Source organism: Paenibacillus phyllosphaerae (assembly GCF_014192105.1).
GTDB lineage: Bacteria > Bacillota > Bacilli > Paenibacillales > Paenibacillaceae > Paenibacillus_Z > Paenibacillus_Z phyllosphaerae.
In genome coordinates this window covers 230687-288357 of the sequence record NZ_JACHXK010000006.1, presented here as the reverse complement: position 1 = coordinate 288357, position 57671 = coordinate 230687, and the positions used below count along the sequence as shown (strand labels likewise).

Genomic DNA, 57671 nt, shown 5'->3' with positions numbered 1-57671 from the left:
CGTAGCAGGCGGCAAGGCGGCCAACAAAAAACCGCTCCCCGCCCTGCTCGTCATGTTCGCCCTGCAAGCGATCGTATTGTTTATTCTTAGCTTCACGGCTCCGTACAAGATTGCCGGTCTAATGACCGTTTTTGCCATGGGCTTGCTCGCGTTCATGAATGTACCCGGGCTGCAAATCTACGTGCTGTCGCTCGCGGAGCGCTATGCGCCCAAAGCCGTCGACGTTGCTTCAGCAGTCAATATCGCCGCCTTTAACGCCGGCATCGCGCTTGGCGCTTACTTGGGCGGTCTCGTAACCGACTCGCTCGGACTGATTCATACCGCATGGGTTGGCGGCATCATGGTCGTCGGCGCCGTGCTGTTGACAGGCTGGAGCCTACTGCTCGAGAAGCGTTCTGACTCCGAGCCTGCTCTTAAGACCAGCAAGACGGCGTCAACTCACTAATGACGAAAATACGATTACACTATATTAGGAGGAATTATCCCCATGAACTTTCAACTTCACAGCACGACTCCATTAGCAAACGGCGTACGGATGCCATGGCTCGGCCTAGGCGTATTCAAGGTTGAAGAAGGCGCAGAGCTGGTCGAAGCCATCAAATCCGCCGTTAAATACGGTTACCGCAGCATCGATACGGCCGCGATCTATGGCAATGAAGCAAGCGTTGGCCAAGGCATTCGCGAAGCGATCGCCGACAATGGCCTCACTCGCGAAGATCTGTTCGTGACATCCAAGGTATGGACGGCCGATATGGGCTACGAAGCAACCTTGGCCGCATACGAGACCAGCTTGTCCAAGCTTGGGCTCGACTACCTGGATCTGTATCTCATCCATTGGCCGGTCGCCGGCAAATACAAAGATACGTGGCGTGCGCTCGAGACGATATACAAGGCAGGTAGCGTCAAAGCGATCGGCGTGAGCAACTTCCAAATCCATCATCTCGAGGACTTGATGCAAGAAGCGGAAATTAAACCGATGATCAATCAGGTAGAGTTCCACCCGATGCTGACGCAGAAGGAGCTGCTATCGTTCACGAAGGCGAGCGGCATACAGCTCGAAGCATGGTCCCCGCTCATGCAAGGCAGACTCCTCGACCATCCTATTCTGGGTGACATTGCCGCAACGCACGGGAAGTCGGTCGCGCAAGTCATTCTGCGATGGGATCTGCAGCACGGCGTCATTACGATTCCGAAATCGACGAAGGCGCATCGCATCATCGAGAATGCGTCGGTTTTCGATTTCGAGCTGAGTACGCAAGAGATGGAGGCGATCGACCGCTTGAACGAGAATCGCCGCGTCGGTCCCGATCCGGACAATTTTGATTTCTAATGCACGCCAAGACGCTGCCCTTTCCTTTGAGGAGAAGGCAGCGTCTTTATCGTTTTTATCGTTATTACGTTTATTATCATTTATTTGCGCTTCAGGCCGCGCAGCATCTGCTTCGTATCGGCGTCGACGCGCAGCGATTCGATCATTTTTTGAATCGCTTTATTATACGTAAAATGATCCAGCGAACATGAGGCCATATATCGGAGCGTCGGCTCCGGATAATGGATGTAGCAGATCGATAATGCCCATGCGACCGCCATCTGCACGTAATAATCGTCGCGCTTGGTCTGATCGAGCAGCTCCAACACGCGCAGAATATAGTCGTCTTCCACATAATAATCGAGCAGCATCACAACGCCGAACCGAATCTCATACGTCTTGTCGGACTGCAGATACGGCAATAGAAAGTCCCAGACCTGCTCCTTGTGCGCCTTCGTCTGCTTCAGTCCGATACAGAAGCTGTCGCATACCGACCAATTGTCGATCTTCGGCACGAAGCTTGCGACCAGACCGAGCCATTCGTCCACATCGGTCTTCACGCAGCCGATGACCATCCCTTGCAGCATCACTTCCTCGAAGTAGTCCGACTCCGCCTCAGCCAGATAAGTCCGCCAATCCCCTTGCGCGATCTGTTTGGCGATCCGTCTCAACGCGGGCAGCCGGACACCGAGCAAATTCGATATATTCGGGATCAGGGCGGCCGAGAACTGACGATATTCCTCCTCTGCCAGCTCGATCAACGTCTGCTTGTATGTAAGTCCCATGCTTGAAATCACCATCTACCTCCAACGTTCCTCTTCTACAGTTGCTAGCTCCCACAAATAAATGGAAGCCACCGAGCCATGCGGCGAGTACCTGCTCCGATAAATAGTGAACTCCGATTGCGTCAACGTCTGCAGCCCGTACAATTTCATCATTCCGCGACGGATCGCGATGTCTCCCCAGCTGACGATATCCTTCCGTTGCAGCGCATGGAGCAATACCATCTCGGCGGTCCATGGACCGATGCCCTTAATTAGGGTAAGCTCGCGAATGACCTCCGAATCCGATAATTGCGCCAGCCCTTCCAGCTTCACTTCGCCGCTGGCCACCAGCTGTGCGAGCTGATGTATCGTACTTGACTTGCGCATCGTCATGCCGCAACGTTGGAGCTTCTCGGCATCTTGCGCTGCCAGCGTTGCAGCCGACAATTCGCCGAATGCGGTCTGCATTCTCCCCCATATCGTGTCTGCCGCCTTCGCCGAGATCAATTGCCCGACCACCGCATGGATGAGCGCTTTGAATACATCGTCCTGGATCGGCCGGTCAACCCGTCCAAGCCTTACGATCGCCCGGGCAAGAACGGGATCGGCCGCAGACAAATATTCGATCTCCTCCTGACCGTATTCGAATCTCAATCCCATACGTCTCCTCACCTTCGTTACTACTCTATTCGCCTACGGCGCGAACCCTTCTTGGCTGACCAACACTTGCTCCGGCTTGAATACGTCAAGCAGCCTGTCCCTGACAAGCTTATACGCATCGGAGCCGTACCACTCGGTCAAGCCGAGCTGTTCGTAAAGCGGTAGCAGATTGAGCCGTTTGGTTCTCTTGCCGCCGCTGCCGTCCCCCATATAGAAATCATCGATGCAGACGCGGGTAACCAATCCTCGCAGCATCTGGGCAAAATGCGCGCTGCTCGGCAGAATCGGCGCGATTGCGGCTTGGGTCGGCACACCGGCTTCGGCCAGCGTCGCAAGCGCCTTCAGCCTGCCTCCGATCGGCGGCGCGAACGGGCTGAAGTGCCGCCGAATCTCCTCCAGATCCGTCTCGACGGTCATACTTACGCGGACGCGATCCTTCATGCGAAGCAGCAGATCAATATCTCGTGACACTAGCGGACTTCTTGTCTGAAGGAACAGAAAATCAGGCGGGTTGTCCACCATTACCTCGAGTAAGGAGCGCGTCACCCTCTCCTTGGCCTCAACCGGTTGATAAGGGTCGGTGCTCGACGACATGAAGATCGTCACCGGCCCTTTGGACTTCGCCAGCCGAAGTTCCTTGGCAAGCACCTGTGCGGCGCCTGTCTTCACGTCGACCCAAGTCCCCCAATCCGCATCGCGGAACAAGTTGACCGGACTTTGCCTGACATAGCAATACGAGCAAGCAAAGGAACAACCCGCGTATGGATTCAATGAATGGCTATAGTTGGCGAGGAAGCCGCTCCCTTTGTTGAGCATGGACTTTGGCGTTTTATATAGAAGCTCCGCCTTCATCGCCGATCACCTCCATGCGTTCTCGGCCGTTCGCTCAAGGGCCAGCAGCTCCGTCTTCATCGCCAGCCCCCCGCGATAACCGGTCAAAGCCCCGCGCTTGCCGACAACGCGATGGCAAGGGATTGTAATCAGTATCGGATTGGCCCCGATGGCGGTACCCACCGCGCGAACTGCGGCGGGGCGTCCGATCTTGCTCGCAATATCCGAGTATGACACGGTATGGCCGTAAGGAATTTGCATAAGCGCATCCCATACCGACTTCTGAAAGTCGGTTCCCCGGGAATCCAATGGGACGGAGAAGTTCCGTGCGCTGCCTTCCAAATAAGCTCGGAATTGAGCAACATAAGGCTCTAGCGCCGCGGTATCTTCAATAAGCGCACAGCCAGGCATTGCCTTGTTTATCCAACTTAACATCTCTTCCTTAGGCAGCCCTTGCGAACCGACGTAACAGAGGCCTTGATCCGTCGCCGCCAGATGAAACTTCCAATCGCCATATTCCGCCAAGGCCCATCGAACGATGCAAGAATCAGCATGACCCATTCGGCGTCACCTCTTCCTGTCTGAACTGATTCCGGTACTCTCGCGGCGTGAATCCTCTCAGCTTCTTGAATAATGTAATGAAATAAGCCGTATTCGGCAGGCCTACGGAAGCCGCGATCTCCGCCACCGGCCGATCGGTGTGGAGCAGTTCGCGCGACGCGGCCTCGATACGTTTGTTCTGCAGATAAGCGACAGGCGTGATTCCCGTTCGCTGTTTGAACGTACGCTGCAGATGATAGGGACTTCCATGGCAGATATCGGCCAAGTCCGCAAGCGTTAGCGGCTGGTCGTAATTCGCATCGAGCGCAGCGGTAATCTGCAACAGCCATTCCTCGTCCGGCAGCCGCTGATCAGTCGGCTTGCACCGTTTGCACGGGCGGTATCCGGCTGCCTGCGCTGTCTTGGCATCAGGGAAGATCCGGACATTTTCCCGTTTGGGCGGCTTAGACTTGCAGGATGGCCGGCAAAAAATCCCCGTCGTTACGACCGCATATAGAAAACGGGAATTATAGGCAGCGTCATTGCCGATGATCGCTTTCCACGCCTCTTCCGGCTGCATGTTGTAGCGTTGTTCCATTCTCTCACCTCTCCTACCAGTATAACCGCTGAGGAGCGCATCTGTACGCGATAGGGAATAGAAGCGCAAGATTGCGAAAGAAAACGGGCCCTGCATCCATCGGAGAAAAGGAATAAAACCCCTCTTCTGCGGCAACGATAGACGATATTCGACTTTATAAAAGTGGTGATCCTATCTCTCCGCGCAACGCAACCAAAGATCTCGAAGCCCGAGAAGAACGCATGCACCAAATCGTAACTGCAAGCATCCCCGTGTTCGCACGCAAAGGTTTCGAAGGTACGAAGATCAGCCATATCGCTGAAGCCGCGGGGCTCAGCCAAGGCCATATCTATAACTATTACGCGTCCAAACGAGAACTGTTCGTTAACGCCGTCTACTGGGCTATGAATATGTACGGCGATATCGTAGACCAAGCCGTACAACAACCGGGAACGGCAATCGACAAATTAACTTGGCATTTGGACGCGACGCTGTCCCATTCGATGATGGCTGACAGCATCTTGATCATCTCCCAAGCCCAGCTGATCGATGCGGTTCCGCGCGTTCATATGGACAATGTCCCGCATACCGGACTCGATAACTTGAAGCCGATCATCGAGATCTTGCGTCGAGGCCAGTCGGAGGGCTCTATCCGGAGCGGCAGCCCTGCGGATCTGGCTGTCTTGTATTTCTCCTTGATACTCGGTTTCGTGCTGATCGGCATTCGCGGCTACGACAACGTTATGGAGGCCCACTACTCGGCTAGTCTGGTTAATCTGCTGAAGCCTTGATCCGAGAGGCTGACGTCTATATCCCCTCAAGTAACGGCTTCAGCTCGCGTTCCCAGATCGAGCGGGGATGATACGATTGCCTAACCTGCGTCTTGGCATGAAGTACGGGATTCGAAGTCAGCCGTTCCGCAATAGCCGCACCATGCTCCATCAAATATGCGCGTTCCGACGGATGATAATGCTCCGTCGTGTCGTATCCAAGATTACGCGCGTTCCACCGCATGAAATACGCGTTAAGCCGGGTCCCGAGCTCTCGCAGAGCCGGGACCGCTTCATTCAATACGAGCATATTGCCTCTGCTAGCCGCCTCCAGCACGATCAGCCCGAACGACTCCGAGAACGACGTGCATACGAACAGATTGCTTAGCCTGAATAAATCCATAACGCCTTGGTGCGGGAAACCGTCCGGCCAATCATAATCAGACGTAAATACGATATCCGCCTCCTCAAGGCCGTAAGCAGTCCCTTGATCGCGTATCAGCGCTTTGTAGGTTGCAGGAGCAATATCCATCGACGGGAAGTCGCAAAAAATAATCTTAACGCTTTGACCTGAAGCGGTACCGACCGCGCCGGCCAAGGCTGCAGCCTTCTCGAACTGTTTGCCGGTCGTCAGACGCCCTGGATAGACGATCAGTATGTCCGGCGTCCGCAAATCCGTGTACTTCGCTAGCCGTTTCACCTCTTCGCTAGTTTCAGCAAGCGGATCAAGCGAATTGGACATTACGCGGCAGTCCGACAATGGAACCCCGTATTGTGCGGCCAATGCCGGCAGGCCAGCTGCTGTCGGATAGACGAAAGTACTGTTCGGCAGCGGAGAGAATCTGGCAGAGAATGGCCATTCGATCCTCATGGGCTTCGTAACCGGCAGCGAATGGGTCATCGCAATAAATCGGATATGCGGGGCGATATCATCGTCAATCGGGCTTCCGCCTTCTTCGAGTTTCGTTACCGCGGCACCTGCTTCCGCGCCGGGTTGCAGTCCAATACAAGCCGCGTACGCGTCATTCCGGAAGAGGAAGAATAAGCCGAATCGGCAGCCGCTTAGATACCATGCGTATCTAGGCGGCTTGTACTGCCTGCCGCCGAACGGTTGCGGCCTTCTTGCTTGGCTCGATACAGCGCCTTGTCGGCGATGTCGATGAGGCGCTCTGCCGTATCGGCATGTTCCGGAAAAACCGCAATGCCGATCGAGACGGTCACGCGTATGCCGATCGGTGTCTTGGACTTGACAATCTTCCTTCGCAGATGTTCTGCGAAGACGATCGCCTCCTTGATTTGAACCGCGGGCAGCAACAATAAGAATTCTTCGCCCCCGTAGCGGCAGCAGACCGTATCCATGTCCGCCGTTCCTCGCAATAACCGGGCTATATGTTTCAGCACCTCATCCCCTGCGGGATGGCCATAGGTATCGTTGACCGATTTGAAATGATCGATATCCATGATCAGCACGGCAAAAGACCGTTCTACCCCCATCCATTCTTCCAAGATTCGCGTCAGAGACCTGCGGTTCAATAACCCTGTAAGCGAATCCGTCGAAGCCTCATGCTTAAGCTCGGAATTGTTCCGTTCTAACGTCTCTAGCGCGAACAGCACAGTCTTCGTCAGTAAGTCCGCCTCCCGGTTCCAATGCGGCTGCGCCTTCGGAAGCGCCACATGCTCGCCTTGCGAGAATTGCTTCACCAGGTCCGCCAGTCCTACGAATGGGCGGGCCAGCCTTCTGGCAACAGCGATGACCAAGAGCAGCAGCACCGCGAAAGGAATGAGCATATTGAGGAGTTGATGGCGAATGTTACGGTACAGCTGTTCATAAACCGCACTTACGGGCGTTTGCTGAATGACGCCCCATCCGCTTTCCGGTACTTTGACGTAAGCCGCCAGCATTCGGATGCCTTTCGTATTCGTCACCATCTGCTGCCCGCTGATAATCCCGCTCCGAATCTTGGCTACGACCGGATTGGCCGATACATCCTCGCCGATGCGGCTTTTGTCCGGATGGTAGATCAGCTTGCCGTTCGGATCGACGACGAAAAAATAAGAACCGGTCGAATCGACCTTGTTCTCTCCCAGAATCTCGTACAGAATATTGTTCTCCCGCATATAGATCGTTCCGGCGATCAGCCCCCTATATATTCCCCCGGGTAGATACACTGGCTCGCTGAACAGCACGGTTAACCTGCCGCTAGGCGCAATATAGGGAACCGACAGATAGGGAGCCCGCGAATCGAGGGCAATTTTGGTCAGGCCTTCCGTAATGACTTTACCTTTGATGCCAATGCTGATCGGAGCAATATTGCGGACGACCCCCGACTCGTCTACCCAAGAGAGGGAGTTGAAATAACGGCTCGTATTGCGGATGAGCTCCAACTGGGCTTGCAGCTTGTCATCGGGAAGAGTTAGATTATGGGCTGCAAAATAAGCCGTCGTCTTCAGGCTCGCTCGCATCGCGACGAACTGCGATCCGATTGTTCCGTTCACTTTCTCCGCGTTGGACGCGTTGAGCGCAAGCGTCGTCGTCATGAGGGCGTGCTTCTCGGATTGGTAGGAAGCAATGAGCTGAATGATAACCGTACATAGAATGGAGACTGCCACCAGTCCCGTCAGAAGTGCTGCCAAATTTATGCTTCGCCTGGAAGAACCGGTCCGCGTCACGTGCACCACCTCCTTGCGCATAGTCAAGAGTCCGACAGAACCAGGGCGGCTCTCGTTTAGGCTTCCCCGCTTCCAGTCATTTCATGTTGACCAGACTGGCCGATAATCCGGAAAACGCGTTCATTTCTGCGAAGGATCAGCCGATATAAGTAGTAACGAGCTGAACGAAACAAGCGGACGCGAGGGTTGCTGCGCAAGTCAGCTGCGAGAGCATTTAGGGGGATATAGAATGGGTTGGTATGTCAACGTGATTCGCAATTATGCCGGTTTCGCCGGCCGGGCAAGACGCAAGGAATTCTGGATGTTTTATCTCGTTAACATCATCATCTCGATCTTGATTGGCGTGGCTGAAGCTATTCTAGGCATCGAATCTTCGCTGCTTAGCGGACTATATGGGCTATTCATTTTGCTCCCGAGTCTAGCGCTTGGCGCAAGGCGTCTTCATGATATCGGCAAGAGCGGCTGGTGGCTGCTGATCGGCCTGATTCCGCTCATCGGGGGCATTGTTCTCTTCGTATTCTCGATCATGGAAGGCGATGACGATACGAATAAGTACGGACAGGATCCGAAGCTGTTCGCATAAGCAAGTCGCCGCAGCAAATGTAAAGGTTTACATAGCTGTGGCCAATTTACTCCGCGAGCATTGAGCCAAAGGGATCCATCGGCGAGGATGACGAATATCGGGAGATAACAGCTTGCACACTGCAGACGGATTCCGCAGCTTGCGTCGGCGCCGGCCGCAGAGAACACATATCGTAAAATAAAAAAAAGCCGCAAACTATGCGACTTTTAAGCATATAAGTTATATGTTCTTGTCACCCGACAGCTCGACGCGGCCGATGGGAAATGTCCCGCAACACGAACATAGCCCTTCCGCCTCCTTCTGGGAGACGAGAGGGCTGAAATACTTCCTCTGGTTTGCAGTCATCTAACTCTTCGTGATGCTGTAACAAGTTCATATCCCGGAATGCGATTAACCGCTGTGCGTACAACCACAAGCTGCGGTATTATATACAGCCTTATCTCCAAATCAACGTATAACGCAGCTGTCCCTTCAGATCCTCGGATACGAATGTCGTGCCATCCGGACCATCCAAGGTCAGCCTCGTCTGTTCATCGTCGAAAACCGGTATCGATAGGAATTGCGTCAAGTTCAAATAGCACTTCAGATGGGTGCCTTCCGGCAGCAGCTTGACTCGTATGAGCTCAAAGATGCGCGGAGGAGCGACCGGATCATGGCCGGCCAAGTCTTCGATTAAGGCTTCAACCGTTCTGCCGCATAGCGGCTTGAGCGCCTTTTCAACATCCATGTCTGATCCCCTTCCCCTTCAGCCGGCACGGCCCAACGTCTTCCTTCTTCATGACGTTCACCTGATAGCCTGCAAGCCAAATCCACCACGATTCCGGCAGCGCGGCATTCAGCCAATCCAGCAAATCGTCTTCCTGCTCCCACATCGCAAGGCCGTTCACCCGGGCGACAACAACCTCAAGCCCCTCTTCCTCGCTTGGTTCTAAATCCATTCTTGATCCTTTGAACAAGTCCTTCAGCAGTCCGCCGACCTCTTCCAGCAGCGGTGTCGCCCCCCAATCGAGAGGCCGGATAAAGCACAAATCTGCATTATATTCACAGGCCATCCGGCTTACTCCTCCCTGGTCAGTCTACGTTCCGTTCCTTGCGGTAAATCCAGAAGGCAAGCGGGAACATCAGAATATTAAGAACCGCGAATACGAGCACCTTTACATACTGCTCATAGAAAAAAGCATTCACAACCTGCTGCGTAAACACGATGCAAGCAAGCAACACCAGACTCAAAAAGATGACGCCGTAATAGCTACGCTTCATAGCGCTTCACCCCGGTTGCGTAGACCGTGCCTCTCTCGACAGCTAGCTCAATCTCAGGCAGCGGCCGCTTCGGCGGACCGGCAACCGGTTTGCCAGTATGCACGTCGAATAAGCCGTGATGGCACGGGCAGACGAGCTCGCCCTCCTCCTTGCTCCAGAACACCGGGCATTTCAGATGGGTGCACGCATTCTGGTACGCCTTGAACGTTCCTTCTTCCAGACGGACGAGCAGCGCCGAATCATGCTCGCCGGGATAAGCGAATTCAACTGCTTCCCCTACCGGGATGTCGCTGAGCGCCGTAATTTTATTTTTCGGATAGGTGCGTTTATCTCCGGCAGCCAGATGCTTGGCAGCAATTGCGCCCCATGGCAACGTGGATACCGCGAATACGCCGGCTGCGCCGACCATCATCTTCATAAAACTGCGCCGGTCCAGCTTCCGCTCGTTGTCCTTCCGGATATTGTGCGTGTAATTATCCTCATCGTAGGGAACCGCAGGTTTACGATTCTTTTGATCTTTGTTATCCTCGATCATCGCAAGTCCTCCTCTTTACCTTAGAACAGCTTCTGTTTTCCCTGTAGAATACCCGGGAGGCTAATCTTGACATTCGTTTCCCCTTCGAGAGGATCAAACGGCATGCGGCTGGCCGTCCAATGGCCAAGCTGATGCTGCTCCTGTTTCTGCTTCAATTCATCCTCGGTCAGCCACTGCAGCGTATTCGTCGGGCATACAGAAGCGCACATCGGTGGAATGCCGTCCTTTGTACGGTCGTAACAGAGATCGCACTTGTACATTAAATTTTGCTCATGATCGAATTTCGGTATGCCGTACGGGCATGCGATCGTGCAGTTCTGGCAGCCGATACACTTCTCCACCAGAGCGGACAGGACGGCGCCCTCAGGCGTCACCTGAATCGCCTGGGCCGGACAGCTCCGCGCGCACGCCGGATTGACGCAGTGCAGGCACATCAGCGGGATTGTCTGCCGGTTGACGAGCGGATTCACGTCATAAACGTAGTTCCGGTTGCGCTCATCATGGCCGCCGCATTGCGTGCATGCCGCAAGACAGCTCCGGCAGCCTATGCAATTATCCATCTCAATATATAAATGCTGTTTCATCGTATAACCGCCTCGCTTTGCGATTGCTGCTTCTTGTTAGCATGGACTGTCTTGTGGATCTGGACCGCGCAGACTTTGAATTCCGGCATGCGGGACATCGGATCAAGCGCTGCGATCGTCAACAGATTCACCGATTCGTCGTGGCCGAAATGATAGGGCACGAAGACGGTATCCGGGCGGATCGCTTCGGTCATTTTCACCTTAAAGTTCGCTGTCCCGCGACGGGTAGCCAGCTTAACGATTTCTTCGTGCTCGATACCGTATTTGCCGGCCGTCTCCGGATGCACCTCCACGAACGGTTCTGGGCACATCGCATGGAGGAACGGAATTCGGCGAGTCTGATTGCCCGACAGATAATGATAGACGACACGGCCTGTCGTCAATCGCAGCGGGTAGTCGTCGCACGGCTCTTCGGCCGGCGGCCGGTAAGGCAGCGCGCACAGCTTTGCTTTCGTATCGGGATGATAGAACTTCTTATCTAAGAACATATGCGGTGTTCCTTTGTCCGCATCATCCTTGCACGGCCAGAACACGCCCTGCTGCTCCTCGATCTTTTCCCACGTCGCGCCGTAGTAATCGGCATAGCCGCCTTTGGAAGCCAGACGGAACTCGTCGTTTATGGCCCGCGCGGAAGTCAGATGCCTAAAGTATTGCCCTCTGCCGAGCCGCTCGGCCAGTTCAACCTGCATGAGCCAATCCGGCTTCGATTCTCCGATCGGCTCTTGCGCCTTGTTGATCTTGATGATGCGCCCCTCCAAATTCGTGACGGTTCCTTCGTCTTCGCTCCATGTCGTGGACGGCAGGACGACATCCGCATATTCCGCCGATTCGGAGAGGAAAATATCGGAGCATACCATAAAATCCAGACTCATGAGCGCGCTGCGCACTTCATTGAGATTCGGTGCGGAAACCGCCGGATTAGAACAGAGCAGATATAGGCCGCGGATCGTCTTCTCCTTCATCAACCCGAACATTTCGTATGCGGAGACGCCCGGCTGCGGCATTTCCTCTGGCTTGATGCCCCATACCTTGGACACGTCCTCGACGTGCTTCGGATTCGTAATCTTCCGGTAGCCCGGAAGCGCATCGGCCTTTTGGCCGTGCTCCCGTCCGCCTTGCCCGTTGCCCTGACCGGTGAAAGTCGCGACGCCGGCTTTTGGACGGCCGATTTTGCCGGTCACGAGGCACATATTCGTATAGGCGGATACGTTATCCGACCCTTTATGCTGCTGCTCGATGCCTCTGGCGAACATGACGACCGCATTCGGCGCTTTTCCGTAGATTTCCGCGGCGCGGATGAGCTTCTCCGGCGCAACGCCGGTAATCTCGCTCGTATATTCGGGCGTAAATTCCTTCACCAGTTCTGCCAGTTCTTCATAGCCATTCGTGTGCTCCGCGACGAAGCGCTCGTCGGTATAACCACCTTTGATGAGCAGGTGCACCATACAGTTCGCGAGCGCCAGGTCCGTTCCCGGACGCAAATCCAGGTGAACGTCTGCGCGTCTTGCGATCGGGGTTTCCCTTGGATCCGCCACGATCAAGTACCCGCCGCGATTCTGTACCTCCCAGATCCGGAACATGGACGTCGGATGGCACTCCGCCGTATTGCTGCCCGCAATGAAAAGGCAGTCTGTCTCATGAAGATCGGTCCATGGAATCGTTGAACCTCTGTCAATGCCGAAGGTGCGCAAGAATCCGGCTGCCGCGCTGGACATGCAGAAGCGGCCGTTGTAGTCGATGTATCTCGTTTGCAGACCAACACGTGCGAATTTGCCGGTCAGGTAGCATTTTTCGTTCGTCATCGATACGCCGCTGAACACGGACAAGGAATCACGGCCATAACTCTGCTGCATCTCTTGGAACTTGCGGACGATCAGGTCGTACGCTTCCTCCCATGTCGCTTCCCGGAATCCTTCCTTCGTCCCACGCAGCGACCGGTCATTCCGGATGAGCGGCTTCATCAGACGGTCGTCATGATTCGTCTGTTGGTAAGCCGTCACGCCTTTCGGGCACATTTTGCCAAGCGTCACTGGCCAATCATAGCGCGGCTCAACGCCGATGATTTTGTTCGTGCCGGTATCTACCCGCAAATTCATGCCGCACTGCATCCCGCAGTAGGAGCAGTGGGTCGGCACAAGCTTCTCGCCCGGATGTTCCTTGTTCGCGATCACCTTGAAAAATTTATCCTTTGGCATTTTGATTAGCCTCCTTGACTTTGATCTGGTGGGTCGGGATGCCAGTGAAGCGGGACATCCGGTATTTGCGGCGGCAAGGCAGACATAGCTCGGCCAGATGGTAGCCTTCTTCGGTCTTGAATTCCATTTCGCTATGCTTCAGTACATTGACAACGTCCTGCGCTTGTTCAGTGGACACATAGTGCGTCCCACAAACCTTGCAAGCTTTCGGTGCAGTCGTCCCGTAGTGCTCACGATAATTCCGGGCCAGCACACTCATCGGACGGAACGGGATATGTGCCAGTTTTCCGAATGGCAAGTAGATCAGCGTGATAATAACGGACCATTGATGGATCATTGACATCACCGGATGGCCGAAACCCTCCAGGAAGATATTGTTGAAGGTGAGAATAAGCCCCGTAACTGAGATAAACAATAATAGGTAGAGTGGTAGAAAGTCATACGAGAACGATTGCTCGGCCCGTGCTTGCATGTTGCGCAGCCGGCGGTTCAATGCCATGCTTACGCCGCCGATGACCATGAACGCCGTAATGTTGAGCGCATTGTAGAACAGGAAAGCGATAATGCCGTCCGCCTTGACGCGCATCAGATCGATCCCAAACATAACGACGGTGTAGAAGCCGTTGTCCTCCATCGTGAAGTACATCCAACCGAAGACGAGCGGGAACGTGACGAATGCCGACAGAATGCAGCCCCACCCAAGCAAAATATGCTGCAACCAGCGGTACCAGCCGCGGTTCCAGATGAACCGGTAAACGACAAGGTGATCAGCCGCCGTGACAGGCGTCGTCTTGCGGAACAGCAGCTTGATTCCTTTTCGTAGGATCAGTTTGGTCGGCGGGCGATCCGCCCAAGCCATGAAGCGGTAGAAAAAACCGCCGATAAACACAACCGTGCCAACCATATAGCCGTACAGCGCCAAGTCGATGTGCGTAAAAAATCTTGACCCGATATACATCAAGACAATCAACCAGCCTACAGTCACAAACACATTCCGTGCCCATCTCGAAGCAAACGCTCGTTCCATTCCTATTGCCCCCTGCAATCGAAGTTTCCTATACACGTATTAGAACACAAAAGAAAAGAACCCGGCTGTGACCGATGTCACAAGGTTCATCTGCAAACAATCAAGACTCGTTGTGTCTATAGATCTGCCAGTTGATTGTTTTGCGAAGATATAAATTTAGAGGAATTCGAATATGTGGTACTATAGCTTTATATTCGAAAGGTTGAAGATTAAGGAGATCTGCTGTCATGCATCAAAATCAGAACATCCAGCTGTTCAAAGCCGATTTTTTCAAAGCGCTGGCGCATCCGATGCGCATTCGGATTCTTGAGGAATTAGGCAAAGGAAATAAAAGCGTTAATGAACTACAGAGCATTCTCGGTTCGGAAGGCTCTGCCGTCTCGCAGCAGTTGGCCGTTCTGCGTAATAAAAATGTGGTCTATGGCATCAAGGAAGGCACTACCGTCGTCTATTCACTACGCGATCCGCTAATCAAAGAGCTGCTCGCGGTGGCGAAGCAGATCTTCGATAACCATCTGGTCGACGCGATCTCGCTGCTTGAAGGGATGCGCAAGGAGCAATGAGGATAAACAAGGAGATCCGTTCTTTCAGTCTGGTCCCCTTGTTTTTTTGTTTCGCTGAAGTACTGAAATCCATTGACAATACCGTTATGCGGGAGTAGTGTTTTTTATATATTCAAATATTCAAATATATAAAAAAGAAGGTATTCAAATGAAATGGTCAGGGCGGTTTCATGGTTACACCCCGGCATCCTTCCGTAAGGATCTTACCTCCGGTCTTATCGTCGGCATCATAGCCATCCCGCTGGGCATGGCGTTCGCGATCGCTTCGGGCGTCAAACCGGAGTATGGACTTTATACGACCATCGTTGCGGGAATCCTGATCTCCCTCTTCGGCGGTTCCCGGTTTCAAATCGGCGGTCCTACCGGCGCATTCATTCCAATCCTTTTTGCCATTGTTATGGAGTATGGCTATGAAAACCTGCTGATCGCCGGTTTTTTGGCCGGGATCCTTTTGGTGATGCTGGGGATTTTCAAACTGGGGGAACTCATCAAATTCATCCCACGGCCGGTAACCATCGGCTTTACGGCCGGCATTGCCGTCATTATTTTCAGCGGTCAAATCGCGAATTTCCTAGGGTTAAACGGAATTGAGAAGCACGAGCAATTTCTGGCCAATATGAAAGAAATCATTGTACACCTAGACACCGTCCATCTTTACAGCTTGCTTACGGCTCTCGTTTGTTTCGTTTTTCTGCTGCTCACCCCGAAAGTGATGCCGAAGGTGCCTGGCTCTTTGGTCGGTCTCCTGGCGTCTACCGCTGCAGCGATGCTCTTCTTCAATGGGCATGTGGCAACCATCGGTTCTGCTTTCGGAGATATTCCCAGCACGTTACCGCAATTCCACATCCCCGAAATAACATGGGGAAAGCTAGTCCTCATGCTACAGCCCGCACTTGTGATCGCCATGCTCGGTAGCATCGAATCCCTCCTGTCGGCCGTGGTCGCAGATGGAATGACAGGTAAGCCGCATAGCAGCAACCGAGAATTGATCGGACAGGGGATCGCAAATATCGTTACCCCCTTCTTCGGCGGAATTCCAGCGACCGGTGCCATTGCCCGGACTGCGACGAACATCAGGAATGGCGCCGTCTCACCGGTATCCGGCGTCGTTCACGGGGCTGTCGTGCTACTGATACTGCTCTTGTTCGCGCCTTTCGCTTCCGAAATTCCGCTTGCCGGAATGGCTCCAATCCTCATGCTCGTAGCATGGAATATGAGCGAGCGCAAAGCATTTAAGCGTATCCTGGAAACGAAAACAGGCGATTCGTTCATCCTGCTAGTGACATTCTTCGCTACCATTTTAGCTAACCTTACAATAGCCGTCGGCATCGGTCTGCTCCTTGCCGTGCTGCTTTTTGTGAAGAAGATGAGCGATACGTGGAGAGTCTCCAGCTCGGTACCCGAACCCGCTTCTAACACCGATTCTTCTATAATAGCGGCAGTGCAGAATTATCCGCAGCTGCGGATTTGCACCTTTGAGGGACCTCTATTCTTCGGATCAGCGTACAAGCTGTCGGCTACGATCCCGGATCCCTGGTCCTCTCCATGCCAGGTTCTGCTGCTTCAACTCGCCAACGTCCCCTATATCGACACGACCGGCGCGTCCAGCCTGTCCCATATTGTGTCCCGCTTTCATACAAAAGGCGGATTGGTGGTGATTTCCGGTATCCAGCAGCAGCCGCTTGATGTATTGAAGAAGACCCGCCTCCATCAACGGATCGGTGCGGCAAACTTCTTCCATCACACCGGTGAGGCTATTCAATATGTATTATTCCATCTGGACATGGACTCAAGGGACGAAACTCCATATCGTAAATCCTCAAATCCTTGACGCACTATGCTTTACCTTCCGGAGCATTCGCAGAAATTGAAAAGCAGCTGCCGCGGCAGCTGCTTCATTCTTATTCCATTCAACGATCGCTCTTCCTTCATGTGATCGATAGCTGCCTCTTTCGATTATGACTCCGTCCACGTAAACGCGAACCCCTCCAATCAGAACCGTGTATGTCGCTATGATATGAATTAAGCCTTGGTCCAAGTTCATACAGCAGCACGATTAAGACTTAAGGATTGAAATTTCATCGATCAGCTGCTTCGTCCGTTTGGCATTGCCTTCCGCGAAGTTAATAAGCCGGAGCTTCAGTGCCGCGTTATTGTGAATACGTTCGGAGGCGATCACATAAGTTCGTAGAAGCTCATTCTCCCGTTCCAGTGTCATTTCCAGCAATGCGATTAACTCATCCTTATTCATTTCATCGTCTTGTAACGGTTGACTCACGTTTCTCACCTCCCGGCTTCAGCATTCCCATATTCAAGGAAGCTTAAACGCTAGGCGTTAGTATTCCTCCTGCCTCCTTCAGCAGCACCATAAAAAGCGTCTGCTTCACCTCCTGTACAAACGCTAATTTCAGGGTATTTACAAATCTAACCGCCTATTCTAGACATTTCGACTTTAACCCTTTGAGAAGTCTGATCCCGTCTAGTATCAGAATAACGATCCTGGCGCATTTTCCATACACCGGATATTATCGACATTATTTCGTTGTCAGTCGCACCAGATCTAATGGATCCCAATAAATCAACTTTTTCCGCTGCAAACAAACAAGTATAAAGATGACCTTCTGCCGATAACCTTGCTCTTGTGCATGAATGACAAAATGCTTGACTTACCGATGAAATGAATCCGATTTCCTCGTTTGAGCCTTGATAGCGATAACGTGTTGCAACCTCACCATAGTAATTTGATTCTACAGGCTCTAGAGGCATTTTCTCGTGAATCGTTTGCATAATACACTTATTAGATATAACATGTCCAACGTTCCAGCCATTGCTATTCCCTACATCCATATATTCAATAAATCTTAACGTATGACCACGTTCTTTGAAATATCTGGCCATTGGGATAATATCCTGGTCATTGATTCCTTTTTGGACAACCATATTAATCTTTACGGTTAAACCCTCATTTGCAGCTGCTTCTATACCCTCTAATACATGCTGGGCCGAGAAGCCCCTCCCGTTCAATTTACCAAAGCGTTCATCATTCAGACTATCCAGACTTACAGTAAGTCGCTTCAACCCCGCGTCCTTTAATGCTCTCGCATTTTGCTTCAGTAATGAACCATTAGTGGTAATGGCCAAGTCATTAACACCTTCTATGTGACTAATGCGTCGTATAATCTCTGCTATCTCTTTGTTTAATAGAGGTTCCCCGCCAGTAATCCTCACTTTCGACACACCTAGTGAAACAAAGATCATTGTGATCCGAGTTATTTCATCAATGGTTAGCAGTTTATCTTGTGGAAGAAAGCGAAAATTGCTGCCGAACATCTCCTCCGGCATGCAATATCGGCATCTAAAATTACAACGGTCCGTTACCGATATACGAAGGTCCCTTAGAGGTCTCTGAAGGGTATCTACTAGCGGTTGTACACGTTCTGCTTGATGTTCCATCGTTTACCTCCGAGATATATACTATCTATGATTTTACGCTGTCTTAATCGTCCATTAGTGACTCATTGTGCTGGGGGCACCAACATTATCTAGCCCGTCCCTCGTGACACGAATAATCCCAACAGCTCCTTTGGAGGCATCACTGAACTGGTGTGTGACAAAAGGGTAATCACCCTCCTCAAGTACTTGAAACTCTACAACAGCTCCCCCGCTTGCAGGAAGAAGCACCGTTTGCATACCATAGAGAGGATTGCGTGGATTGCCGTCGAGGTAAACCCTTTCGAATAAGGTGCCCACAACATGGAATGAAGAAATATGGTTCGGGCCAAGATTATTCACGTACAAACGGACGGTATCCCCAACCTTTGCCAGAAGAGGTTGTTCTTTCAGTGAGAAAGTGTTGCCATTAAATACTACGTAGCGGGGGGAACCATCTTCGAAATCTTGAAGATCGTTCTCTTTATACCATTCATTCTGAGTGATCACATACTCACGATCTATCTCATTGTCCGTTGGATACCCATCCCTCGGTTCAACGATGATTGTACCGTACATGCCATTAGCAATATGCATTAGGACAGGGGCTGTGCCACAGTGATACATAAATACGCCCGGCGACTTGGCTTCATAGATGAAGGTCCCTGTTTCATTTGGCATAACATCAATGAATTTCTTACTCGGCGCTGCGTGTACCGCGTGAAAATCCATCGAGTGCGGCATATTAGGATCCATGTTGCGCAGCGTAAAGTGAATCGTATCGCCTTCTTTTACCCGCAGCACAGGACCAGGAGCGGTTCCATTGAACGTCCATGCATTATAAAAGACGCCTTTTGCAATTTCAACATCCGTAACCTGAGCCGTCAATTCGATATGCACATCCCTTCCTACTCGCTGAATAACAGGTTCGACTGGCTGTTGATTAATCTTATGCACATTTACTTCTGCGTTCACGATCTCCGTGTTATTGGTGGTGAACATGTCATTATCATATTGAAAGACTGGCACACAGCCTGATAAACCAAGCGAAATTATTAGGACAGCTAACGAGTTTTTTCGAATCCTACTGCTCATTTACTATACCTCCATCCACGAGGAGATTTGTTATCACTGGTTATTCTCACTATACCTGGAGAATGAGATGGATAATGTGACGAAGAGCACAGATTTGATTTGGCCAAGAATCTGTCACATACCCAAATAAGCAAATTCGTCGTAATGCGATATATTCGTGACCTGGCGCACAGTAAACAAAGGCAAATTTCTCTATAGTAATGTCAAGGATCGACGACACATTAAGAAAGGGGATTTTCAATGTGGATGAAACAAAACGAAGCATTGTAATCATTGGCGGGGGAATTACAGGGTTATGTGCTGCTTATGAGCTTATCAAGTCCTCCCCTCCGAATAGCAAGCTTGATATCACACTGCTGGAAAGCAGCAGTCAACTAGGTGGTGCTATTCAAACCTTACGAAGAGATGGTTTTGTAATTGAGAAGGGGCCCGATTCCTTCCTGTTCCGTAAGCCAGCAGTTGTGCAACTATGCAAAGAGCTGGGGTTGGAGAAGGACTTGGTGGCGATGAGTCCAGATTCGACGAAAAGCTTCATTTATATGAATAAACAACTGCATCCGATGCCAGAAGGCTTATCTCTAGGAATACCTACTCGGATAGGCCCATTTATAAAGACAGATCTTCTTACACTCAAGGGCAAAGTTAGGGCTGCAATGGATTTCATCATACCGAGGAGGACTGCAACTGACGATGAATCACTGGGTTCGTTAATTAAACGGAGACTTGGAACAGAAGTCGCTGACCATTTAGTCAGCCCGGTACTGGCAGGGATCTATGCAGGGGACCTTAACAAACTAAGTACTGCTGCCACTTTTCCCCAGATGGCATATATGGAACAAAAACATCGCAGCCTTATTCTAGGGATGCTTGCAAATAGAAGAACTGTGCAAGATGCGAACTCGAGCGAAAAACATCGTCTCCCAGAGCATTTGAAGAAGAGCATGTTTTTATCGTTGCGAGAAGGACTAATGATGCTGGTTGAGAGGCTGAATGATGTCCTTAGATCCTCCGGTGTTCAAATCATCACTAAATGCGAGGTCCGGCGAGTCGTTGGTGTGACTGAAGGATATCAAATATCTACTACAGGAAAAAGCTACACAGCAGATCGTATTATTTTTGCTGTGCCTGCCGAGCAGACAAGAGAAATACTTGGGGAGCGGCTGCCAGGCCCGCTTGTAGAGGCCCTCACATCCGTACCCGGTGTTTCTGTTGTTAATTTGGCGATGGCTTTCAATGAGTCGGATATCCCTGTGCTGTTTAAAGGTGCTGGATTCGTAATTCCTCGTGATCAGGGGATGCGAATAACAGCCTGCACGCTGACTTCGCAGAAATGGCCACACACCACTAGTCCCGGTAAAGTTTTGTTACGAGCTTATATCGGTCACTCGGACGATCAGAAACATGTCGATGAGGATGATGCTACTCTGATCGATGTTGCCTACCGGGAATTGTCGAGCATTTTATCTATCCAGAGAAAACCTCTATTCTGCGAAATCTCCAGGCACTACGGTTCAATGCCTCAATACTTACCCGGGCACTTGGATCGCATCACAAAGTTGGAAGAGCAGGTAGGCACAATGTACCCTGGTATTATCATGGCAGGTAAGTCATTCCGAGGAGTCGGGATTCCAGATTGTATCCGGCAGGGACGGGATGCTGCAAAAAAACTCATAGGTGCAGCAGGTTGAACAAAGTGAGGGAATTCTCATTCATAGTGATATATAGTAGAACCCGGGATCGCCCGGGTTCTTTTTATATGAGCATACTTCCTCCTTTATCTCTTCTTCCAATTTCGGAGACCTTCCAGACTATAGATGACGAAACCTTGACGATCTGCGTCCAGAATACTCTCCTTGCGCAGCTGATTTAATAAACGGGTAACGGTTTCTCGTGTAGTCCCGATAACATTGGCGATATCCTGATGCGTCATTGGGAAAGGGATATGGATTTCATCCCCTTTAACCGTGCCGTAATACTCAGCCATCTTTAGAATAAACGATTGCCCTCTATCATGGACATCCTGACCAGTAAGTTCCTGTAATTTACCCTGCAATTCTTGGATCTTGTCACTCATTACTCTCATGATTTTGATGGCCATCGATGGAACTTCAAGCAGAAGAGATTCGAAAGATTTGACTGGTATTGCCAACAGCGCTGTATGCAGTAAAGCTTCGGACGTTGCTGGATAGGACTTATTATTGAATAGACCGGTATGGGGAAACATTTCCCCGCGCTTCAAAAAGGACATGATTTGCTCATGTCCATTCTCATCGGTCTTGAACGTTTTCACGAGCCCTTCCTTAATAAAGAATACGGCCTCTTTACTTTCGCCTTCATGAAAAATGACTGACTTTTTATCAAATCGGCGCTCGATTATGACCTGCCCAATATGGGATAATTCATCATGGTTTAATTCTCGGAACATCGGAATACTTTTAAGCAGTTCTACCGTTTCCATTCCCATCCAATCTCCACCATTTCATTAATTATTGACAGGTATTTACATATTGAAAAGAGACCGTCATCGCGGTCCCTGCCTAAGTTATCAAATAATACCCAATTGTTTTCTTGCTGCTTCCGACATGCGTTCCGGCGCCCATTTTGGCTCCCAAACCAGGTCGACATGGAGCTGCTTTGGTGCAATAATGCCTTCTAGAGATCGTCGAACTCCTCCGATAATCGTATCATGAAGCGGACATCCTGGAGTAGTCAACGTCATGTTTATGTTGACTTGATCAAATCCAATCGATATATCATAAATAAGCCCCAAATCTACAATATTCACGCCGAGCTCAGGATCGTACACTTGTTTAAGAATTTGATTGATTTCCATTTCTGAAATCATCATCCACACCCCTTTCACTTTATTTGAAGAATACCCGCACAATGATCCCGATGTAAAATAGTGAACATACAGACACGATTGTTCCGCCAACCTCTATGAACCATTTTACCTCTAAGAATAGACCAGCTATCGATAATAAAACCCCTGACGCTATGCAGCATAGTCCACGATTAATGAAACTTTCAGAAATCAAACTTGACATGACAGGCACATTAGGCTGGCCAGCTCTTGGACCATATTTATGAGTCCACCACAGGAATGGCACAATCTTCGATAAATAACCAAGTATCGTTAATGACACCCAGCCGCTTAGATAGGCCGTGCCAATGATTAGAGTCGTCTGATGCTGCACATATGCCTCCGGAAAGGCAAGCCAACTAAAAAGTATAATTACACCTAGAATTAACATTGCTTTCGTGATTTGTACCGTCCACCATATACCAGCTCCAGGATTTCGTTTATAACGATGCTTTCTCACCCCGTTAATAAATACGCAATACAACCCAAAAGCCAGTACAATTAAACCGATTGATACCGCCTGCAGGACGCCTCCTCCCCCGAGAAGGAACGTTTCGGCTCCCGTGATTACGCCTAAATTCAACAGGACGATGATATAGCTCTGCAGTCTCGTTGAGTGTCCGTGTGCAAGATAAAACATTGGCAGCATCTTATAGCTGAATCCTGTAATGAGCATCCCAAACCAACCGACCATTCCCATCCAAATATGAGAGGCTAATAAACGGTCATGACCTTCCAGCCAAATCGGGAAAGCAAAGTTTAAACCCATTACAGCCCCTATTGCTGCGGTCAACACTAAATAAACGAGAGCACATGCTGTACTTATCGTTACCGCATTCCATTGCCGAGCTTGAATCATCGTTACGCCTACATTCCATACAAACAATCCAATGCCCAATAAGGTCAGAACCGCACCAGTAGCAAGCAGAGGCACCAAAGATAACAAAAATCCGGTAAGCAATATTATTGTCCCCAAGGTAAATCCTATATAGTGGAGATAACCCAGTTTGACGCTATAAACCTTCCGCTGCAATACAACATCCATCAACTGATAGACGGCTCCCATTGCAATCATTGTCGCCCAATCAAGAATCAACAGATGGGCACGAAACCACCCATCCGGATTGCGGATCGGCTCGACCATCCACGCACCTAGAGTGAATAAAGACAGCAGATGGTAGATCGTAAAGCTAATTATTCCCGTAGCTATGAATAACAATGGGAGCCGGAACATCAGAACCACCTCGTTTACTTATCAGTCTTCGTGATTAGCATCTTTGCGGAACCATCGGTCTGCTCTTCGATTTTATAACCATACCCGAGCTTTTGTAGTTCTTCAATCAAGAACATAGGCACTCGGTCATTGTGAATGACGACACGATCACCTGGTTGACAGCGCTCTAACGCTTTAAGTGTCCGTACCATAGGCTGGGGCGGTTGAAGCCCGCGATTGTCCAACTCTGTTATTCGACCGTGATCAACGTTTTGAAGAGATATTTCATTATTAAGGTTAGGCGGAAGCTGTGATTCTTCCTCAGTCGCATTACCTTGTTCGACAGTTCCTTCTTCTAAGTTAGCGAATCGCAGGAAATCAAACTCGTCTAGTGTTACCCTCTCTTGGCTTTTGTGCAGGAAAGCGACCATCCAATGATCCGGTGAGACAGATTGCACGCGGTTCATGTAGCCCTTTACTTTTAGAAGGCCTAGCAAAGGGGTTGGTTTAAAGGTTGCATGAAGCACGAATAATTGATCCTTCTCTAGACCATTCACAGCATTCATTATGAGCTGGAATGGCTCTATTTTCTTGCGGAGATACGGTCTTACGTCCAATTGTATTAACCGGTCTGTTGAAGCCACTTGAATCGCCTCAATCCTTTATATGTTGTTTGGTTTCCCGATTTTCACCTGGAACTCAATAGGCCCTTGCTCAATGTATTCCCATGTAAAGCAATTACTTCTCGTTGCTTGAAACTGGAAAAATAGCGGTCGCGGATCGTGATCGTTAATGAGCAGCATAGCTTCACCTGATTTAAGCGCGTCGAATGTTTCGAAGATTACCTTATGTTTTAGCTGCGGCGGGTACTCCGGTGCTTTAATTACTTTCGCGAACGCATTCATTGCAATCCCTCCTAATTGGCGTGCGATACAAGCAAAGTATATTACATTCCAGACCTAAGCTTTGTGATCAGCCTCACAGAGGATGCAAGAAGAAACTATACCTCCCATATGTGACCCGTATCACGTTTCCAAATCGAGGAACGTGTTAGCATTAACTATGATAAAAATTCTCATTGGAGGTTCCATCTATGAGCGAGCTCATTAATAATCGGGAGCAATTCGAGGATCAAGCCAGTGCCCGCTCCAGGCTGCTTAAAAATATCTTTCTGGACCTATACAACGGTAAATCCGTGAAGGATGTAAAGACGCAGTTTGATGCAACGATCGGTAGAATCACTGTGGAGGAAGCGGCGGAGCTTTCACGGCTTCAAAAAGAAATACTGGAAGAGAGAAAGCTCCCCCAAGAAGAAATCGTCCGGCTAACCGATGCGCATTTGTCCATCATTGCGGGGAAAATCGTGGGCAACGAAAATACCGCGGACGAACCCGGCCATCCGATTCATACATTCAAGTTGGAGAATCGGGCAATCGAGAAGGAAATCGAGAATCTCCTTTTGGCCATGCGCGAATTTAGTAACGATGATTCGATGCAGAACAATTTGAAGCTGCAAGAAGTTCTCAACGCCATGTTGGACATCGACAAGCACTACACGCGCAAAGAGCAGCTCCTGTTCCCTTACTTGGAGAAGTATGGAATTACGGGACCTTCCGTAAACATGTGGAGGATGGATGATTATATCCGCGATTCCATTAAGGAGGCCAAGCGGAAACTCGTCAGTTACACAGGGGAGTTGCTAGAGGTTATGAAAGAACTTGAATTTGCCGTCGAGCAAATCAGCGGTATGATTTACAGAGAAGAAAATATTCTTTTTCCAATGGCGCTGAGAAATTTAACCGAAGATGAATGGGTCAAAATCGCTCATGAGAGCGATGAAATCGGGTTTTGTTTAATGGCACCCTATACGAAGTGGAAGCCGGCCAGGGAATACATCGACAGTCAGACCATATCCGCTGGTTATGTCAAGATGGAGACAGGGATATTATCCTTAAAGCAGTTAGAATTAATCTTCAATCATCTCCCCATTGACATTACGTTCATCGACCACAAAGATATCGTTCGATATTTCTCACATGGCAAAGAGAGAGTATTCGCAAGGACCAAGGCGGTCATCGGTCGGACCGTGCAAAACTGTCACCCTCCGAAGAGCGCGCATATTGTTGAAGCGTTGCTTGACGATTTTAAATCGGGAAGAAAAGACTGCGAGGATTTTTGGATAAAAGTTCGCGATAAGTATGTGTACATTCGCTATTTTGCCGTGCGGGACGAGAACGGCGACTATATCGGGACACTTGAGTTTACCCAGAATATTGGGCCTATCCAAGCCATTGAAGGCGAGAAACGAATTCGCTCTTAGGCACTTCATACTCGAGAAGAAGGAGGTATTAGTCATCAAGCCAAAAGAGAAGAGACCGGGCTTCGCAAGACGCAACCTGCTTGACGATGGGACGGGCAAGACCATCCGGCAGGGCTTAGAACCCGCCCTCTTCTTCTGGTTTGGGACGTCCCCCCCTTGTCGCCCCCTGATCTTTCGTTCTATGGATACTTAGTTTCCTCCTCGTATCCTAAAGTATCGCTAACAAAAGCAGCGGTTTTGAAAAAAGCAGCCATGCCCATTCGGTTTAACTCCTCCCAATGAATTGCGGACAACCTTTCTAAAATCATCAATCCCTTATCGGAAAACTGAATATAGATACTCCTTGTGACACTGCGGCGTGATGCCGAGTTCACGGTCTTGATCACTCCGGTCAAGAGACCGTCACAAACCGGTGAAGAAATATCGTATAACGATACATTTGTGAGCTGGCACACATTGCGCTGTAGATATTTTCCCTATAATGAGACCCAGTTACTCACCACCTCAACAGGAAAGGAGCGATAATCGAGATGCAGCAGTTCCGTTCAAGAAACTATGATCAGTATCCGTTTATCGTCATCTGGGAAGTCACCCGTGCTTGTGCGCTCAAATGTCTGCATTGCCGGGCAGAAGCTCAGTACACGCCCGATCCCAGACAGCTCACCTTCGAAGAAGGCAAACGGCTTATCGATGAGATCGCCCAAATGGATGAGCCTCTCTTTGTTTTCACGGGAGGCGATCCGCTCATGCGTCCCGACTTATTTCAACTTGCGGAATACGCCATTAAAGAGAAGAAGCTCCCCGTATCGATGACGCCGAGCGCCACCCCGAAAGTGACGAAAGCCGCGATCGAGAAAGCGAAAAACATAGGCTTGTCCCGATGGGCGTTCAGTCTTGACGGTTCTACGTCAGACATCCATGATCACTTTCGAGGTACGAAAGGCTCTTATGATTTGACCATGCGGGGCATTCGCAGCCTGCAGGAACTGCAAATTCCGATCCAGATCAATACGACCGTTTCGAATTACAATCTTACGGATTTGCCGAGGATTGCGGAGAAAGTCGGCGAGATGGGAGCCGTACTATGGAGCTTATTCTTCCTCGTCCCCACAGGCCGCGGCATGCAGAAAGATATGATTCAACCGGAGCAGCACGAAGAAGTGATGCAGTGGCTGTACCAACTGGGGAAGTCCGCGCCTTACGGCATCAAATCGACGGAAGCCCCATTCTACCGCCGCGTTGTCACGCAAGCCAAGAAAACCGAATCGCTTCAAGGCGTTCTTCCGGCACTCCCCGAAAAACGCTTCGACGTACTCGGCAGAGCGCCCAAGGGGGTTAATGACGGTGACGGCTTCGTCTTCATCAGCCATATTGGGGACGTATATCCAAGCGGATTCCTTCCCGTTGTCTGCGGAAACGTACGTCAGGAGTCATTGCTTGATCTATACCGTCATTCCCCCGTCATGAAGGAGCTTCGCGACAAGTCGCTTCTGAAAGGAAAATGCGGCGTGTGCGAATTCAAAGAACTATGCGGCGGCTCCCGCGCGCGGGCTTTTGCGACAACCGGCGATTATCTTGAGAGCGATCCGGCATGCGCATATATTCCAAGAGCTTACCGAAATAATTAAATGAAGGAGAAGTAGATATGAAGGTTAAAAAATTATGGATAACTTTAGCGCTAGTATTCTTCGGTTCCTTCGCTATTCTGATTTATTACGGCGGGGAAATTTTTCAGAAGGCGCCTCCCATCCCGGAAAAAGTTATAACGTTGGACGGTCAGGTCCTCTATACAAAGGAAGATATCCAAAACGGGCAGAACGTTTGGCAGCGAATGGGCGGGCAGGAATTAGGAAGTATCTGGGGACACGGCGCCTACGTTGCCCCCGATTGGACCGCGGATTGGCTTCATCGGGAATTAACATGGTTGCTCGATCATTGGGCGCAGTCGGAGTATCAGTCGACTTACGAGGGGCTGTCATTGGAGCAGCAAGCGTCGCTTAAAGCTCGATTGAAGGTAGAAATCAGGACCAATACCTACGACCCCGCGACCGGAGCGATAACGGTCTCCGCCGATCGGGCGCTGTCGATCCAAGCGATGAAAGAGTATTACGTGAAGGTATTCGGGGACGACCCCTCGATGGATGAGTATCGGTCCCAGATCGCGGTTCCGGACAACACGATTCGGAGCGCCGAGGATCACCACAGTTTGTCGGCCTTCTTCTTCTGGGCCACCTGGTCGACATCGACGAATCGCCCGGGGATGGACATAACGTATACGAATAACTGGCCTGGAGAACCGCTTATCGATAACGTGCCAACCCAGTCGACTGTGATGTGGTCGATAATCAGCGTCATTCTTCTCATCGCCGGTGTCGGCGCATTAGCTTGGTACTTCGCCGTTCAGCGTCATCGCGAGGCTCCGGAACAACCGGCTCCAAAGAATGACCCTCTCTTGAACATCAAGGTGACGCCATCCATGCGAGCGACGCTAAAGTACTTCTGGATCGTAACCGCCCTCATTCTTGTTCAGGTTGGACTCGGAGCCATCACCGCCCATTACGGCGTTGAAGGAGACGGTTTCTACGGAATACCGCTCGCAGAATGGTTCCCCTACACCGTAACGAGGACGTGGCACCAGCAGCTCGCCATCTTCTGGATTGCGACGGCGTGGCTCGCGACAGGACTTTACATGGGACCGGCCATTTCCGGTTATGAGCCAAAATATCAACGCCTGGGCGTGAACTTCTTGTTCGGCGCGCTGCTCCTCATCGTCGTCGGCTCGATGGTTGGGCAATGGATGGCCATTAAAGGTTATATCACCGATCTGCAGAGCAACTTCTACTTCGGTCACCAAGGGTTTGAATACGTGGATTTGGGACGCGCTTGGCAAATTCTCTTGAGCGTCGGATTGTTCCTCTGGTTCTTCCTCATGGCTCGCGCCGTGTGGCCCGCGATTCGTCAGAAGAGTGAAGGAAGACACATGTTGATCTTGTTCTTACTAGCGTCCGTGGCGATTCCTGTATTCTACACGCCCAGCTTGATGTGGGGGCAACATACGCACCTCTCCGTTTCCACTTACTGGCGCTGGTGGGTCGTTCACCTATGGGTCGAAGGCTTCTTCGAAGTATTCGCGGCCGTTGTGATCTCATTCCTGTTCTCCAGAATGGGGCTGATTCGTACAGCTACGGCAACGTCGACCGTGTTATTCTCAACGATTATTTTCTTGTTCGGCGGCATCATCGGAACATTCCACCACTTATATTTCGCAGGCACCCCGACAGGCGTACTCGCTTTCGGAGCCGTGTTCAGCGCCTTAGAGGTTGTGCCGCTTCTCTTAATCGGATTCGAAGCGTACGAGAATTTGCGGCATAGCCGGGCAAGTGCATGGGTATCCCGTTACCGCTGGCCGATCTACTTCTTCGTAGCTGTCTCATTCTGGAACTTGGTCGGCGCCGGGATCTTTGGGTTCCTGATCAACCCGCCAATTGCTCTCTATTACATGCAAGGGTTGAACACAACGGCGCTGCATGCGCATACTGCGCTGTTCGGCGTATACGGCATGCTTGGCATCGGGTTGATGCTCTTCTGTCTACGGGGATTGTCCGGCACGCGGTCTTGGAAGACGAAGCTACTGCGCTTCTCGTTCTGGTCGCTGAATATCGGATTAATGGTCATGGGCGTTACAAGCCTCCTACCGGTAGGCATCATTCAAGCATTAAACAGTATGAAAAAGGGGATGTGGTATGCGCGCTCGGTCGAGCTGCTTCACTCCCCCGTGATGCAAAATCTGGTTTGGTTCCGGGCCGTCGGGGATACCATTTTCGCATTAGGCATCGTCGGGATCGTTTGGTTCGTTGTTGGACTTAAGACCGGCAAATCGTTGGAACAAGATACCGCCGTTCATTCAGAATCAAAAACCTATCACGTCTAAGTATATCTGAGGAGGGCTTTCTGATGCCAAACTCGTGGATTCGTTATCCATTTCTATATTTACTGGTCACGGCTCTGGCCGGAGTATTGCTCCGCGGGATGGCCCTCCTGCCCACTGTGCCGGATCTTTACGAACGTTTACTTCATGCCCATTCCCATATCGCGTTGCTCGGGTGGGGATATTCCGCATTGTACATTCTTTACGTAAAATTATATATACCGGATGAGCAGCAACGCTCGCGTTTCCTAAAAGTCAATTGGCTGTTTACGCAGGTTACGATCGTCCTGATGTTCCTCGCCTTTACAATTCAGGGATACGGGTTCTTTTCAATCTTCTTCTCCACGGTCCATATCTTCTTGTCTTACGCCTTTGCTTTATGGATGTGGAAAAAAATAAGACGGCGCGAAGGAAGCTCGTTATCGGTACGTTTCGCCAAAGCCGGTTTATTCTTCATGGCGCTTTCCTCAGTCGGTCCGTGGGGGCTGGCAGTATTAAGCGCCTTGAATTTGACAGAATCCCCTTGGTACCATGCAGCCCTTTATTTTTACTTGCATAATCAATACAACGGTTGGTTTACGTTAGGTCTTTTCGCCATACTGTTTTACAAGCTTGAGCCGCTTATGAATCCAGCGGCGATACGATTAGGGCAGCTTCAATATGGACTTTATGTTACATCCTTATTGCCGTCGTTTCTTCTATCTTTGTTATGGATGAGTCTGTCCGCGGGATGGTATATCATCGCTATCCTATCCGGGATGGTTCAGTTCGCATCGGTCGGGATTTTCTTTCTGCTGTGGCTGAAGATTAGGCGCCAAGTTGCCAACGGCGGATTGTTTTTCTTCGCCTTATTGGCCTTGGCAACGAAGATGGTGCTGGAGCTCGCTTCCGCGATTCCTAAGTTACAATCCCTCGCATTCGAAAATCGGAGCGTCGTGATTGGATACTTACATTTGGTTTTGCTCGGATTTGTAAGTTGCATGCTGCTTGCGTTTTTACTCAAACCGAATCCCGGTAAAGGTGAGAGGAAGGTTTTGACCCTAGGGAGCTTCATATTTCTTGCCGGTTTTGTAGGAAACGAAGTTCTACTGTTCCTAGAAGGGTTGATGAACTGGACATCTCAATTAAGCGTTCCTTATGGACCGGTCCTACTTTTTGCGATGAGTTTATTCATGTTGTTCGGGATCGGCATGATGACGAAGTACAGGTTCGAATGATGAGTCCAACTACAGGATGCGGGCTCGTATCAAAATATGAAAGAGAAGAGAGGTGCGTACCCCATGAAAAAAAAAGATTTACCGCTTGTCTATTCATGTTCTGGTTGTTCTTCGGCAGCACAGACCGCTAACATGATTGCTATTAAAATGGATCGAGAAAACATAGCTGAAATGTCCTGCATCGCCGGTGTTGGTGGTGATGTCAAACCGCTTGTCAGAACAGCAAAGTCGGGACGCGACATCATTGCAATTGACGGGTGTCCTTTATCTTGCTGTAAGAGCTGTTTAGCAAGGCATGATGTTCAACCTAAGCATCATTTCGATCTATCGGACTTTGACGTCCCAAAGCGAATTGGAGAAGATCCTAGCCCCCATCTTTTCCTGAACGCATACAATCAGATACTTGAACGAATTAATTATCAACAGAACTGATTGACATGGGGAATTCCTAAGTAAAGAGAATCGTTCATATCCGTTCATTTCTAACCTGGTGCTTTAAGAAGCAGTACCTTCGGAAGGATCTCAGTCCCGGACTTGCCGCAGTAAATGTAAAGAAGGAGGAAAAGCCCGAGCGGGATATTAATGCCCAAGATATAGTTATCACGATGGCCTATTATAAAGAGCATCCCAAAGTTCTGTCGCCCCTCCTGCTTTTGGGGACGACTGGAATGCGGATTCGGGAAGTTGCGGAGCCGACATGGGGAGCGCTCTACTTCGGCAGCGGATTAAAATACAAAAATCCGCCAATAGGCGGATCGGAGTGGCTCTCGGTATTTTCATAAGCAACCGTTTATAATAAAGCATTAACGCGGTGTCGTGTTATATGATATAGATATAAGAAAGGCTGTCGAGACCAGGGTAACCCTTTTGTGCTACCAGTTGCGGATATCTGCGATGACCTCTTCGCCGAAGCGGTCATCCTCCAAATACGCGATTAGCTTGCCCGCTGCTTCCTGCGGCAAAGTCAGACTGCCGGTCTCATACATCTCCACGAATCGGGCATGGCTCGGAAAACGCTCTTCCCCTGCCGATCGAATCGTCGCCTGCATCGCCGTATCGATAACGCCGGGTGCAACCGACGCGATTCGCGCGCCATGAGGCAGCCCTTCTTGTTCCAACTTCACGCAGCGGGAGAAATGATCGAGCCCCGCCTTGGTCGCGCAGTAGGCGCTCCAGCCCGCATACGGATGGCGGCCCGCTCCCGACGAGATTTGCATCAGCCGCTTGTCCGACGACAGATGTTCCGTCTCCCGCAAGAATGCCGCAGACAGTACAAGCGGCGCCGTCAGGTTAACCGCGATATGACGGGCAACGTCTTCGGATGCGTTGGAAGAAGCCGCGCCGATCGGATCGAGCATGCCGGCATTGTTAATCAGCCTGATGTGCGCCGCGGATTGATATGCGGTTCTGCTCAGCAGCTCCTTCATGAACGCTTCGGCGCCGCCGCTCTCCGTCAGTTCGGCCAAATCCTGCTCCACCCAAGTCAGCTGTACCCCGAGCGTTGCGGCTTGCTGCAGCAACGCTTCATTACGCTTGCGCGCAAGGCAGACGAGCTGATGGTTCGGCGCAAGCAGCCGCTGCGTGAGCGCTTCGCCTAACCCTCTCGAAGCACCTGTCACTATGGTTACATGTGTAATTGCCATGGTCTTCCTCTCCTTTTGTCACTTCATGTTATACCGATACTTCGTGTCTTTCGTCAACTCGTTCATCCCGGCGCTTCGGCTGTAGATGAGGCAATAGTTCGCGTTATATGTACTCGCTGTGTCCTCGCCTCCAAGATCAGCTCCACTTACAAGCGGAGACGGATCAATGAAGAAGGCGAGCTCTTCCAACTTCGTGTCACGCTCCCACAGTTGGACTTCGTGTTCACAATCTCTGCCTCGAACAATTCGAAATCCAAGTATTCTTCAGAATCGCTCACTCGCCTGGCGTTGGCAAACACCATGCTGTCGCCCTTCTTCTTATAGGTGATATTGTACGTATACCAGGGGTAAATATCCAGCAACTTACTGACTCGTTCAACTTTAAGCTCGATATCCCCTCCGTCTTCAAGCTCAGAAGGTTCTCGGCGACCTACTTAATCAGCCGGTCCCGAACCTCGGTTAAAGCAAATCCAAACAGATTCTGTCCTTGCCATGCCATTGGATCATGAACGCGCGGGCTAACTCGATCCCTCCATCACATCCTTCACCGAGAAGGAGGCGAGGATTTTCCCTTTCTTCAAAAAATGGATCTGCTCATTACCGATGAGCGTACGCGAATGCGCCTTATCGCCGAGCAGGATCGTTTTGGCCCAATAGAATAACAACTGCTGCCGCAGATCGGCTTGCTGCGGGAGAAAGTCTGCGCTCAGCTGTACGCCGAACACGTATTGATCCCGATTCTCTTCCGTCAGCTCTTCCGGGAATATAGATTCACCGTTCGCATTGAAGTAACCGACCTCATAATCCGTTTCGCCCAGCCTATACCGAACCTCGATCGGCATTCGCTTCTGACGGGTCAACTCCTCGAAGAACGCTTGGCTGTAGAAATAAACCAAATAGATATCGGTATGCTGATGCTCATACTCGCCCTTGAAGACCCGATCGGCGGTTCCGCTTCGGTTCGGCATGTAGAGCACAAGCGCATGGTCTTCATAATCGGCGCCTATGGCCGTCGGCTGCTCGAGCAATGTCTCTTCGATGACGAGACGTTCGCTGCCCATAATCGTCTGCGTATATGAACTAATGAGCCGCGTACCTTGCCCGGTCGGTAGTTCGATCATAAGATCGATGCTCGCATCGGCTTGGTAGGAGTAACGTTCCGTAAGCTTCCCCATCAACCGCTCTGCTTCCGCACGCAGCCATGAATCGATTGCCGGCCGGCCTTCTCCTTGCCACTCGTATTCATATAACGTATAGGTCCTGTCAGCTGTTTCATGCGTCCCTTGATACAACAATTTCCAGGCCGCCGGCAAGTCGAAGTCCTGGAACGTGGCCTCAACGAACGATTCTGTCACGGGAAGCTCTGGCGTATCCCCCGCATCCGATAGCGGCGGCGTCTGTTGTTGTGATGGAGACGGCTTAACTTGAGACGACGTCGGACTTTCGCACCCGGCCCCGACCAGCGCCAGCCCAACCCATACAACGAGTATGCCATGCCTCATCTTCCTTCGACGATCCGTCATCCGTATCCCATCCCGTTCTCATTGGTATGTTATTCCAGACGTCCGAATCTGTCGCGTTGTTGCAAGCATGGCATATCAAACTTCACTTTCATTCAATCATACTCTAGCAGCAAGTGCTGTGCGCAACGTCATCATCCGTTCAGCCAACATCGCCAGACGATACTTCATGAGGAGCTTATCCGCATACTTGCCCGGAATTCCATCATATCCGTAATAGATGCCGGCAAGGCCGCCCGCAATCGCGCCGATCGTATCCGAGTCCCCGCCCTCATTGGCCGCGAGTTCCACCGCCTCGGCGAAAGATCCGGTAGTAAGCAGGGCATGCAGCACCCAACGGAACGTATCGACGACGTACCCGCTCGTCTCGCACGCTGGCCCTGCAGCTTCAATATCCTCGTATTCGCTGCCTTGAATTTCCGTTCGGCTAGCGGCTCGAAGCTCCTCCCCGTTCAATAGGCGATACGCGATGCGGTTATAGATCCGGCACGCTTCGTTACAGCGGTCATCATAATGGGTCATCTTCGATTGCATATGAGTGATACGCTCCATCTCTGCCAGACGAGGATAGATCAGCGCAACCGGCAGGCAGCGCATTAACGAACCATTGCCAGCGCTGCGGCCATGGAAGTCCTCATGGACGACCAATGCGGCTTCGAACCAATCCCCCTCGTAGCGATGAAAAACGGCGCGTATGATGTTGCCGATATCTTTCGGATTCGATTGGAACCACTTCATGAAATAATCGCCGATCGGCTTATAAGGCTGATCGGGCTCTTCGAGAATCCCCTCCGCTACGCATAACGTCATCATCGTGTCATCCGTCACTTCACCCGGCTCAAGCCGCCACACGCCGCCTCCTACAATCTGATCGAGATAACCGTGCTTCTGCTTGATCTCCCAAGCTGACATGAACTCGGTCGTGCCGCCCAGGGCATCGCCGACGGCGACACCGAACAGTCCGCCTTTCATCCGATTGAATAATGTTTCCTCCATCGTGGTCAACTCCTCCCCAACTTGCACTACACCGTAACGAATTAACGTTCGAACTGCGCTTTGAACGCATGTAAGACTTGTTGATCTGCGGATCGATCGAATATTGCGAAAGTAACGTGGTCGAACAGGAGCCGATACTGCTCTTCAATGAGTACTTGCCTGAACATCGCGGCCACATCGGCAGGATTGTTCCTGAATACGCCACAGCCATAAGCGCCAAGCACGATGGCGCGCTCGCGGCGGGTTCCGGCAACTGCGAGCAGGTAACGAATTCGGTCGAGCATGACCGGAGCAATCGAAGCGATATTGTGTGGCTCGCGTTCGCGAACGACGCCGGCATTAACCGCAGGGGCCGTTATAATAGAGACCTCGTACGGTTCCGCCAGCAACAAACCGCGGTCATCGCGAAATACGGGCACCTTCGGCGAATAGATCATATAATCCGAATATAGGCAGGTCCGGAGCTGACGATTGTGCGCATACATCTCTTCCATTTGCGCAATGCACGGATACAACGCGGAAGACCGGGCCAGGCTTTCTTCCTGTGCTTGGCTGCCGCCCATGAAGCCGCCTCCGGGATTTTTGGCCGAGGCAAAATTAAGACAGAGCGTATCGCGCAGCCCTTGCTTGCCCGTCAGCCGGCGCGCAGCTTCAAGCGTCGATTCCTCCGTTACTTCAATGATCGGTGCATCAACCGTTGCGTCTGTCTGTTCGGCTAATAGAAGACGCTCCGCCTCTTCGCGAATAGTAGGCAGCTGGGCTGGCCGATAAAGCCATGAATCGCGTTTGGCCGCCTCCACCTCATCACGGATCGTAACGGTCTTCCCTTGAGCGTTCGTGTATGCGCCTCTATCGATAATTTCCAGCGTCTGTTCAGCCAGCACGGCTCGCGCTTCTCTTCCCGGTGCGGATGATTTCATCACTCACTCCTCCTCTTGCTCTCTCGTATTCAGACGGTTCCCCGCCATCTTCAGAACGTACGGTTCCAATTCGGATCGAACCGATATAATTTGGATGGCCGGTGTCCGGCATCCTTCGTCAATTCGTTCGTCTCCAACACCATTGGCGCTATCTTCCTGCGGAATGCGGCGGCAAGCAATTCTTTGCCCAGAATCACTTCATACACCTGTTGCAGGGCAGTCAACGTAAACAGGTGCGGCATCAGGTAGAAGGCGATGTCCGTATACTCGATCTTGTTCCGCAGCCGTCCAATGGCGTATTCGATGATCTTCGCATGGTCGAAGCCGATCCCTTTCGATTCGACAATCTCCCTTCGAAGTACGGACTTCCGATCCGAGATCGTCTCGACGAGCTTCACGGTAGCGGTCAGTCGCGTAGAACCATGAGTCAGCGTCAGCTGCACAATCTTCTCCAGCTCCCAGCCTTCTGCGAGATTCGTCTTCTTCTCCTGGAGGACGCGGTAGCCGACCTCGAACCACTGTGCATCGTCTGCATCGTCGCCGGCTTGCACTTGTAATGCCGTGCGGTCCACAAGCGCCAAGTACGAACAGCTTATGACGCGCGTTCGTGGATCGCGGCCAACGTCCCCCCAGGTATACAGCTGCTCCATATAGATGTCGCGTATGTTCGTCTCGCTATACAGTTCGCGCGCCGCGCCTTCGTCCAAGCTTTCATGCGGAGCGACGAAACCGCCGGGCAGCGCCCATTGCCCCAGATAAGGATGTTCGCCGCGCTTAATGAGCAGCAGCTGCAGCGACTTCTCCGGCAGCTTCCTGAAGTTCTCCTGCTCTTTATCCATGACGGTAAAAATAAGCATGTCGACGGTAACCGAGGGTCGATCATAGTTCGAAACATCATACGATTCCAGAAACTCCGACTCCGTTAACCCATTGCGATCACGCTCATCATGAATTGTCATTGTCATCACCTGATTTTATCTTTTAGTTATTATCTACTTGTTAATATCTATGTGTTATTATATACACGACAGTTACTGTGTTGTCAATATTTAGACGACAAAAAAAGGGAATGCCAGCGCGGCATTCCCTTTTCACTTAACCACTGCTTACTGTATTACTCTGCGCGACCACAAATAACGTTTCTCCAGCGAACCGTTCAGCGGAGCAATCGTGACCCCCGGCTTGTTCGTCGTATGGATCACCTGGTTGTTGCCGATATACATGCCGACATGGCCGACGATCTTATTGCTCGTGTAGCGGCCTGGCGTATAGAAGAAGACGATGTCCCCCGGCTGAAGCGCGTCCCTGGCCACGAGTTGGCCGACGGTAGATTGCGCCCGCGATGAACGCGGCAGCTTAATCCCGATATGCTTGTATATGTATTGCATATACGAGGAGCAGTCGAATTTCTTGGTCGTCTCATACGGCCCCGCTGCCCATAGATACGGCGTGCCCATGAACTTTTTGGCGAACGTGATGACCTCTCCAGCTTTTCCTTGCGCAGCCTGCGTACCTTCACCTGTCCCGGCATCGCCTGCGCCCGTGCCATCGCCAGTACCTGTATCCGTTCCCGTATCAGGCGTTGTTGTGACCGGTGGTTTGCCGGGAGAAGGCGTATCCACTTTAGGCGAAATTACGACCGATTGCGAGGCTTCATCCCAAGCGGCTTGCGTCTGCCATAGCTGAGCGAATGAGCTGATCTCCAGGTACACTTGGTTATTCTGCAGCACCGGCGGTTTGTGCAGCGTGATGGTATTATCCCCATTCTTCGCGTTGTAGCTGTCTACTTCAAGCTCGAACAACACATCGGTTTCGCCGATCGTAACTTTCTTGTCGTCCGCATCCCAATCATAGTTATAATCGTAATGATTGGCGATTTGCTCGAGCGGGATCCATACCTCTCCGTCGCGCATAAGCGGCGTCACTTGTATTTTCTCGCCATTGGCTACAGCCAGCGCTTGGAATCCGTTCCCGCCTCCTGCTTGATTCGTCCTGATCTGTGCCTGATTCTGCGTCTGCATGGGCTGCATCCGCGACTCATTCGGCTGCCTCGTCTGATTCGGCGTAACGTTCAACCGATCTTGCACCAAACTTCGGGCATATTGCTGCGACGCTTCTTGACGCTGAGCAGCCCGTTCCTGACCTCCCGAACAAGAGACCAGTAAGACGCTGCATACGGACATGACTCCAATTGCTTTCCATTTCATGGTCGCACCTCTTTTTCCGTTATCAAACTACCACGATATATCCTTCCCTCCCGTTTTCTTTTTCATCAAACGTCCATCCGGCAACAACAAAAAAAGACCTGCCTCAAATTAGCAGGTCTTGCCCCTAGACACACGATTGCGTCCTGTCTTCTTCGCTTCGTACAACGCTTGATCCGCAATTTCGACCATATCCGGCGGAAAGCCGTCCCCTTCCCGGTGCCAGGAGGCGACCCCGATGCTTACGGTTACGAATGGAATCGTCGCACGTTCATTCGGCATTTCTTTCCGAGCCACTTCTGCTCGGACCAATTCTGCGAATTGCTGCGCCGCGGCCGCATCCGCGCCAAGCATCACGCAAGCGAATTCTTCTCCGCCATAACGGGCGGCGAAGAAACCTTGATGCTCGGCCGTTTCCCCCAGTATGCGCGCGACCTGTTTCAGGCAAGCGTCGCCTTTCTGATGACCGTACGTATCGTTATAGATCTTGAACGAATCGATATCCAGCAGCACCAGCGATACCGGAACCCCGGAATCGGACCCTTCCCGGAGGGCGCGTTCCAGTTGATGATCAAAGCTTCTCCGATTGGCAAGTCCCGTCAATCCGTCGCGGTTCGATAACCGCTCCAATCGCTGATTCGCTTCAATCAGCTTGTCCTCGGCTTGCTTGCGCGCGCTCATGTCGCTCATCGAGACGACGACCTCGCTCACGCTCCCCTCCTTGAATATCGGATTTAAGGTGAGCAAGAACGTTTTGTGCCGGTAGCCGATCTCGCACTCGACGCCTTCTCCGTTCCAGGCCTTCTCGTACTTCTCGTACAAATCGCCGCTCAGTGCCGGAGGAATCACATCCGATATCGGGCGTCCAACTACGGTCTCGGGAGAGAAGCCGATTTCTTGCAGCATCTGACCATCAGCCAGCGTGTAGATAAACGTACCGTCCATCTTTTTGTATTTGAGCGTAATGCCATGCTGATAATGAATCGTATCCGCCAGGTCTTGTTTAAGCCGAAGAATCTCTTCTTGCGCGCGTTTGCGGTCGGTAATGTTGCGAATGATGCTGCTGAAATAGATTTGTCCCGAAGCAGCCCAGCTCGTGAATGACAGCTCGATCGGGAAGAGCGTGCCGTCCTTATGAAGTCCCAATCCTTCCCGGGTCTTGCGCCCGGCAGCAGCCGCACCTTTCAAGCTGCTCAGTTCATGAATGATCGACACATAGTGCTCTCTCAGATAAGCAGGCATGAGATTACGTACGGACACGCCTATAATCTCGGATTCTATATAACCGAACACTTCGGTTGCCCCTTGATTCCAAGCGACGATGTTCAAATCGCCGTCGGTGATGATAATGCCGTCGTTACTGGATTCCACGATCGAAGCGAACCGGGCTTCGGCTTCATTGAGCGCCAACGCCATGCCGATGCTCGGCATCAGATCTTCGACGAATTTTATTTTGTGCGCCGAGAAAAAATTCCGCCGGAACGACCCCAGATTCATTAAGCCAATGACATGGCTCTTATGTTTAATCGGCACATGGATCGAGGAGCGGACGCCTCTCGAGTAGGCGTTATGATCGAGTTTGCCGGCCGGCCGGTCAATCGTCCAATCCGGATACAGCGTTGAACGGCCATCGATCGCATGCACGAGGCCCCAGATGTCGCCGAGTTCGATCCGCTCGCTATTGTTCACGTACTCTCCATTCGTCAATACCCCAGCTAACGTATAGCGGTTATTATCGACCATTACGATGCTGGCCCTCTCGCACTCGAACAGGTCTGTCAATTCGCGCAGCGCTTTCTCGTAAATATCTTGAACGGTATCCGTCTGTTGAAACGAGTGAATGAGCGTGTACAGCTTGCGGTTCAGAAAATGCTCATCATACGTATTCTTAAGGAAGTAGACGCAACCGGAGACGAACAGACCGCCAGCGGCTTGGAAAGCAATTAACCACCACAAGTTGGATAGCGGCAGATTACTCGATTGTAAGACGACGCCGAATGACCCCAAGGTACTGAGCGTGATGATAACTAGGTTGATCGACCACATCTTCCAATAATGGTGGATACGATCCGCAACCCATCCCGTTAGCAGGCCTATACCAATTAGGAGAAGAGCGGCAGAAGCTGCGGATGCCGATGGTCCGCCGAATGAGAACAAGCGGACGACCGCGATCGTCCCGGCGGCAATGACGCTGCTGCGCATACCGCCGAAGTAGGCTGCGCTGATCACGGGCACAAGCCGCAGGTCCAATATCGCCGCAGGCGCCAGCTGTATGCTGAACATCATCATCAGTGTTCCGAACACGCCTTGATAGAAACCGATGCGCAGCCGTATAGCGATTGTCGAATGGAATCGGTCAGGCAGCTTCTTGAAGAAAAACATGCTTATGAATAACGCTGCGACGATGATGAAAAAATCGGCTACGAAAAAAGATAACATAGTATTGCCTCCGAACATCCAGGTAGAAACATGTTGTCTATCAGACACTTTATCGGTTATCTTAGCGGCGATCATTAGTTTTTTTCTTACGCCGTTTGTCATTATACGATGCCATCGCCAAAAAGTCTGCCCGCTATTCGTTCCGGCAGGTTGCGGGTATATAAGGAAGACAAGCACCTAGCCTAACGAATGGAGTGAATGACCATGACGCATTTGACGAATACGCAGCTGCTCACGCTTACCGTGCTGCTCAAGGATGAGAAGCGGCAGCTGAATCAGCATTTCGACAACGATACCGGAACAACCGGCGCTGCCGAATCAGAGACCGAATCCGTCGGTGAATTGTCCGCTTATGATAACCATCCTGCTGATCTGGGCACGGAAACCTTCGAGCGCGGCCGCGATATGGCGATCGATACCCATCTGGCTAGTCAACGGGAAGAGATCCAATCCGCGTTGCAAAGGATAAAAGACGGGGAGTACGGCATATGCGAAGTATGCGGCGAGACCATTCCGTATGAACGGCTCCAAGCATTGCCTGCAACGACGCGCTGCATCGATCACGCCTCCGATACCATCGCCGAAGACCGCCCGGTTGAAGAGGAAGTGATGACGATTCAATCGGCTCCGGCCCGCTTCGATGACGCGGACGCCTGGAAGAGCGTGTCCTCCTATGGCAATGCCAGCAGGACGGTGCAGCCCGACAAAGGGCAGTGACGACAAACATACAGAAGCACAGGCGATCGATTAAGCCTGTGCTTTGTCTTTTTCTCTATTGAGTTGTTGACACGCATTCGTCATTTGTCCGGGGTATCGGCCGGCGCCGACATGACCGCCGAGCCTACAACCCGATCCCGCCCCGCATTCTTGGCGGTATACAAATTCCGGTCGGCCTCCGACAGAAGCTCAGCGCGGGTCATCTGTCCAATTCGGGTCGTACAGACGCCGATACTGGCCGTGACGCGCAGCCTGCCAGTAATAGAACGCCAATCGGATGTACGGATGACCTCGCATAGAAGGTTCGCCGTTTCCACCACCTTCGCTTCATCATAGCCCGGGCAGAGCAACAGGAATTCTTCGCCTCCCAGCCGAGCGGCTTTGAGCGGTTCGATCGCCGCCGTATCGAGAATCTTCGCAAGCTGTATCAGTACGGCATCGCCGGTCTCATGGGAGAGCGTGTCGTTAATTCGCTTGAAATGATCCAGATCAATCAGAATGACCGACAGCACTTGATCCGAATCCAGATTGCTGAGCAGCGCGTCCATATGCGTATCGATGAATCGCCGGTTGAACAAGCCGGTCAACGGATCGCGCTGTGCCAATTCCTTGAACCGCTCGCTGCTGCGCCTTGCCTCCTCCGTCTCGAACACCGCATGCAGAATTCGCAAGCGAGCTTCCCGTTCCGACGAACGCAACGCTTCGGATTGCTCATGATAACTCCGATACTCCTCATATGCGGACTTATAATTCTCCATCGCCGCGTAAAGCTGTGCCTGTTCCAACTTGATTTTGACAAGAAAACCTTTCACGCCGTACTGCTCGCATAACAGCTTGGATTCATCCAACGTGGATTGCGCCTTGGCGAATTCGCCCTGAACGCGCTGCGCTTCCGCCACCGTCAGCTGACAATCGTATACGGCATAGTGGTCGCCGAGCAGATCGCCTGAACGGAACGCGCTAAGCAGCGGCTCCAGAATCTTCTCCGCCTTCTCCGGCCGGCCGAGCGCGAGCTCGATCCGCGAGGCGGTATCCAGCTGGGATGGCGTAAGCTTGAGCTCATAACGCTCGGCAAGCTCGTACATCCTGGCCACGATATCGGCAGCCGCTTCCAGATCGCCAACCTCATAACGCGTATAAGCCATGTTATTGAGCGCAAATTGAGCTAACTGCACATTATGCGTCGCATCGACGATCCCCATGATTTCGTCGAACCTGCGCTTAGCTTCTTCGTGCTCGCCGCTCGCATCCAAGGTCAAAGCAAGGATCATCAGATGATTCCCCCGCGTCTGCGGAAGCGCGTCTTCAGGCAGATATTCGACCGCGTAGAGCGCATGCTCGAACGCGCTCGTAATATCGCCAAGCCGGAAGAATAGAGAAGACAAGTGTCGGTAGCTTCTCGCAAGAACGCCATTCTTCGAATATTCGACCGCCCAGGACAATACTTTCCGGGTCATGAGCCCAGCTTCGGCCAGATTCCCTTGGCGCAGCACGGCACTCGCATGCATCAGCTCTCCGCGCTTCTTGAGCTCTTCCGATCCTGCGGCGTCGGCAAGCTCGATGGCGAATTGCGCAACGGCGATTGCCATATCGAGATTCTCATAGAGGACGATCTCCAGATCGTCGATTAGTCCTGGCAGCGCGTCACCGGTTGGCAATGGCGTGCGCTCAGCGATAATCCGTTGTTTCCATTCCGATTCCAGACGAATAAAGCAATAAGGGCATCGATCCAGCTCCAGCTGGTCGTATGACCAAGCAATGATAATGTGGCAATGGGGACATCGGTCCAGTAACAAAATGTTGCTAACCTCCTGATGCAAAACCGTTCTGATCACGTACGTTCGATCTTCATTTCTCATTGGTCGAAAAGGCTAATCCTTACCTATTCGACAGCATTTTGAAAATCCCTGTCCCATGCCAAAAGTCACAATAGAAAAAGCAGCCCTAAGTCGGATGAACCAACGAAAGGCTGCTCGCACATGTCGCTTAATGTCTTATTCTTCGAACAAAACCCGTTACTCCATTGTAGCCGTAATTCGGCACTGGCATACCGAATCGTTACCGCCGCTCCAGAATCATGACGCCGAATGCCGGAATGCTCGCCGTGCCGTGAAGTTCCTCATTCGTTAGCAGCTCCATGCAAGGGTGTTCCAGCTGGATCTCCATCGCTTCCTCCGCATAATTCAGCAAGTACACGAGCTCCGAACCATCGGATGCCATACGAACGCCGAGCTCCACCTGTTTCGGGACGGCGCACCAGGACACGACCGGGGATTCCAATTGGAGAAGATCCAGGATTGCGCCGACTGCCGCGATGGAGAATGCCGCTCCGTAATACCATACCTCACCAGCGCCATATCGATTGCGTGTCAGCGCAGGCGTGCCGGCGTAATACGCTGAGTCATACACAGCCTCTACTGTAGCAGACTGCGAACGGACCGAGAGTACTTCATTGAATCCGATCGCCTCGAATGTACGTTCAACCTGACCGGTCATTCTGACGATCGCAGGCTTGGCCTCTCCCGCGATCAAGGTGAATTCCTCCACGTGAATGCCGCATAATGCCGCTGCATAGCCAGGGAACGGCATCATGTAGCAGCGTCCCGTCTCATCTTTATAACCCGTTCGCGCGCCAAAAATCAACGTCCCGCCTTGCGCCGCGTAAGCTTCCAGCAACTTTGCCCTCGACTCGGTCAGAATGGCCGGATGCGGATAGATCAGCACGCGGTAACGCGTGAGATCCTCCAATGTCGTCGTGTCGCGGAATTTGACCCGGTTCATCGGAATATGGCGCCGCTGCAGCTGCTTGAACCAAGCGCTCGTACTCTGACCGCGCAGGTTCCCGTAGAACGTATCCAGCTTCGCATCCCATTCGTTGTCGTAGTCATCCAGCATCGCGACCTCAGCTTTGTAGGTTCGGCCGACTAGCCGTTCGCCGATCCGCTTCAGCTCGGCGCCGATCTCGGTTATCTCCCGAATGCGGCGGTTGGGCTGGTTATGGTAATCATTAATGCCATGCCAATACAACTCGGTGCCGACGGTCGCGGTCCGCCAACGGAAATAGAGAATCATATCGGCCCCATGCAGAATCGACTGATACGTCCATAGCCGGATCTGGCCAGGGAGCGGCGAAGGCAGCTGAAGGCGGTTCACCCAGCCACCCGGTCCTGCCTGCTGTTCCATCACGCAGAAGTTCTCGGAGATGTCGCGAACCACGCTCAAATTGAGGCTCCACTTCCGGTCCTTCAGCGGCTCCTCCTCCGCGCCGTCGCCGAAGATCGAATAGAAGAGCGGATAAGAATCATACGAGAAGAAATCCAACATCTCATCGGTCAATCGGTGGCTGTCCAGATTGCCGAACAGTCCGTTCGTCGTGACCCAATGATGCGGCGCGATCTCGCGCAAAATATCCGCTTGCACCTTGGCATAGCGAATCGCGCTTGCCGAGACGAAACGCTTCTCATCCAGCGCCAGGTGCGGATTCGGCGAATTGGCGGTCGTGCGTCTCGTGAGATGAACCTGGTCCCATTCGCTGTACGTCTGGTTCCAGAAGACAGTCCCCCAGGCTTCATTCAGCTTGGCAAGCGTACCGTATTTCTCTTGCAGCCAGACCCGGAATGCCCGATGATCCGACTCCGAATAGTAGACGTCGATCTCGCAGTTCAACTCATTGTCGATCTGCCATCCGACAATGGCCGGATGGTCCCGGTAATGCTCCGCCATCGTACGCACGATACGAGCGCAATAGTCCAGATAAACCGGTGAATTATAATTATGATGGGCTCGCATCCCATGTTGATAGAGAAGCCCGTCTTGATTCGCATTGAGCACTTCCGGATGTTTATGGGTGAGCCACGCCGGCGGCGTAGCGGTCGGCGTCCCCATAATGACCTGCAATCCGTGGGCATGTGCCAAGTCCAGCGCTCGGTCGAACAACGCGAATTCGAACCGCCCCTCTTCAGGCTCGAAGATGCTCCAGGCGAATTCCCCCACCCGTACGATGGAGAAGCCCATTTCCTTCATACGGCGGAAATCGTCAGCCCACAGCGATTCGTCCCAATGTTCCGGATAATAGCAGACGCCAAGCGTAAACGCTTTCGAAGTTAAGTTTTTGCTCATATGATCCTCCGTCTTCGTATTCTTGCGTCTATTTAACCACACCGCAGGAGCCGAAGATACTAGCAAAACTAGTGGAGTTTGCATATAGACATTACAAGATGAACCGGCTGGCGCTTCTTAACGTCCGCGGCGGCTAACCTCCCGCTTCCATTCTTCATGCTGGCGCATCACGCGCCGCCAGAGTTCTTCCCTCTCCAGCTGCGAATACGCAACGAGCCGCTCATGGAATACAGTCGCGAGCACATCCAGCCAATCGGATTGTACGACAAGCTCGCGGGTCTTCATCCCGCTGGAATCCCACTGCTTCCATACGCAGCCGCGAAGTTCATTCAAGACATGCGCCCCGCGCTGGCGAAGGAGGAATGTATCGATCCAAGGCGACTCGCTGGAGGTACTGTAGAATTGATGCCTTGGCCAGAAGCCTTCAAGCGACGGCTCCGCTGCAGGAGCGAAATCAACGCCAACATAGGCCACCGGCCTCTCATGCTCAAGCCGCCAGCCATGCTCCGCGATTCCGGAAGGCTGCAGCACATACGTGAACGGCCCTCGCTCATAGCTGCCGAACTTCAATGGAATCGGTTCATACGGCATATCGCCGAGACCCGCGTCGACGAGGTAGGTTTCTGATTCTCCGCTTTCCCCCGCTAATCTCACCGTCAAGCCGAGATGGAAGCCGTTAATTCTAGGTTCCTGCCCCATCGGCTGAACGCCTGCCTTGTGCCACATCACTTCGTAGCCCAGGTCAGTCAGCAGCGTGCTGAATGCGCCGTTCAGTTGGAAACAATAGCCGCTCCGCTGCCCTACGATCAGCTGAATCGATTCGCGGACATCCATTGAAGCAGGCCGTCCAGTATAAATATCGACCGTCTGCCATGGGATCCGCTCCACATGCGCCTGCTGCAGCAAGATCAAGTTCGCAAGTGTCGGGGCTGGCACCTCCGTTATTCCCAACCGGTCAAGATAGGCTCTCCGGTCCGATATTGTCAGCATAATCTCTCATCCTTTCCAGCGACCGTGCATGATTCCGTTGCATGTAATAGCAATCACACGCTAGGCAACGCCCTGCCTTTCATGGTATATACTGTATTACGAATGTGACCACTTCGAAATGGTCAGTTAGAATGTCAATAAAAAGACAGATGTACGAGGTGAACGATGCTGAATCTCAACCTGGCAAGCGGTCAGGAACAGCCGCTCTATCTGCAGCTGTATCAACAAATACGCAACCAAATTCGCAGCGGCGCCATTGCGTACGGTTCTCGGCTGCCGTCCATTCGCGCATTGCAGAATCAGTTGAACATAAGCAAGACCCCAATCGAGACCGCCTATCAAATGCTGATCGCCGAAGGATATGCAATCAGCAAGCCACGGTCAGGCCTGTTCGTCATGAATATGCTAAGCGCCCCAAGTTCTGCTACGTTTACGGACATGGACGTTGCCGTGAAATCCCCTTCTAGCCCAGTAGCTCCCGCTGACGAGCAACAGAAGCTCTTGATCGATTTCCGGGCCTCTACGACCGATGAACAGCAGTTCCCGCTTCGTCTCTGGCGGCAAATGCTCCATCATGCGTTAGACCAAGCCGGCGAGCAGCTGTGCAAGCACGGCGACGCACAAGGAGAAGCTTCGTTCCGCAGCGTTCTCGCCGACTATCTGCGCAAGTCGCGCGGCGTTCAATGCGATCCGGACCAGATCGTGGTCGGATCCGGCATTCGCTATTCCATGAACTTGCTGTGTGCATTATTCGAAGACCGCCGCACGATCGCGTACGAGGATCCCGGATATCGGGTTGCGCAGCTGCTGCTGGAACGACGGGGGTTCGAAATCGTTGCCGTTCCGGTCCGTGAACGCGGCATTGTAATCGAAGCTTTGCTGGAGACGCAAGCCGATGCGGTGTACGTTACGCCGTCCCATCAATTTCCGACCGGCACCGTCATGCCTTATTCCGACCGCGAGCAGCTGCTTCATTGGGCGAACAACCGGAATGCTTATGTCATCGAGGACGATTACGATGGCGAATTCCGTTATCACGGCAAGCCGATTCCCTCGCTCCAAGGCCTGGACCGCTCCGGCCGCGTCATCTATATCGGCACGTTCTCGAAAGCTTTTACGCCGGCCATCCGCATGAATTATATGGTGCTGCCGGCAGAGCTGGCGGAACGAGCCAGACAGATGCGTCTGCTGCTCGATGCGCCTTCGCGGATTGAGCAATGGGCGATGCAAGCTTTTATCGAGAAGGGCCACTGGTTTCGGCATATTCGCCGTATGCGGAGCAGCTACCGCAAGAAGCATCACTTGCTGCTCGAGCAGCTGGAAGCAGCTTTCGGCACCTCGGTTCAAGTAACCGGCCATAATGCCGGACTTCACATCCAGCTGACCGTCCGCACTTCGCTCTCCGTCCTCGAGCTCGTGGAACTTGCAGCGGACGAAGGGGTCGGAGTGTACGATCTGGAGCGGATGCAAGCCATCCGCAAACAGACCTATTCCGGGTATCCGCACATTTATCTCGGTTTTGGCGGCCTGCAGGAATCGCAAATCATCGAAGGCGTCAGGCTGTTGCATCGAGCGTGGAGAACGGTCTTGCATACTGACCGCACAACAAAAGAAGACCGCCTTTATGCACGTTGAACGTACGTAAAAGTGGTCCGCGAAGTGACGCCGTATTCGATTAATTAGCGAACAGCTGCTTCTTCAGCTCCCGGTTCCGTTCGATGAACCGGTCATTATGCGAGGAGACCATACCGTAAGCTTCCGCATCCGGCGTGACGAACTTCTTCGCCTTGTTCACCGCATTCGCGGCATCCTGGAACGCCCCTGCAATCAGATGGAGCTTGCCGGGATGCGAGAGCAGATCGCCTGCGGCGTAGATGCCGGGCACGTTCGTCTCGCTCATCGGCGTTCCCGCAATATTCCATTCCCCTTCCATCTCAATGCGCACCTCGCTGTTATGCAGCAGTTCGCGATCCCGGTCGTAGCCATGGCTGACAATGACCTCATCCACTTGCAGCTCGACGACAGCGCCGTCTTCATTATTACGGAGAATGACGCGGTCGATAAGCTCCTCGCCAGGAACGGCAACCAAACGTTCGATCTCGGTATTCAGCAGGCAGTTAATCCCGTTCGCCATCAGCTTGGATACCTCTGCTTCATGGCCTTTAAGCGCTTCCTTCCGATAGGTGAGATAGACCTTCTTCGCGAATGGCGCGAGCTCGTTCGCCCAGTCAATCGCGGTATGCCCCCCGCCGGAGATCATGACAACTTTGTCCTTGAAGCGCGCCAGCGACTTAACCGTGTAGTGGAGATTGCCGACCTCGTAGCGCTCGGCTCCTTCCAGCTCCAACTTGATCGGCTTCAGGATGCCGTAACCGATCGCCAGAATAACGGTGCGGGAACGATGGACGGCACCTGTATCGGAGTGCAGGGCAAAATGGCCGTCTTCCCCTTTCGTGATCGAAGTCACCTTCTCGCCGAGCACGATTGTCGGATCGAAGGTTTTCCCTTGCGCAGTCAGCTGCTCGATCAGCGTTTGACCCGGAATCGGGGTCATCCCGCCGACGTCCCAGATCATTTTCTCCGGATAAACGTTCACCTTACCGCCAAGAAAAGATTGAAACTCGATAATCTTCGTCTTCATCTCGCGCAAACCGCTATAGAAGGCAGAGAAAAGGCCAGCCGGTCCTCCGCCGATAATCGTCACGTCAAAAAGTTCTTGCTCACTCATGTTCCTCATCCTTTCCTTAGCGTTTAATAGGTATAAATATTTATTGTAAGTTGCTTTCAAATCATCATTTCCAAAATCATACATGAATTGTACCACAACCAATTGAGAATGAAAATCATTATTATCGAAGTTAAGCACGCATTCTTCATCAAACGTAAACAACGCCAGGAGTCTCGAACTCCTGACGTTGTTTATTTTCGATCATATGCCGATACATGCTGAATTGTTCAAAAAGGGTTGGTTATACATCGTCCGTCCTCAACCTTGCCGCATGACCGCTCATCCAACCATTCAGATCGGACCAGCCGTATCCCGCTTCCTCCACCATGCTGCCGCCGACTTCGATGGTGGCTTCCCGACGCTTCACCCCGCCGAGCGCTTCATAGAACGATCGGCTTGGATTGGCCTTCAGCACCCAGATCAGCATGCTTCCATACCCTTGCGCGATCAGGTGAGCGGCAATCGCATGGAACAGTTGTGTGCCGATGCCCTTGCGTTGGGAAGTCTTCAATAGATAGAGCGCATACAGCTCGCCCCTGAATTCGGCATCGCCCGTCCGCTCCGGCCCTCCGTCAGCAAAGCCGACAATGCGGCCATCCGCTTCTTCGGCCACGAACATCGCGTACCGCACCGCCTTGTTTTGCAGCCGGTAGCGCCATCGGTTCTCATACACCTCATAAGACATCGCGGCTAGAAAATCAGCGGGCACTAGCCCCTCGTAGGTCGTCCGCCAACTGTCTACATGCACCTTGGCGATTCCGGCGGCGTCGGTTACCGCCGCATGTCGAATCCGCATCGATCCCCCACCCTTGTTGAAACTGAAGCTCACTCGTTTAGAGCGGATTAGCCGAGAAGGTATCTCCGCCTTCGATGGTTCCGGATTGGAACCCCTTATAGAACCAACGTTTCCGCTGCTCCGATGTACCGTGCGTGAAGCTTTCCGGTACGGCATAGCCTTGGGCTTTCTTCTGAATCGTATCGTCGCCGACCGCGCTGGCCGCTGCGATCGCTTCCTCAAGATCGCCTTCCTCGAGGACGTTCATATCTTCCGCATGATGCGCCCATACGCCGGCCAAATAATCCGCCTGCAGCTCGAAGCGGACGGAGAACGCATTGGAGCTCGAATCCCCCTTGCCCTCGCCGGTCTTCAGCAGCGTCTGCACATGGTGTCCTACCTCATGGGCGATGACATAAGCCATGGCAAAATCGCCCGGCGCCTGGAATTTCTGTCGCAGTTCGTCATAGAAACTAAGGTCGATGTACAACTTATGGTCGCCGGGACAATAGAACGGGCCGACCGACGAACCCGCTGTTCCGCAGGCGGATTGCACGCTGCCGCTGTATAACACGAGCGTCGGTTCCTCATAGTCCAGTCCTTTCTCTTGGAAAAGCTCCGTCCATACTTCCTCCGTATCTGCCAGCACGACCGATACGAAAGCCGCAAGCTCCTTTTCCTGCTCGGTCTCGACATAGGCGGTATTGCCGGTCGACGTTGAGCCCAGCGTCGTGACGGAACTAAGGACATCCCCTATGTTCCCGCCGCCGAGCAAAGTAACGAGCAGCACGATGACGATGCTGCCGATCCCGCCTCCGATCAGACCTCGTCCGCCGCTCATGCCGCGGCGATCTTCGACATGACTACTGCCTCTTCTGCCTTTCCATTGCATGATGAAGCCCTCCTCGCACCCGATTGGGAATGTATTCGAAATAGAACTTGTCTACTTCTTAACCCAAAAGAGCGCAAATGATCTTCATCATGGCGAATGTTTATTCGTTAACGCTCCAGTTCGCGAGCCGAACCATCCGCATAACCGACGATAACTTGCGTCGCCATATGCAGGAATAACCCGTGGTCCACGACACCCGGAATGGCATGCAGCGCCAGATTGAGCTGATCCGCATCCTCGATTCGGTCAAAATGGCAGTCTACCGTATAATTGCCGTTATCCGTTATGAACGGCTCATTGCTCGCGGTCAAGCGGATTACCGGCTTGCAGCCCAGCGCTTCCAGCTTGCGCAGCGTCAGCTCGCTTGCGAACGTGACGATCTCGACAGGAAGCGGAAACTTGCCGAGCTGGCCGACGGCTTTGCTTTCGTCGACGATAATGATCAGCTGCTTGCTGGCTGCTGCCACGATCTTCTCCCGCAACAACGCGCCTCCGCCGCCTTTGATGAGATTCCAGCTGCCATCCACTTCGTCCGCACCGTCAATCGTGACATCGATGACCTCGACCTCCGCGAACGGAATGAGCGGGATGCCGAGCTCCTTGGCCAGATTCTCGGATTGCACCGATGTGGCAACCGCCTTAATCTGCAGCCCTTCCGCCGTCCGTCTGCCGATCTCCTGAATCGCATAATAAGCGGTCGAGCCCGTTCCTAGCCCTACGACCATGCCTTCTTGAATAGATTGAACGGCGCGAACCGCCGCAACTTGTTTCGCTTGCATAACCATAATCCTCCTCCATGTCATTGCTTATTAATGGATTCGACGCAATTTGCGATCTCCCTTTTTATCGCCGGTTGAAATCGCTGTAAACGAACCGTTATCAGCATAAAAACGATCGCACCCCAATCTTCTCGGGCATGCGATCGTTCCTATGTGATCCGTCTTATGGCTGTACGGTTGGAGCCGCAGCGAGTGCAGCAACCTCATCCGAGGTCAACACCCCTGTGTAGACTTGCAGCTCGTCGAGCATACCCTTGAACGGCGTATCCCACCAGTTAACGCCGAGGCTGAATGTGCCGTTATCCGTCGTGAAGATATCCGGGAAGTCCGTGCCGGAGAATGTCTCTTCGCCGTTAACGTATACTTTCAGCACGCCATCGTTGACCGTAAAGGCCATATGCGTCCACTGATTCAGCGTGGTATCCACGCCAGTTCCCGCAACATAACGATTATCGCCATATCCCGACCACAGCATGGAAGTCAAGTTCACCGAAGCATCGCCCATCGGTTGGAAGTTAATCCAATTGGTATTCGTCCGCGCTGCGAAGAAGGCCGGTGAATAGGTCTTCAGTTCCGCCGCATTGATCCACATCGCGACGGAGTAATTACGGGAGTTGATTAAACCGCTTGGCAGCACGACGCCGGATTCGCCGTTGAAGACTGCAGCATCCCCTTGAACGCCTTCTGCATACGTAATTTCGCCTTTATTCACCGTGTCGATTTTACCGCCTACCACGGTGCCAGCTCCGAAATTACCAGTCGTATCGGTGAGGTCGTTCTCGAACGAGTATTGCGCCGATAATTGCGCTTCCGTATCTTCCGCGACTGGCGTAAGCTCGTCGGCCAGCGCCGTGACAACCTCTTGCGTAATCGGCAGGTCATAGATCCGAACCTCGTCCATCATTCCTTTGAAAGGCTTATCCCAGTAGTTAACGCCAAGACCGAATACGCCATTGTCGGTCGTGAATACATCCGGGAAGTTCGTGCCCGCATATTTCTGCACGCCGTCCACATATACTTTCACGCTGCCTTGATCGACCGTAAACGCAATATGGTGCCATTCTTGTACCCGGTTTCTGAGGCCGGTCGCGGCATCATACCATTTTTCGCTGCCCGACCACAGCATCGTATTATTATCCCACGATTGCGGTACGAGACTGATCCAGCTCGTGCCCGATTTGGCCCCGAAGAAAGCAGGTGTATATTGCGTATATTCTTCCGGATTCATCCAGAAGGAGACCGAATACGTGTCGTCCGCAATCAAGCCATCCGGGAGTCGAATGCCCGAACTTCCGTTGAATACGGCCGATTGACCGGCGGCGCCGGCAGCATAAGCGATCGTGCCGCCTTCATTTTTATCCAAGCGGTCGCCTGTCACCGTGCCTTCGACAGATTCGCCGTAGGAGGAGTCCAAGTTATTCTCGAACGAATATTGGGCCACCAGACCATCCGTCAGATCGACTGGTACGACCGTGATTTCGAACGACTTGGACGCCGTCTTGCTTCCCTTCGTAATCGTTGCTGTCAGCTTCGCCGTCTTAACTTCCTCATTCGCGGCAGGCGGACTAACGACTCCCGCAGCAGTAACGACGTCGGCGTCAGAAGTGCTCCACTCGATTGTCGCATTGCGCATTCCCGTAGTAGGGAGCGTAAGATTGGACATGATTTTGCTTGTATCGCCAAGCGTGAGTGCTTCCTCAATATCGGCGACGATTTCTTTGTCCGTCAAGTCTTTTTGACGAATGCCCCAGATCGTCTCGCCCGCTTTGGAAATACCTGTGAAGGTCATCGTTACGCCGTTTTGCGTTTCGTCCCATCCTTTAATAAAGACGCCTTCATAGTCAACGCCGTCGATTGTAATATGAGCTTGGTAATTATTCGAGAGCGTCCAAGAACCGTTCACGCCGCCCGTAATCACGCCGTTGCTTGCCAGATCGATATCAACCGACTTCGTAATAGCGCCCGAATACGCCAAACCGTGGTTCACGAATTTGTAGTCGCCATCAATATCGCTCTTCTTCACTTTCCCAAGCGTCTCTCCGCCGTATCGCAGGGGCGCAGTCACAAGCCAGCCATCCTTGTTCAGGAATTGCTGATGCACCCGGAGCTCATGAAGCTCGCCTTGCTGCGGGAAGCGCGCGTGGAAGAACAGGAAGTGTTTGTCAGCGGCTTCATCATAGTAGACCGAGTTATGACCTGGCGACACATAGCCGTAACCAAGGCCAGTGCCCGGGTCGCCGATCTCGCGTTGGAACAGGAAATTGCCGATCAGTTTGTTGCCATACGCAGTGTTCTCGGTTTTCTCGGGAAGCACCGCATCCTTGCCTGCTACGTCGACATAAGGACCATCCGGGTTGGTTGCTCTGAACTGTCTCATGTTGTAGCCGCCGTTAGAAGCAAGACCGCCATACGTGACATTCAGGAAATAGTAGCCCGAGCTCTTGTCGTACACGATGAATGGACCCTCGCCGGATTTGTAATATCCGCCGGCGATCTTCGTACCGAAGTAACGGTCGATCATGCGGCCGTCTTCCGTCTCGCCGTCAACGCCTGGATACTTCGGTTGTCCAGTCACCGGATCAAGTTCAAGGACGAAGATACCGCCGGACCAAGAGCCGTAAGTCATCCATAGCTTGCCTTCTTTGTCCTCGAACAAAGTCGCGTCAATAGCGTTCGGATACTCGTAGTTGTTATAGGCGCCGTCGGAGAACCAATCTTCGTCCACTTCGGTAATATCGCCTTCGTCGATTAACGACTTGATATTCGTGTTGTCCCACTTCTTGTTAACTGTACTGTTCGTGTCGTAAGCTTCATTCTCCGTAAAACCGGTATAGATGATCGTATCCACATACGTATATGGTCCTTCGATCGTCTTCGATACCGCATAACCGATTGCGGAACGCATATAAGTGGAGGAGGCGCTGTAGTACATCATGTATGCACCTTTGGTGTTATCCTCATTCACGTATTCGCTGTTCCAGTACACGTCCGGCGCCCAGATGGCGAAGCCGCCCTTGCTGTCCGAATCGTCCTCTCCCGCCCATGCGAACGATCCAGCAAGATTCTCGGACAGATTGCCGAACAAGACGTTATCCGGCGTCGTATAGCCGTTCGTGAAGCGCGTCCAATTGGTCAGATCGGTCGACTTGGCCGCTTCGATATGCGAACCGAACACGTAGTACGTCTGACCGTCCTTAATGACCGAAGGATCGTGCACCGAAACGTTCGTGTACGTCGGCGCTACGATATCCGAGTCGTCGTCATCCGAATTCGAGCCGGTCGATGGCGTCGTGATGATTACGGATGGAGTCTCTTCCCCTTTAACCGCCTCTTCGCGAACGAGTTTGCTGTCACTCGAATTGACCTTCCCTTTTCCTTTGACCGGGATCGTCTTGTCTGTCTCGATAACAACCTCGTCAATGACCGCCTTTTCTTCCACCACGAGCGTCGCCTGCTGTTCGAGCAGCAGCTTCTTGATCTGGCCGCTGAGCAGCTTCAGCTCCGGTGCGGTCAATGCCCGTACGTCAACTTGGTCGAACTGGCCGGCTAGCTGAATCGTCGCCTGACTGCCAAGTGCCTCGTCGAGGATGATATGCTTGAAGCCCGCGCCGTTATCCGAGGCTTCTTCCTCCAGCTTCACGCCGGAGAGCACGTACACTTGCTCAATGTTCGTAGCGCCTTTCGTCACCAAGCGAATCGTCCCGTTCTTCTTGTTCACGATAATCTGCTGAATCGTGGAATCGTTCAGATGAATGGAATTTTCCCCGCCGCCGGAAGCGATGATCTCACCCTCCACCGTTACATGATCGAGCGTGACATCCCCTTCAGCAATGCCTGGCGTGAGATACAGATTCCCTTTAATCGTAACGTTCTTCAGCGTCGTGTCTGCATGATTGACGACAACATTCTTGGCGACCAAGTCGGAATAGGTGCCCGATTTGTTCAGAATCGTGCCCGCGACGTTATTCAGCATAACGAGCGCCTCGGCTCTCGATATCGAATGATTCGGACTGAACGTACCGTCAGGCAACCCTTGAATGTAACCGCCATTGACAAGCGTTAGCACAGCGGATTTGCTCCAGGCCGGCAATTCATTCAGATCCTTCAATGCATCAGTCGATTGCGCGTTCGCTTTCAATGCAAAAGCCTGCGCGATCATGAACGCCGCTTCCTGTCGGCTGATTACCTGCGTCGGACGAACCGTGCCATCCACGTAGCCTTTCAAATACCCCGCAGCAACCGCTTTCATGAATTCGCCATGGAATTGATTCTGCTGCGGCAAATCGGAAAAGCTGACTTGCGCCTTATCGACGAAATTAAAGACGCGGTTAATCAGCGTCACGAATTCAGCTCTGGTAATCGATTGATTCGGCTTGAAGATCCCGTTGCCGTAACCATGAATCAAACCTTGCTCCTGCCAGTTCGCGAACGCCTGCTGCGCCCAATGCCCCCCAATATCCGATCCCGACGTCGCCGATGTCGTACCGCTGTCAGCCGCAAACCCTGTTCCGGGTACAAGCATGGATAGAATAAGACCGCCAGCCACATATTTCTTCATCGTATGCTTCATCTCGCTTATGTCCTCCTCCAAAATCACTTGCCGTCACTTCCCGTGACCAAACTAAAGCTCCTCGATTCACCTCCGGTCTCGATTGAGATACAGACGCCCATGATTCCATTCACTAATTCTATTAATCTATAAATACTTTTGTTAACGTTTACAGTTTAACGCTTACATTGGCTGAACGTCAATATCCGTTTTAACAATATTTATACATTTTATCATTCGTATTTTCATTAACTACTAATTGAAAAATAATCAGAATCAACAGTTAGGCGATGCTTGGAAACGAGGTACGGTCGTACTTTCTTTTAAAACAAAAAGCAAGGCCCATTGCTGAGCCCTGCTTCGTATCCGAATCTATAGGTTGTTAACCAGCGTTTTCTTCTTAAACCGACGGAACAACTTGCCGGCCTGCTGGGCCGGGACGCTGAACAAGATAAGCATCGCTGCCAAATAGTCCACAGCCATCAGCTGTTCGCCGAGCATCAAGGCAATGAAAGCGAGCGTAATGAAAGGCGTGAAGAAGGTGAAACTCGCGATCAAGGAAGCCGGCGAATGTTGCAAAGCCCGGAAATACAAGAAGAAACCGAGTATGATGTTGCTGAAGCTGAGCCAGAAGATGCCGGCGACGCTCATTAATGAAGGCATTAACGGCTTCGAGAACACGAACAGTGAGCCGAGGGATAGAATGAATGCCGTGAACGTAATGATGAAGGTGCTGAGCAGCATATCCTTCGTATTTTTCTTAATGATATTCGTGAACAGCCCCCAGCTGACCGCTGCGCCGATGGCTAGCAAATCGCCCTTCAGGTTCGTGAAATGAAAGGAAGCCAAATCGCCTTTCGTGACAAGCAGCAGCGTGCCGAGCACGCCCATCGCAAGCGACACCATCGTACTGGTTGTCAGCTTCTCGCCATGAAACGGTACCGCGAAAAGCACAATGAAGATGGGAAACAGGTAATTCAGCATCGAAGCTTCGACGGCCGGAATGAGCGTGAGCGACTGCATATATAAGAAATCGTACAGGAACGTGAACGTTCCGCATACAAGGAGGAGCAGGAAGTTTGCCGGACGCCAAGTCTTAAGCTCTGTAAGACGCCCTTTCATAATGACGATGATCGAGAATACGATGATGGCCACACTGTAGATAGAGAACATCAATTGGTAGCTGTCCAGATGATCGAGCAGCAGCTTGCTGACCGCCGCAAACGATCCCCACATGACCAGCAGCAGCGGCATGAGCACATACGGATTTTTGGACGGTTCGAGCTTGTGTGGAGGCGTTGACATGATGAATGGATCGTCCCTTCTTATTGACTAACCCAATTATTGTAGCTCCACATCGCATTAGCGTCTAGCATAAAGATAGGAACCGCGTACTGGGCGGAACTTGCTGCTAGTAGACGCAACCAGCATCTGGATATATGCTTAAATATAGTTACCAACCGAGTA

Annotated in this window: 53 protein-coding genes (1 of these 53 cut by a window edge); 15 read left to right on the top strand and 38 right to left on the bottom strand. The window is 52.0% G+C overall.

Annotation, left to right across the window (positions count from 1 at the left end):
- On the top strand, positions 1-445 hold the 3' portion of the coding sequence (locus FHS18_RS15915) for an MFS transporter (protein ID WP_183601049.1). The gene continues 779 nt to the left of window position 1, outside the view; only the last 445 of its 1224 coding nucleotides appear in the window; its start codon lies off the left edge, out of view; the stop codon is at positions 443-445.
- A gap of 42 nt (positions 446-487) precedes the next feature.
- Positions 488-1330: an aldo/keto reductase gene (locus FHS18_RS15910; protein ID WP_183601048.1), complete on the top strand. Its 843-nt coding sequence runs from the start codon at positions 488-490 to the stop codon at positions 1328-1330.
- Between the two features lie 80 nt (positions 1331-1410).
- Here FHS18_RS15910 and FHS18_RS15905 read toward each other — a convergent pair whose 3' ends face one another.
- The 5 genes from FHS18_RS15905 to FHS18_RS15885 are packed head-to-tail and all read right to left on the bottom strand — an operon-like array spanning position 1411 to position 4702.
- Positions 1411-2094, bottom strand: coding sequence for a DNA alkylation repair protein (locus FHS18_RS15905; protein WP_183601174.1), 684 nt, complete (start codon positions 2092-2094; stop codon positions 1411-1413).
- Between the two features lie 15 nt (positions 2095-2109).
- Entirely contained in the window at positions 2110-2733 is a 624-nt protein-coding gene (locus tag FHS18_RS15900; protein ID WP_183601047.1) for a DNA-3-methyladenine glycosylase family protein, read from the bottom strand.
- A gap of 33 nt (positions 2734-2766) precedes the next feature.
- A complete protein-coding gene (locus FHS18_RS15895) occupies positions 2767-3585 on the bottom strand; it encodes an SPL family radical SAM protein (protein WP_183601046.1) in 819 nt (272 codons plus the stop codon).
- A 6-nt stretch (positions 3586-3591) separates the two neighbouring features.
- Positions 3592-4125 (bottom strand): methylated-DNA--[protein]-cysteine S-methyltransferase, encoded by a 534-nt coding sequence (locus FHS18_RS15890; RefSeq protein WP_183601045.1) that lies wholly within the window; start codon positions 4123-4125, stop codon positions 3592-3594.
- Positions 4112-4702, bottom strand: coding sequence for a bifunctional transcriptional activator/DNA repair enzyme AdaA (locus FHS18_RS15885; protein ID WP_246427679.1), 591 nt, complete (start codon positions 4700-4702; stop codon positions 4112-4114). The genes FHS18_RS15890 and FHS18_RS15885 overlap by 14 nt, the downstream gene beginning before the upstream one ends.
- 221 nt (positions 4703-4923) lie before the next feature.
- Between FHS18_RS15885 and FHS18_RS15880 the strand changes: the two genes are divergently transcribed.
- Complete coding sequence (locus FHS18_RS15880) at positions 4924-5472, top strand: TetR/AcrR family transcriptional regulator (RefSeq protein WP_183601044.1); 549 nt, start codon at positions 4924-4926, stop codon at positions 5470-5472.
- A gap of 16 nt (positions 5473-5488) precedes the next feature.
- Here the strand turns inward: FHS18_RS15880 and FHS18_RS15875 are convergent, their stop codons facing one another.
- Entirely contained in the window at positions 5489-6322 is an 834-nt protein-coding gene (locus FHS18_RS15875) for a glycosyltransferase family protein (protein ID WP_183601043.1), read from the bottom strand.
- Positions 6323-6343: 21 nt separating this feature from the next.
- Between FHS18_RS15875 and FHS18_RS15870 the strand changes: the two genes are divergently transcribed.
- Positions 6344-6496, top strand: a complete 153-nt coding sequence (locus tag FHS18_RS15870; protein WP_183601042.1) for a hypothetical protein — start codon at positions 6344-6346, stop codon at positions 6494-6496.
- A gap of 17 nt (positions 6497-6513) precedes the next feature.
- Here the strand turns inward: FHS18_RS15870 and FHS18_RS15865 are convergent, their stop codons facing one another.
- Positions 6514-8121 carry a diguanylate cyclase gene (locus FHS18_RS15865; RefSeq protein WP_183601041.1) on the bottom strand — a complete coding sequence of 536 codons (1608 nt, stop codon included), beginning with the start codon at positions 8119-8121 and terminating at the stop codon, positions 6514-6516.
- 229 nt (positions 8122-8350) lie between these two features.
- On the opposite strand from FHS18_RS15865, the gene FHS18_RS15860 reads away from it, so the two are divergent.
- Positions 8351-8704, top strand: coding sequence for a DUF805 domain-containing protein (locus FHS18_RS15860; protein WP_183601040.1), 354 nt, complete (start codon positions 8351-8353; stop codon positions 8702-8704).
- Between the two features lie 436 nt (positions 8705-9140).
- Here the strand turns inward: FHS18_RS15860 and FHS18_RS15855 are convergent, their stop codons facing one another.
- The 7 genes from FHS18_RS15855 to FHS18_RS15825 are packed head-to-tail and all read right to left on the bottom strand — an operon-like array spanning position 9141 to position 14305.
- Positions 9141-9431 carry a hypothetical protein gene (locus FHS18_RS15855; RefSeq protein ID WP_183601039.1) on the bottom strand — a complete coding sequence of 97 codons (291 nt, stop codon included), beginning with the start codon at positions 9429-9431 and terminating at the stop codon, positions 9141-9143.
- Positions 9421-9756 carry a hypothetical protein gene (locus FHS18_RS15850; protein WP_183601038.1) on the bottom strand — a complete coding sequence of 112 codons (336 nt, stop codon included), beginning with the start codon at positions 9754-9756 and terminating at the stop codon, positions 9421-9423. The genes FHS18_RS15855 and FHS18_RS15850 overlap by 11 nt, the downstream gene beginning before the upstream one ends.
- A 19-nt stretch (positions 9757-9775) precedes the next feature.
- The gene (locus tag FHS18_RS15845; RefSeq protein WP_183601037.1) at positions 9776-9964 is read right to left on the bottom strand and encodes a hypothetical protein; all 189 of its coding nucleotides are present in this window, start codon (positions 9962-9964) and stop codon (positions 9776-9778) included.
- Positions 9954-10499: a Rieske (2Fe-2S) protein gene (locus FHS18_RS15840; protein WP_183601036.1), complete on the bottom strand. Its 546-nt coding sequence runs from the start codon at positions 10497-10499 to the stop codon at positions 9954-9956. Before FHS18_RS15840 ends, FHS18_RS15845 begins: the two co-directional genes overlap by 11 nt.
- Positions 10500-10519: 20 nt before the next feature.
- A complete protein-coding gene (locus FHS18_RS15835; protein WP_183601035.1) occupies positions 10520-11083 on the bottom strand; it encodes a 4Fe-4S dicluster domain-containing protein in 564 nt (187 codons plus the stop codon).
- Positions 11080-13278, bottom strand: a complete 2199-nt coding sequence (locus tag FHS18_RS15830) for a molybdopterin oxidoreductase family protein (protein WP_183601034.1) — start codon at positions 13276-13278, stop codon at positions 11080-11082. The genes FHS18_RS15835 and FHS18_RS15830 overlap by 4 nt, the downstream gene beginning before the upstream one ends.
- Complete coding sequence (locus FHS18_RS15825; protein WP_183601033.1) at positions 13265-14305, bottom strand: hypothetical protein; 1041 nt, start codon at positions 14303-14305, stop codon at positions 13265-13267. Before FHS18_RS15825 ends, FHS18_RS15830 begins: the two co-directional genes overlap by 14 nt.
- Before the next feature lie 227 nt (positions 14306-14532).
- Here FHS18_RS15825 and FHS18_RS15820 point away from each other — a divergent pair, with 227 nt between their 5' ends.
- Positions 14533-14868: an ArsR/SmtB family transcription factor gene (locus tag FHS18_RS15820; RefSeq protein ID WP_183601032.1), complete on the top strand. Its 336-nt coding sequence runs from the start codon at positions 14533-14535 to the stop codon at positions 14866-14868.
- Positions 14869-15016: 148 nt separating this feature from the next.
- Positions 15017-16699, top strand: coding sequence for a SulP family inorganic anion transporter (locus FHS18_RS15815; RefSeq protein ID WP_183601031.1), 1683 nt, complete (start codon positions 15017-15019; stop codon positions 16697-16699).
- 225 nt (positions 16700-16924) lie between these two features.
- On the opposite strand, the gene FHS18_RS15810 is transcribed toward FHS18_RS15815, so the two are convergent.
- From FHS18_RS15810 to FHS18_RS15800, 3 genes are all read right to left on the bottom strand, one after another.
- Positions 16925-17146: a hypothetical protein gene (locus FHS18_RS15810; RefSeq protein WP_343060550.1), complete on the bottom strand. Its 222-nt coding sequence runs from the start codon at positions 17144-17146 to the stop codon at positions 16925-16927.
- Between the two features lie 146 nt (positions 17147-17292).
- Positions 17293-18321, bottom strand: coding sequence for a GTP 3',8-cyclase MoaA (gene moaA, locus FHS18_RS15805; RefSeq protein WP_183601030.1), 1029 nt, complete (start codon positions 18319-18321; stop codon positions 17293-17295).
- Between the two features lie 54 nt (positions 18322-18375).
- Entirely contained in the window at positions 18376-19392 is a 1017-nt protein-coding gene (locus tag FHS18_RS15800) for a multicopper oxidase domain-containing protein (protein ID WP_183601029.1), read from the bottom strand.
- A gap of 242 nt (positions 19393-19634) precedes the next feature.
- On the opposite strand from FHS18_RS15800, the gene hemG reads away from it, so the two are divergent.
- Positions 19635-21080, top strand: coding sequence for a protoporphyrinogen oxidase (hemG, locus tag FHS18_RS15795; RefSeq protein WP_343060549.1), 1446 nt, complete (start codon positions 19635-19637; stop codon positions 21078-21080).
- A gap of 86 nt (positions 21081-21166) precedes the next feature.
- Here hemG and FHS18_RS15790 read toward each other — a convergent pair whose 3' ends face one another.
- The 5 genes from FHS18_RS15790 to FHS18_RS15770 all read right to left on the bottom strand — a co-directional run bounded on the left by FHS18_RS15790 (position 21167) and on the right by FHS18_RS15770 (position 24373).
- A complete protein-coding gene (locus FHS18_RS15790; protein WP_183601027.1) occupies positions 21167-21850 on the bottom strand; it encodes a Crp/Fnr family transcriptional regulator in 684 nt (227 codons plus the stop codon).
- An 87-nt stretch (positions 21851-21937) separates the two neighbouring features.
- The gene (locus tag FHS18_RS15785; protein ID WP_183601026.1) at positions 21938-22240 is read right to left on the bottom strand and encodes a metal-sulfur cluster assembly factor; all 303 of its coding nucleotides are present in this window, start codon (positions 22238-22240) and stop codon (positions 21938-21940) included.
- A gap of 16 nt (positions 22241-22256) precedes the next feature.
- The gene (locus FHS18_RS15780) at positions 22257-23399 is read right to left on the bottom strand and encodes a hypothetical protein (RefSeq protein ID WP_246427678.1); all 1143 of its coding nucleotides are present in this window, start codon (positions 23397-23399) and stop codon (positions 22257-22259) included.
- Positions 23400-23503: 104 nt separating this feature from the next.
- A complete protein-coding gene (locus FHS18_RS15775) occupies positions 23504-24112 on the bottom strand; it encodes a DUF2249 domain-containing protein (RefSeq protein ID WP_343060548.1) in 609 nt (202 codons plus the stop codon).
- An 18-nt stretch (positions 24113-24130) separates the two neighbouring features.
- Positions 24131-24373, bottom strand: a complete 243-nt coding sequence (locus FHS18_RS15770; RefSeq protein ID WP_183601024.1) for a DUF2249 domain-containing protein — start codon at positions 24371-24373, stop codon at positions 24131-24133.
- 188 nt (positions 24374-24561) lie between these two features.
- On the opposite strand from FHS18_RS15770, the gene FHS18_RS15765 reads away from it, so the two are divergent.
- The 5 genes from FHS18_RS15765 (at position 24562) to FHS18_RS15745 (ending at position 31365) form a co-directional block, all read left to right on the top strand.
- Positions 24562-25788, top strand: coding sequence for a DUF438 domain-containing protein (locus FHS18_RS15765; RefSeq protein WP_183601023.1), 1227 nt, complete (start codon positions 24562-24564; stop codon positions 25786-25788).
- A 530-nt stretch (positions 25789-26318) separates the two neighbouring features.
- Entirely contained in the window at positions 26319-27416 is a 1098-nt protein-coding gene (locus tag FHS18_RS15760) for a TIGR04053 family radical SAM/SPASM domain-containing protein (RefSeq protein ID WP_183601022.1), read from the top strand.
- Between the two features lie 17 nt (positions 27417-27433).
- The gene (locus tag FHS18_RS15755) at positions 27434-29719 is read left to right on the top strand and encodes a nitric-oxide reductase large subunit (protein WP_183601021.1); all 2286 of its coding nucleotides are present in this window, start codon (positions 27434-27436) and stop codon (positions 29717-29719) included.
- Positions 29720-29742: 23 nt separating this feature from the next.
- On the top strand, positions 29743-30933 hold the full coding sequence (locus FHS18_RS15750) for a hypothetical protein (RefSeq protein ID WP_183601020.1): 1191 nt from the start codon (positions 29743-29745) through the stop codon (positions 30931-30933).
- 63 nt (positions 30934-30996) lie between these two features.
- Entirely contained in the window at positions 30997-31365 is a 369-nt protein-coding gene (locus FHS18_RS15745; protein ID WP_183601019.1) for a putative zinc-binding protein, read from the top strand.
- 440 nt (positions 31366-31805) lie between these two features.
- On the opposite strand, the gene FHS18_RS15740 is transcribed toward FHS18_RS15745, so the two are convergent.
- The 7 genes from FHS18_RS15740 to FHS18_RS15710 all read right to left on the bottom strand — a co-directional run bounded on the left by FHS18_RS15740 (position 31806) and on the right by FHS18_RS15710 (position 40655).
- Positions 31806-32576, bottom strand: a complete 771-nt coding sequence (locus tag FHS18_RS15740) for an SDR family oxidoreductase (protein ID WP_183601018.1) — start codon at positions 32574-32576, stop codon at positions 31806-31808.
- Between the two features lie 518 nt (positions 32577-33094).
- Positions 33095-34099, bottom strand: a complete 1005-nt coding sequence (locus FHS18_RS15735) for a hypothetical protein (RefSeq protein WP_183601017.1) — start codon at positions 34097-34099, stop codon at positions 33095-33097.
- A gap of 96 nt (positions 34100-34195) precedes the next feature.
- On the bottom strand, positions 34196-35092 hold the full coding sequence (locus FHS18_RS15730; RefSeq protein ID WP_183601016.1) for an ADP-ribosylglycohydrolase family protein: 897 nt from the start codon (positions 35090-35092) through the stop codon (positions 34196-34198).
- A 41-nt stretch (positions 35093-35133) separates the two neighbouring features.
- A complete protein-coding gene (locus FHS18_RS15725; RefSeq protein WP_183601015.1) occupies positions 35134-36012 on the bottom strand; it encodes a TIGR02452 family protein in 879 nt (292 codons plus the stop codon).
- 50 nt (positions 36013-36062) lie between these two features.
- Positions 36063-36971, bottom strand: a complete 909-nt coding sequence (locus tag FHS18_RS15720) for an NUDIX hydrolase (RefSeq protein WP_183601014.1) — start codon at positions 36969-36971, stop codon at positions 36063-36065.
- Positions 36972-37118: 147 nt separating this feature from the next.
- Positions 37119-38219: a C40 family peptidase gene (locus tag FHS18_RS15715; protein ID WP_183601013.1), complete on the bottom strand. Its 1101-nt coding sequence runs from the start codon at positions 38217-38219 to the stop codon at positions 37119-37121.
- 108 nt (positions 38220-38327) lie between these two features.
- Positions 38328-40655 carry a diguanylate cyclase domain-containing protein gene (locus FHS18_RS15710; RefSeq protein ID WP_183601012.1) on the bottom strand — a complete coding sequence of 776 codons (2328 nt, stop codon included), beginning with the start codon at positions 40653-40655 and terminating at the stop codon, positions 38328-38330.
- A 204-nt stretch (positions 40656-40859) separates the two neighbouring features.
- Here FHS18_RS15710 and FHS18_RS15705 point away from each other — a divergent pair, with 204 nt between their 5' ends.
- Complete coding sequence (locus FHS18_RS15705; protein WP_183601011.1) at positions 40860-41372, top strand: TraR/DksA C4-type zinc finger protein; 513 nt, start codon at positions 40860-40862, stop codon at positions 41370-41372.
- A gap of 80 nt (positions 41373-41452) precedes the next feature.
- On the opposite strand, the gene FHS18_RS15700 is transcribed toward FHS18_RS15705, so the two are convergent.
- The 3 genes from FHS18_RS15700 to FHS18_RS15690 form a co-directional block, all read right to left on the bottom strand.
- A complete protein-coding gene (locus FHS18_RS15700; protein WP_183601010.1) occupies positions 41453-43168 on the bottom strand; it encodes a GGDEF domain-containing protein in 1716 nt (571 codons plus the stop codon).
- A 262-nt stretch (positions 43169-43430) separates the two neighbouring features.
- On the bottom strand, positions 43431-45491 hold the full coding sequence (locus FHS18_RS15695) for a beta-galactosidase (RefSeq protein WP_183601009.1): 2061 nt from the start codon (positions 45489-45491) through the stop codon (positions 43431-43433).
- A 117-nt stretch (positions 45492-45608) separates the two neighbouring features.
- The gene (locus FHS18_RS15690) at positions 45609-46481 is read right to left on the bottom strand and encodes an arylamine N-acetyltransferase family protein (RefSeq protein ID WP_183601008.1); all 873 of its coding nucleotides are present in this window, start codon (positions 46479-46481) and stop codon (positions 45609-45611) included.
- A 165-nt stretch (positions 46482-46646) separates the two neighbouring features.
- Between FHS18_RS15690 and pdxR the strand changes: the two genes are divergently transcribed.
- Positions 46647-48116 carry a MocR-like pyridoxine biosynthesis transcription factor PdxR gene (gene pdxR / locus FHS18_RS15685; protein ID WP_183601007.1) on the top strand — a complete coding sequence of 490 codons (1470 nt, stop codon included), beginning with the start codon at positions 46647-46649 and terminating at the stop codon, positions 48114-48116.
- Positions 48117-48156: 40 nt separating this feature from the next.
- Here the strand turns inward: pdxR and FHS18_RS15680 are convergent, their stop codons facing one another.
- From FHS18_RS15680 to FHS18_RS15655, 6 genes are all read right to left on the bottom strand, one after another.
- Positions 48157-49209 carry an NAD(P)/FAD-dependent oxidoreductase gene (locus FHS18_RS15680; protein ID WP_183601006.1) on the bottom strand — a complete coding sequence of 351 codons (1053 nt, stop codon included), beginning with the start codon at positions 49207-49209 and terminating at the stop codon, positions 48157-48159.
- A gap of 241 nt (positions 49210-49450) precedes the next feature.
- Positions 49451-50005: a GNAT family N-acetyltransferase gene (locus FHS18_RS15675; RefSeq protein ID WP_183601005.1), complete on the bottom strand. Its 555-nt coding sequence runs from the start codon at positions 50003-50005 to the stop codon at positions 49451-49453.
- Positions 50006-50042: 37 nt separating this feature from the next.
- Positions 50043-50876 carry a KPN_02809 family neutral zinc metallopeptidase gene (gene ypfJ / locus FHS18_RS15670; protein WP_183601004.1) on the bottom strand — a complete coding sequence of 278 codons (834 nt, stop codon included), beginning with the start codon at positions 50874-50876 and terminating at the stop codon, positions 50043-50045.
- Between the two features lie 107 nt (positions 50877-50983).
- Complete coding sequence (gene rpiA / locus FHS18_RS15665; RefSeq protein WP_183601003.1) at positions 50984-51655, bottom strand: ribose-5-phosphate isomerase RpiA; 672 nt, start codon at positions 51653-51655, stop codon at positions 50984-50986.
- 163 nt (positions 51656-51818) lie between these two features.
- Positions 51819-56225: a LamG-like jellyroll fold domain-containing protein gene (locus FHS18_RS15660; protein ID WP_183601002.1), complete on the bottom strand. Its 4407-nt coding sequence runs from the start codon at positions 56223-56225 to the stop codon at positions 51819-51821.
- Between the two features lie 351 nt (positions 56226-56576).
- The gene (locus tag FHS18_RS15655; RefSeq protein ID WP_183601001.1) at positions 56577-57509 is read right to left on the bottom strand and encodes a DMT family transporter; all 933 of its coding nucleotides are present in this window, start codon (positions 57507-57509) and stop codon (positions 56577-56579) included.
- Between the last annotated feature and the right edge of the window lie 162 nt (positions 57510-57671).

Excerpts from the sequence above, each read along its gene's own strand:
- pdxR (WP_183601007.1), top strand. The coding sequence starts at position 46,647 with ATGCTGAATCTCAACCTGGCAAGCGGTCAGGAACAGCCGCTCTATCTG.
- FHS18_RS15705 (WP_183601011.1), top strand. The coding sequence starts at position 40,860 with ATGACGCATTTGACGAATACGCAGCTGCTCACGCTTACCGTGCTGCTC.
- FHS18_RS15715 (WP_183601013.1), bottom strand. The coding sequence starts at position 38,219 with ATGAAATGGAAAGCAATTGGAGTCATGTCCGTATGCAGCGTCTTACTG.
- FHS18_RS15790 (WP_183601027.1), bottom strand. The coding sequence starts at position 21,850 with ATGGAAACGGTAGAACTGCTTAAAAGTATTCCGATGTTCCGAGAATTA.
- FHS18_RS15860 (WP_183601040.1), top strand. The coding sequence starts at position 8,351 with ATGGGTTGGTATGTCAACGTGATTCGCAATTATGCCGGTTTCGCCGGC.
- FHS18_RS15740 (WP_183601018.1), bottom strand. The coding sequence starts at position 32,576 with ATGGCAATTACACATGTAACCATAGTGACAGGTGCTTCGAGAGGGTTA.
- FHS18_RS15830 (WP_183601034.1), bottom strand. The coding sequence starts at position 13,278 with ATGCCAAAGGATAAATTTTTCAAGGTGATCGCGAACAAGGAACATCCG.
- FHS18_RS15905 (WP_183601174.1), bottom strand. The coding sequence starts at position 2,094 with ATGGGACTTACATACAAGCAGACGTTGATCGAGCTGGCAGAGGAGGAA.
- moaA (WP_183601030.1), bottom strand. The coding sequence starts at position 18,321 with ATGGAACATCAAGCAGAACGTGTACAACCGCTAGTAGATACCCTTCAG.
- FHS18_RS15675 (WP_183601005.1), bottom strand. The coding sequence starts at position 50,005 with ATGCGGATTCGACATGCGGCGGTAACCGACGCCGCCGGAATCGCCAAG.
- FHS18_RS15735 (WP_183601017.1), bottom strand. The coding sequence starts at position 34,099 with ATGACGGATCGTCGAAGGAAGATGAGGCATGGCATACTCGTTGTATGG.
- ypfJ (WP_183601004.1), bottom strand. The coding sequence starts at position 50,876 with ATGCAATGGAAAGGCAGAAGAGGCAGTAGTCATGTCGAAGATCGCCGC.
- FHS18_RS15855 (WP_183601039.1), bottom strand. The coding sequence starts at position 9,431 with ATGGATGTTGAAAAGGCGCTCAAGCCGCTATGCGGCAGAACGGTTGAA.
- FHS18_RS15770 (WP_183601024.1), bottom strand. The coding sequence starts at position 24,373 with ATGAATGCGTTCGCGAAAGTAATTAAAGCACCGGAGTACCCGCCGCAG.
- FHS18_RS15840 (WP_183601036.1), bottom strand. The coding sequence starts at position 10,499 with ATGATCGAGGATAACAAAGATCAAAAGAATCGTAAACCTGCGGTTCCC.
- FHS18_RS15895 (WP_183601046.1), bottom strand. The coding sequence starts at position 3,585 with ATGAAGGCGGAGCTTCTATATAAAACGCCAAAGTCCATGCTCAACAAA.
- FHS18_RS15890 (WP_183601045.1), bottom strand. The coding sequence starts at position 4,125 with ATGGGTCATGCTGATTCTTGCATCGTTCGATGGGCCTTGGCGGAATAT.
- rpiA (WP_183601003.1), bottom strand. The coding sequence starts at position 51,655 with ATGCAAGCGAAACAAGTTGCGGCGGTTCGCGCCGTTCAATCTATTCAA.
- FHS18_RS15725 (WP_183601015.1), bottom strand. The coding sequence starts at position 36,012 with ATGAAATCATCCGCACCGGGAAGAGAAGCGCGAGCCGTGCTGGCTGAA.
- FHS18_RS15745 (WP_183601019.1), top strand. The coding sequence starts at position 30,997 with ATGAAAAAAAAAGATTTACCGCTTGTCTATTCATGTTCTGGTTGTTCT.
- FHS18_RS15730 (WP_183601016.1), bottom strand. The coding sequence starts at position 35,092 with ATGGAGGAAACATTATTCAATCGGATGAAAGGCGGACTGTTCGGTGTC.
- FHS18_RS15750 (WP_183601020.1), top strand. The coding sequence starts at position 29,743 with ATGCCAAACTCGTGGATTCGTTATCCATTTCTATATTTACTGGTCACG.
- FHS18_RS15885 (WP_246427679.1), bottom strand. The coding sequence starts at position 4,702 with ATGGAACAACGCTACAACATGCAGCCGGAAGAGGCGTGGAAAGCGATC.
- FHS18_RS15880 (WP_183601044.1), top strand. The coding sequence starts at position 4,924 with ATGCACCAAATCGTAACTGCAAGCATCCCCGTGTTCGCACGCAAAGGT.
- FHS18_RS15850 (WP_183601038.1), bottom strand. The coding sequence starts at position 9,756 with ATGGCCTGTGAATATAATGCAGATTTGTGCTTTATCCGGCCTCTCGAT.
- FHS18_RS15760 (WP_183601022.1), top strand. The coding sequence starts at position 26,319 with ATGCAGCAGTTCCGTTCAAGAAACTATGATCAGTATCCGTTTATCGTC.
- FHS18_RS15680 (WP_183601006.1), bottom strand. The coding sequence starts at position 49,209 with ATGAGTGAGCAAGAACTTTTTGACGTGACGATTATCGGCGGAGGACCG.
- FHS18_RS15690 (WP_183601008.1), bottom strand. The coding sequence starts at position 46,481 with ATGCTGACAATATCGGACCGGAGAGCCTATCTTGACCGGTTGGGAATA.
- FHS18_RS15780 (WP_246427678.1), bottom strand. The coding sequence starts at position 23,399 with ATGGTCGAGCCGATCCGCAATCCGGATGGGTGGTTTCGTGCCCATCTG.
- FHS18_RS15695 (WP_183601009.1), bottom strand. The coding sequence starts at position 45,491 with ATGAGCAAAAACTTAACTTCGAAAGCGTTTACGCTTGGCGTCTGCTAT.
- FHS18_RS15910 (WP_183601048.1), top strand. The coding sequence starts at position 488 with ATGAACTTTCAACTTCACAGCACGACTCCATTAGCAAACGGCGTACGG.
- FHS18_RS15820 (WP_183601032.1), top strand. The coding sequence starts at position 14,533 with ATGCATCAAAATCAGAACATCCAGCTGTTCAAAGCCGATTTTTTCAAA.
- FHS18_RS15815 (WP_183601031.1), top strand. The coding sequence starts at position 15,017 with ATGAAATGGTCAGGGCGGTTTCATGGTTACACCCCGGCATCCTTCCGT.
- FHS18_RS15825 (WP_183601033.1), bottom strand. The coding sequence starts at position 14,305 with ATGGAACGAGCGTTTGCTTCGAGATGGGCACGGAATGTGTTTGTGACT.
- FHS18_RS15720 (WP_183601014.1), bottom strand. The coding sequence starts at position 36,971 with ATGACAATTCATGATGAGCGTGATCGCAATGGGTTAACGGAGTCGGAG.
- FHS18_RS15660 (WP_183601002.1), bottom strand. The coding sequence starts at position 56,225 with ATGAAGCATACGATGAAGAAATATGTGGCTGGCGGTCTTATTCTATCC.
- FHS18_RS15900 (WP_183601047.1), bottom strand. The coding sequence starts at position 2,733 with ATGGGATTGAGATTCGAATACGGTCAGGAGGAGATCGAATATTTGTCT.
- FHS18_RS15655 (WP_183601001.1), bottom strand. The coding sequence starts at position 57,509 with ATGTCAACGCCTCCACACAAGCTCGAACCGTCCAAAAATCCGTATGTG.
- FHS18_RS15870 (WP_183601042.1), top strand. The coding sequence starts at position 6,344 with ATGGGTCATCGCAATAAATCGGATATGCGGGGCGATATCATCGTCAAT.
- FHS18_RS15845 (WP_183601037.1), bottom strand. The coding sequence starts at position 9,964 with ATGAAGCGTAGCTATTACGGCGTCATCTTTTTGAGTCTGGTGTTGCTT.
- FHS18_RS15765 (WP_183601023.1), top strand. The coding sequence starts at position 24,562 with ATGAGCGAGCTCATTAATAATCGGGAGCAATTCGAGGATCAAGCCAGT.
- FHS18_RS15835 (WP_183601035.1), bottom strand. The coding sequence starts at position 11,083 with ATGAAACAGCATTTATATATTGAGATGGATAATTGCATAGGCTGCCGG.
- FHS18_RS15710 (WP_183601012.1), bottom strand. The coding sequence starts at position 40,655 with ATGTTATCTTTTTTCGTAGCCGATTTTTTCATCATCGTCGCAGCGTTA.
- FHS18_RS15785 (WP_183601026.1), bottom strand. The coding sequence starts at position 22,240 with ATGATGATTTCAGAAATGGAAATCAATCAAATTCTTAAACAAGTGTAC.
- FHS18_RS15755 (WP_183601021.1), top strand. The coding sequence starts at position 27,434 with ATGAAGGTTAAAAAATTATGGATAACTTTAGCGCTAGTATTCTTCGGT.
- FHS18_RS15800 (WP_183601029.1), bottom strand. The coding sequence starts at position 19,392 with ATGAGCAGTAGGATTCGAAAAAACTCGTTAGCTGTCCTAATAATTTCG.
- FHS18_RS15875 (WP_183601043.1), bottom strand. The coding sequence starts at position 6,322 with ATGAGGATCGAATGGCCATTCTCTGCCAGATTCTCTCCGCTGCCGAAC.